50 protein-coding genes and 1 riboswitch (2 of these 51 cut by a window edge) are annotated in these 56354 nt (G+C 73.2%); of the genes, 34 read left to right on the top strand and 16 right to left on the bottom strand.

The window, feature by feature from the left end; genetic code table 11:
- Positions 1-325, bottom strand: the beginning of a protein-coding gene (locus ACFPP6_RS15010) for a response regulator (RefSeq protein WP_382041601.1). Its footprint begins 353 nt before the window's first position; the window shows 325 of its 678 coding nt (coding positions 1-325); the start codon lies at positions 323-325; its stop codon lies off the left edge, out of view.
- 3 nt (positions 326-328) lie between these two features.
- Positions 329-2008 carry a sensor histidine kinase gene (locus tag ACFPP6_RS15005; RefSeq protein WP_382041598.1) on the bottom strand — a complete coding sequence of 560 codons (1680 nt, stop codon included), beginning with the start codon at positions 2006-2008 and terminating at the stop codon, positions 329-331.
- Between the two features lie 311 nt (positions 2009-2319).
- Here ACFPP6_RS15005 and ACFPP6_RS15000 point away from each other — a divergent pair, with 311 nt between their 5' ends.
- From ACFPP6_RS15000 to ACFPP6_RS14990, 3 genes are all read left to right on the top strand, one after another.
- Positions 2320-3162: an ABC transporter ATP-binding protein gene (locus ACFPP6_RS15000; RefSeq protein WP_382041595.1), complete on the top strand. Its 843-nt coding sequence runs from the start codon at positions 2320-2322 to the stop codon at positions 3160-3162.
- A gap of 58 nt (positions 3163-3220) precedes the next feature.
- On the top strand, positions 3221-4066 hold the full coding sequence (locus ACFPP6_RS14995) for an ABC transporter permease (protein WP_382041592.1): 846 nt from the start codon (positions 3221-3223) through the stop codon (positions 4064-4066).
- Between the two features lie 112 nt (positions 4067-4178).
- Entirely contained in the window at positions 4179-5237 is a 1059-nt protein-coding gene (locus tag ACFPP6_RS14990; protein ID WP_382041589.1) for an ABC transporter substrate-binding protein, read from the top strand.
- A 42-nt stretch (positions 5238-5279) separates the two neighbouring features.
- Here ACFPP6_RS14990 and ACFPP6_RS14985 read toward each other — a convergent pair whose 3' ends face one another.
- Both ACFPP6_RS14985 and ACFPP6_RS14980 read right to left on the bottom strand, forming a co-directional pair.
- Positions 5280-6182, bottom strand: a complete 903-nt coding sequence (locus ACFPP6_RS14985; RefSeq protein WP_382041586.1) for a sucrase ferredoxin — start codon at positions 6180-6182, stop codon at positions 5280-5282.
- Between the two features lie 61 nt (positions 6183-6243).
- On the bottom strand, positions 6244-7539 hold the full coding sequence (locus ACFPP6_RS14980; protein WP_382041583.1) for a citrate/2-methylcitrate synthase: 1296 nt from the start codon (positions 7537-7539) through the stop codon (positions 6244-6246).
- A gap of 132 nt (positions 7540-7671) precedes the next feature.
- Between ACFPP6_RS14980 and ACFPP6_RS14975 the strand changes: the two genes are divergently transcribed.
- Entirely contained in the window at positions 7672-8820 is a 1149-nt protein-coding gene (locus tag ACFPP6_RS14975; RefSeq protein ID WP_382041580.1) for a citrate synthase/methylcitrate synthase, read from the top strand.
- A 17-nt stretch (positions 8821-8837) separates the two neighbouring features.
- The gene (locus ACFPP6_RS14970; RefSeq protein WP_382041577.1) at positions 8838-9923 is read left to right on the top strand and encodes a CobW family GTP-binding protein; all 1086 of its coding nucleotides are present in this window, start codon (positions 8838-8840) and stop codon (positions 9921-9923) included.
- A 37-nt stretch (positions 9924-9960) separates the two neighbouring features.
- On the opposite strand, the gene ACFPP6_RS14965 is transcribed toward ACFPP6_RS14970, so the two are convergent.
- Positions 9961-12417: a DNA gyrase/topoisomerase IV subunit A gene (locus tag ACFPP6_RS14965; protein ID WP_382041574.1), complete on the bottom strand. Its 2457-nt coding sequence runs from the start codon at positions 12415-12417 to the stop codon at positions 9961-9963.
- 223 nt (positions 12418-12640) lie between these two features.
- On the opposite strand from ACFPP6_RS14965, the gene ACFPP6_RS14960 reads away from it, so the two are divergent.
- From ACFPP6_RS14960 to ACFPP6_RS14945, 4 genes are all read left to right on the top strand, one after another.
- Positions 12641-13993 carry a M16 family metallopeptidase gene (locus ACFPP6_RS14960; protein WP_382041797.1) on the top strand — a complete coding sequence of 451 codons (1353 nt, stop codon included), beginning with the start codon at positions 12641-12643 and terminating at the stop codon, positions 13991-13993.
- Between the two features lie 47 nt (positions 13994-14040).
- The gene (locus tag ACFPP6_RS14955) at positions 14041-15408 is read left to right on the top strand and encodes a M16 family metallopeptidase (RefSeq protein ID WP_382041794.1); all 1368 of its coding nucleotides are present in this window, start codon (positions 14041-14043) and stop codon (positions 15406-15408) included.
- A 216-nt stretch (positions 15409-15624) separates the two neighbouring features.
- A riboswitch (cyclic di-AMP (ydaO/yuaA leader) is annotated at positions 15625-15780 on the top strand.
- A gap of 13 nt (positions 15781-15793) precedes the next feature.
- The gene (locus ACFPP6_RS14950) at positions 15794-16603 is read left to right on the top strand and encodes a M23 family metallopeptidase (RefSeq protein WP_382041571.1); all 810 of its coding nucleotides are present in this window, start codon (positions 15794-15796) and stop codon (positions 16601-16603) included.
- 270 nt (positions 16604-16873) lie between these two features.
- A complete protein-coding gene (locus ACFPP6_RS14945; RefSeq protein WP_382041568.1) occupies positions 16874-17539 on the top strand; it encodes a GntR family transcriptional regulator in 666 nt (221 codons plus the stop codon).
- 244 nt (positions 17540-17783) lie between these two features.
- Here ACFPP6_RS14945 and ACFPP6_RS14940 read toward each other — a convergent pair whose 3' ends face one another.
- Entirely contained in the window at positions 17784-18065 is a 282-nt protein-coding gene (locus ACFPP6_RS14940) for an HPr family phosphocarrier protein (RefSeq protein ID WP_382041565.1), read from the bottom strand.
- A gap of 107 nt (positions 18066-18172) precedes the next feature.
- Here ACFPP6_RS14940 and ACFPP6_RS14935 point away from each other — a divergent pair, with 107 nt between their 5' ends.
- The 4 genes from ACFPP6_RS14935 (at position 18173) to ACFPP6_RS14920 (ending at position 24133) form a co-directional block, all read left to right on the top strand.
- On the top strand, positions 18173-20974 hold the full coding sequence (locus ACFPP6_RS14935) for a bifunctional acetate--CoA ligase family protein/GNAT family N-acetyltransferase (RefSeq protein ID WP_382041562.1): 2802 nt from the start codon (positions 18173-18175) through the stop codon (positions 20972-20974).
- A gap of 585 nt (positions 20975-21559) precedes the next feature.
- Positions 21560-22174 carry a DUF5998 family protein gene (locus ACFPP6_RS14930; RefSeq protein WP_382041559.1) on the top strand — a complete coding sequence of 205 codons (615 nt, stop codon included), beginning with the start codon at positions 21560-21562 and terminating at the stop codon, positions 22172-22174.
- A complete protein-coding gene (locus ACFPP6_RS14925) occupies positions 22174-23382 on the top strand; it encodes an alkaline phosphatase family protein (RefSeq protein ID WP_382041556.1) in 1209 nt (402 codons plus the stop codon). The genes ACFPP6_RS14930 and ACFPP6_RS14925 overlap by 1 nt, the downstream gene beginning before the upstream one ends.
- A 73-nt stretch (positions 23383-23455) precedes the next feature.
- A complete protein-coding gene (locus ACFPP6_RS14920; protein WP_058042138.1) occupies positions 23456-24133 on the top strand; it encodes a thymidine kinase in 678 nt (225 codons plus the stop codon).
- On the opposite strand, the gene ACFPP6_RS14915 is transcribed toward ACFPP6_RS14920, so the two are convergent.
- Complete coding sequence (locus tag ACFPP6_RS14915; RefSeq protein ID WP_382041553.1) at positions 24108-24953, bottom strand: VOC family protein; 846 nt, start codon at positions 24951-24953, stop codon at positions 24108-24110. The two genes, ACFPP6_RS14920 and ACFPP6_RS14915, sit on opposite strands and share 26 nt — an antisense overlap.
- Before the next feature lie 293 nt (positions 24954-25246).
- On the opposite strand from ACFPP6_RS14915, the gene ACFPP6_RS14910 reads away from it, so the two are divergent.
- Positions 25247-26083 carry a sulfurtransferase gene (locus tag ACFPP6_RS14910; protein WP_382041551.1) on the top strand — a complete coding sequence of 279 codons (837 nt, stop codon included), beginning with the start codon at positions 25247-25249 and terminating at the stop codon, positions 26081-26083.
- A gap of 375 nt (positions 26084-26458) precedes the next feature.
- On the opposite strand, the gene sepH is transcribed toward ACFPP6_RS14910, so the two are convergent.
- Positions 26459-27544 (bottom strand): septation protein SepH, encoded by a 1086-nt coding sequence (gene sepH / locus ACFPP6_RS14905; protein WP_382041548.1) that lies wholly within the window; start codon positions 27542-27544, stop codon positions 26459-26461.
- A 347-nt stretch (positions 27545-27891) separates the two neighbouring features.
- Here sepH and ACFPP6_RS14900 point away from each other — a divergent pair, with 347 nt between their 5' ends.
- The gene (locus ACFPP6_RS14900; protein WP_382041545.1) at positions 27892-28968 is read left to right on the top strand and encodes a hypothetical protein; all 1077 of its coding nucleotides are present in this window, start codon (positions 27892-27894) and stop codon (positions 28966-28968) included.
- A gap of 177 nt (positions 28969-29145) precedes the next feature.
- Here ACFPP6_RS14900 and ACFPP6_RS14895 read toward each other — a convergent pair whose 3' ends face one another.
- Together ACFPP6_RS14895 and ACFPP6_RS14890 are read right to left on the bottom strand one after the other, a co-directional pair.
- Entirely contained in the window at positions 29146-30501 is a 1356-nt protein-coding gene (locus tag ACFPP6_RS14895; protein ID WP_382041542.1) for a D-arabinono-1,4-lactone oxidase, read from the bottom strand.
- Positions 30452-31732, bottom strand: a complete 1281-nt coding sequence (locus tag ACFPP6_RS14890; protein WP_382041540.1) for an MFS transporter — start codon at positions 31730-31732, stop codon at positions 30452-30454. The genes ACFPP6_RS14895 and ACFPP6_RS14890 overlap by 50 nt, the downstream gene beginning before the upstream one ends.
- Before the next feature lie 141 nt (positions 31733-31873).
- Here ACFPP6_RS14890 and ACFPP6_RS14885 point away from each other — a divergent pair, with 141 nt between their 5' ends.
- On the top strand, positions 31874-33001 hold the full coding sequence (locus ACFPP6_RS14885; RefSeq protein WP_382041537.1) for a ferrochelatase: 1128 nt from the start codon (positions 31874-31876) through the stop codon (positions 32999-33001).
- A gap of 15 nt (positions 33002-33016) precedes the next feature.
- Entirely contained in the window at positions 33017-33817 is an 801-nt protein-coding gene (locus ACFPP6_RS14880; protein ID WP_382041534.1) for an inositol monophosphatase family protein, read from the top strand.
- A 78-nt stretch (positions 33818-33895) separates the two neighbouring features.
- Here ACFPP6_RS14880 and ACFPP6_RS14875 read toward each other — a convergent pair whose 3' ends face one another.
- Entirely contained in the window at positions 33896-34063 is a 168-nt protein-coding gene (locus ACFPP6_RS14875) for a hypothetical protein (protein ID WP_179082997.1), read from the bottom strand.
- 360 nt (positions 34064-34423) lie between these two features.
- On the opposite strand from ACFPP6_RS14875, the gene ACFPP6_RS14870 reads away from it, so the two are divergent.
- The 4 genes from ACFPP6_RS14870 to ACFPP6_RS14855 all read left to right on the top strand — a co-directional run bounded on the left by ACFPP6_RS14870 (position 34424) and on the right by ACFPP6_RS14855 (position 37860).
- Complete coding sequence (locus ACFPP6_RS14870) at positions 34424-35077, top strand: response regulator transcription factor (protein ID WP_030368611.1); 654 nt, start codon at positions 34424-34426, stop codon at positions 35075-35077.
- A gap of 7 nt (positions 35078-35084) precedes the next feature.
- Complete coding sequence (locus ACFPP6_RS14865) at positions 35085-36335, top strand: sensor histidine kinase (RefSeq protein ID WP_382041530.1); 1251 nt, start codon at positions 35085-35087, stop codon at positions 36333-36335.
- A gap of 398 nt (positions 36336-36733) precedes the next feature.
- A complete protein-coding gene (locus ACFPP6_RS14860) occupies positions 36734-37030 on the top strand; it encodes a DUF4193 domain-containing protein (RefSeq protein ID WP_030366107.1) in 297 nt (98 codons plus the stop codon).
- Positions 37031-37044: 14 nt separating this feature from the next.
- A complete protein-coding gene (locus ACFPP6_RS14855) occupies positions 37045-37860 on the top strand; it encodes a hypothetical protein (RefSeq protein ID WP_382041528.1) in 816 nt (271 codons plus the stop codon).
- A 74-nt stretch (positions 37861-37934) separates the two neighbouring features.
- Here ACFPP6_RS14855 and ACFPP6_RS14850 read toward each other — a convergent pair whose 3' ends face one another.
- The gene (locus ACFPP6_RS14850) at positions 37935-38381 is read right to left on the bottom strand and encodes a DUF3093 domain-containing protein (RefSeq protein ID WP_382041525.1); all 447 of its coding nucleotides are present in this window, start codon (positions 38379-38381) and stop codon (positions 37935-37937) included.
- Positions 38382-38440: 59 nt separating this feature from the next.
- On the opposite strand from ACFPP6_RS14850, the gene ACFPP6_RS14845 reads away from it, so the two are divergent.
- From ACFPP6_RS14845 to ACFPP6_RS14810, 8 genes are all read left to right on the top strand, one after another.
- Positions 38441-39025, top strand: a complete 585-nt coding sequence (locus ACFPP6_RS14845; protein WP_382041522.1) for a PaaI family thioesterase — start codon at positions 38441-38443, stop codon at positions 39023-39025.
- Entirely contained in the window at positions 39022-39522 is a 501-nt protein-coding gene (dut, locus tag ACFPP6_RS14840) for a dUTP diphosphatase (protein ID WP_179083002.1), read from the top strand. The genes ACFPP6_RS14845 and dut overlap by 4 nt, the downstream gene beginning before the upstream one ends.
- Position 39523: 1 nt before the next feature.
- The gene (locus ACFPP6_RS14835) at positions 39524-40306 is read left to right on the top strand and encodes a DUF3710 domain-containing protein (RefSeq protein ID WP_382041519.1); all 783 of its coding nucleotides are present in this window, start codon (positions 39524-39526) and stop codon (positions 40304-40306) included.
- Between the two features lie 328 nt (positions 40307-40634).
- Positions 40635-40724, top strand: a complete 90-nt coding sequence (gene kdpF / locus ACFPP6_RS14830; protein ID WP_043188605.1) for a K(+)-transporting ATPase subunit F — start codon at positions 40635-40637, stop codon at positions 40722-40724.
- An 8-nt stretch (positions 40725-40732) separates the two neighbouring features.
- Positions 40733-42424: a potassium-transporting ATPase subunit KdpA gene (gene kdpA, locus ACFPP6_RS14825; protein ID WP_382041516.1), complete on the top strand. Its 1692-nt coding sequence runs from the start codon at positions 40733-40735 to the stop codon at positions 42422-42424.
- The gene (kdpB, locus tag ACFPP6_RS14820) at positions 42421-44529 is read left to right on the top strand and encodes a potassium-transporting ATPase subunit KdpB (protein WP_382041513.1); all 2109 of its coding nucleotides are present in this window, start codon (positions 42421-42423) and stop codon (positions 44527-44529) included. The genes kdpA and kdpB overlap by 4 nt, the downstream gene beginning before the upstream one ends.
- A gap of 7 nt (positions 44530-44536) precedes the next feature.
- Positions 44537-45184: a potassium-transporting ATPase subunit KdpC gene (kdpC, locus tag ACFPP6_RS14815; protein ID WP_382041510.1), complete on the top strand. Its 648-nt coding sequence runs from the start codon at positions 44537-44539 to the stop codon at positions 45182-45184.
- A gap of 181 nt (positions 45185-45365) precedes the next feature.
- Positions 45366-47249, top strand: a complete 1884-nt coding sequence (locus ACFPP6_RS14810) for an NAD-binding protein (RefSeq protein ID WP_382041791.1) — start codon at positions 45366-45368, stop codon at positions 47247-47249.
- A gap of 139 nt (positions 47250-47388) precedes the next feature.
- Here the strand turns inward: ACFPP6_RS14810 and ACFPP6_RS14805 are convergent, their stop codons facing one another.
- Entirely contained in the window at positions 47389-47925 is a 537-nt protein-coding gene (locus ACFPP6_RS14805; RefSeq protein ID WP_382041508.1) for a GNAT family N-acetyltransferase, read from the bottom strand.
- Between the two features lie 229 nt (positions 47926-48154).
- Here ACFPP6_RS14805 and ACFPP6_RS14800 point away from each other — a divergent pair, with 229 nt between their 5' ends.
- From ACFPP6_RS14800 to ACFPP6_RS14785, 4 genes are all read left to right on the top strand, one after another.
- Positions 48155-50707: a DUF4118 domain-containing protein gene (locus tag ACFPP6_RS14800; RefSeq protein ID WP_382041505.1), complete on the top strand. Its 2553-nt coding sequence runs from the start codon at positions 48155-48157 to the stop codon at positions 50705-50707.
- An 85-nt stretch (positions 50708-50792) separates the two neighbouring features.
- Complete coding sequence (locus ACFPP6_RS14795) at positions 50793-51482, top strand: response regulator (RefSeq protein ID WP_058042159.1); 690 nt, start codon at positions 50793-50795, stop codon at positions 51480-51482.
- 64 nt (positions 51483-51546) lie between these two features.
- Positions 51547-51945 carry an OB-fold nucleic acid binding domain-containing protein gene (locus tag ACFPP6_RS14790; protein WP_079110128.1) on the top strand — a complete coding sequence of 133 codons (399 nt, stop codon included), beginning with the start codon at positions 51547-51549 and terminating at the stop codon, positions 51943-51945.
- Positions 51946-51948: 3 nt separating this feature from the next.
- Entirely contained in the window at positions 51949-52698 is a 750-nt protein-coding gene (locus ACFPP6_RS14785; RefSeq protein ID WP_382041501.1) for a DUF3159 domain-containing protein, read from the top strand.
- Between the two features lie 76 nt (positions 52699-52774).
- On the opposite strand, the gene ACFPP6_RS14780 is transcribed toward ACFPP6_RS14785, so the two are convergent.
- The gene (locus ACFPP6_RS14780; RefSeq protein WP_382041498.1) at positions 52775-53446 is read right to left on the bottom strand and encodes a potassium channel family protein; all 672 of its coding nucleotides are present in this window, start codon (positions 53444-53446) and stop codon (positions 52775-52777) included.
- Positions 53443-54111 (bottom strand): potassium channel family protein, encoded by a 669-nt coding sequence (locus ACFPP6_RS14775; protein ID WP_382041495.1) that lies wholly within the window; start codon positions 54109-54111, stop codon positions 53443-53445. Before ACFPP6_RS14775 ends, ACFPP6_RS14780 begins: the two co-directional genes overlap by 4 nt.
- A gap of 401 nt (positions 54112-54512) precedes the next feature.
- On the opposite strand from ACFPP6_RS14775, the gene ACFPP6_RS14770 reads away from it, so the two are divergent.
- Complete coding sequence (locus ACFPP6_RS14770) at positions 54513-55742, top strand: IS701 family transposase (RefSeq protein WP_382041493.1); 1230 nt, start codon at positions 54513-54515, stop codon at positions 55740-55742.
- Here the strand turns inward: ACFPP6_RS14770 and ACFPP6_RS14765 are convergent.
- A protein-coding gene (locus ACFPP6_RS14765) for a helix-turn-helix domain-containing protein (protein WP_382041490.1) crosses the window boundary here: on the bottom strand, positions 55730-56354 show its final stretch. The gene runs 1418 nt beyond the window's last position; 625 of the gene's 2043 nt are visible here — the last part of the coding sequence; its start codon lies off the right edge, out of view — the gene reads right to left on this strand; its stop codon occupies positions 55730-55732. The genes ACFPP6_RS14770 and ACFPP6_RS14765 overlap by 13 nt on opposite strands.

Genomic DNA, 56354 nt, shown 5'->3' with positions numbered 1-56354 from the left:
GGAAGGTGAACGGCTTGACCAGGTACTGCAGGGCCCCGTAGCGCATGGCTGCCTGCACGGTCGCGACGTCGCGCGACGCCGTCACCATGATCACGTCGGTGAGGTCGCCGAGCTGCCGCAGCCGGCGGACCAGCCCCAGGCCGGTCTCGTCCGGGAGGAAGTGGTCCAGCAGCACCAGGTCGATGCCGCCCTTCTCCAGCACGGCCATCGCCTGTGCCGCGTTGTGGGCCTTGGCCCCGACGCGGAAGCCGGGAACCCGCGACACGTACGCGGCGTTGATCTCGGCGACGCGGAAGTCGTCGTCCACGACCAGGACCTCGATCATCGTTCACCCCTTCGAGCGAGCTGAGTGGGCCGGGTGGGCCGGGTGGGCAGGTAAGCGCAGCGCTTCGGGCAGTTCCACGGTGAACACGGCGCCGCCGCCGTCCCGTTCGCCGGCCCGCACCGAGCCTCCGTACCGCTCGGCCAGCCGCCGTACGAGCGAGAGGCCGAGGCCCCGGCGGCGGTGCGGGACGGCCTCCTTGGTGGACCAGCCGTCGGTGAAGACCAGTTCGCGGACCGCGGCGGGCACCCCGGGGCCGTTGTCCGCCACCCGGACCACCAGCGTCTCCCCGACGGCCCGCAGCTCCACCTCCACGAACGGCGCGTCGCGGGGCACGTCCTCCGCGCCTTTCGCAGGGGCGGCCGGCGCGGCCCGTGAAGCGCCCGCCGCGGCGTCCAAGGCGTTGTCCACGAGGTTGCCGAGCACGGTGACGAGATCGCGCGGGTCCACGACCCGGTCGGGCAGCCGGGTCGCCGGGCTCACCCGCAGGGCCACCCCGCGCTCCGCGGCGACCGCGCTCTTGCCCACCAGCAGGGCGCTCACCAGCGGGTCGCGGACGCGCTCGGCGACCTGCTCGGCCGTCGCCCGGTGGGCCCCGGTCACCTCCGCGACGAAGTCGGCGGCCTCCTCGTACATGCCCAGCTCCAGCAGCCCGACGATGGTGTGCAGACGGTTGGCGTGCTCGTGGTCCTGGGCGCGCAGCGCGTCCGTCAGGCCGCGGGTGCCGTCGAGTTCGCGGCGGAGCTGTTCCAGCTCGGTGCGGTCGCGCAGCGTCGCCACGGTGCCGCCGGCGGCGGTGTCCCTGCGGTTGACGACCAGCACCCGCCCGTCCCGCACGGTCAGCAGGTCGGTGCCCGTGACACGGCCCGCCAGCACGTCCGTGGTGCGGCCCGGCGGCAGGACGCGGTCGAGGGGGTGGCCGATGGCGTCCCGGCCGATGCCCAGCAGGCGTGCGGCCGCGTCGTTGAGCAGGCGGACGCGCCCGTGCCGGTCGAGGGCGACCACGCCCTCGCGGATGCCGTGCAGCATGGCTTCGCGCTCGCCCAGGAGGGCGGAGATCTCGGTCAGTTCGATGCCGTGGGTGCGCTTGCGCAGCCGGCGGGAGACGGCGAGCGCGGCGAGCGCCCCGACGCCCAGGGCCGCACCCGCGTACATGAGGATGCCCGGCACGGCGCGCAACAGCAGCGCGTGCACGTTGTCGTAGGCGATGCCTACGGAGACGGCGCCCACGATGGCGCCCTCGCCGTCGCGCAGGGGCACTTTGCCGCGCGCGGAGCGGCCGAGGGTGCCGCGCCCGATGCCCGTCCACTCCTGCCCGCCGAGGGCCCGGCCGGGGTCGCTGCTGACGCGTTTCCCGATCCGCCCGGGGACGGTGTGGGAGTAGCGGATGCCGCGGGTGTCGACGACCACGACGTAACTCGCGCCGGTGGCCAGCCGGATGCGCTCGGCGTCGGTCTGCACCGGCCCGTCGGGGGAGGGCGGCCCGGCCAGCAGGCTGTGTGCGATGCCGGGCTGGGCGGCGGTGGCCTGGGCGATGGCCAGGGCGCGGCGCTCGGCCTGGTCGTCGAGCTGGGCCGCGAGGGGCGCGAGGAAGAGCCCGGCGGCGAGCCCGGCGACCCCGGTGATGATCAGCAGCTGGACCAGCAGGACCTGGGCGAAGACGCGGCGGGGCCAGCGGGGGCGCATGCGTGTCCCCCTCCTTCTCGTCCTGTTGTCGTCCTCCGGCCGGGTGACCGGCCGGCCGCTTACCGGAGTGTCCAGCTCCGCTTCAGCGGCGTTCCGTTTCCGCACTGTGGACCGAACGTAGCCGGTTCTGACCCCCGTCGCCGGTTCCGTGGCGCTTTCGTTGTTCTACCGCGAGCAAAACGAGCAGAACAGGGTTCGTGCGCTGAAGCCGCACAGCGCTCACAAGGCTGTCTGTGCGCCATGCGCCACATCTAGCCTCCACCACCGGTCACCCCCATGGCCGGAAACCTGCACAGGAGGAGGCGGCAACGATGATCAGCGGCACCCCGCCGGGCCACACCCCGGCGATCGAGCTGCGCGGAGCGAGCAAGGTGTTCCGTACGCCCTCGGGCGCCTCGCACACGGCCGTACGGGATCTCGACCTTGCCGTGGGGCAAGGCGAGTTCGTGGCCGTGGTCGGCCCCACGGGCTGCGGGAAGTCCACCACGCTCACGCTGGTCAGCGGCCTGGAGGAGCCGACCGAGGGCGAGGTGCTGATCGGCGGCGAACCCGTGACCGGGATCCGGCCGGAAGTCGGCTTCGTGTTCCAGCAGGACGCCGTCTTCCCCTGGCGGACGGTGCTCTCCAACGTCATGGCGGGCCCGCGCTTCCGCGGAGTGCCCAAGGCCGAGGCGCGGGAGCGGGCGCGCGAGTGGCTCGGCCGCGTGGGGCTCGCGGCCTTCACCGACCGCTATCCGCACCAGCTCTCCGGCGGCCAGCGCAAGCGCGTCGCGCTCGCCCAGACCTTCGTGGGCGACCCGGAGATCCTGCTGATGGACGAGCCCTTCTCGGCGCTCGACGTACAGACCAGGGCCCTGATGTCGGACGAGCTCCTGGAGCTGTGGGGCGGCTCCCGCCCCGGCGGGCGGGCCGCTTCCGTCATCTTCGTCACCCACGACCTGGAGGAGGCGATCGCCCTCGCCGACAAGGTCGTCGTGATGACCGCCGGGCCGGCGACCGTCAAGGCGGTCTTCCCCGTCCGGCTGCCCCGGCCGCGCAAGGTCGAATCCGTGCGCCTGGAGGCGGAGTTCGTGGAGATCTACCGCGAGATCTGGTCGTCCCTCGGCGAAGAGGTCCGCATCACCCGTGAGAGGGGTGCCTCCCGTGTCGCTTGAGTCCGTCGATTCGGTCAACTCGGTTGATCCGGCCGAACCGCTTGCATGGGACGAGCCCGTGAAGGTTTCCGCTCACCCGGCCGGCGGCCGGACCGCCGCCCGCGCCAAGGCCGTCCGGCGGCGCAGGCTGACCGTGTACGCGGCGCGGCTGCTGGTGCTCGCCGTCGTGCTGGGTGCATGGGAGTTGACGGCCCGCAACGGCATCATTGATCCGTTCAACTTCTCGATGCCGTCGAAGATCTGGGACCAGATCGTCCAGTGGACGCTCCACGGCACGCCGCAGGGCTCGCTGGGCGAGCAGATCTGGTACACGCTCTACGAGGCCCTGCTCGGCTGGGTGTTCGGCGTGGCCGGCGGCGTGGTGCTCGGGATCGCGCTCGGCCGGGTGCGCTTCCTGGCCGACGTCTTCAGCCCGTACATCAAGGTGCTCAACGCGCTGCCGAGGATCGCCCTCGTACCGGTCTTCCTGATCCTGTTCGGGCTGGGTCCGGCGTCCAAGGTCGCGTCGGCGGTCGTCCTGGTCTTCTTCCCCGTGTTCTTCAACGCCTTCCAGGGCGCACGCGAGGTCGACCGCAACCTGGTGGCCAACGCCCGCATCCTGGGCGCGAGCAACCGCCGGGTGACGCTGCAGGTCGTCATCCCCTCCGCGACCTCCTGGATCTTCACCAGCCTGCACGTCAGCTTCGGCTTCGCGCTCATCGGCGCGATCGTCGGCGAGTACCTCGGTGCGGCGAAGGGTATCGGGCTGCTGATCTCCGCCTCGCAGGGCACCTTCAACACGGCGGGCGTCTACGCCGCGATGGCCATCCTCGCCGTCGTCGCACTGCTCACGGAAGGCCTGCTGACCTTCGCCGAGAGGAAGCTCTTCCGCTGGAAGCCGGGCGGCTCCGGCGCGGGGGAGTGACGGCACGGCGGCCCGCACGCCCCCACCCCCTGCGTACCCCACCTCCCGCACACCCCACCCCCCTTGCACGTCCTGTTTGCCTCCTACGAACCTCCGACCGTAAGGAACAGCGATGCGTACGTTCAGCAAGACCGCCGGAGCCCGTGCGGGCGCCGTCGCGGCGGTGATGTGCCTGACCCTGGCCGGGTGTGCCGACGACAACTCGACGAACAAGCGGAATTCGGCGCTCGAGGCGGCGAAGGGCGACATCGTCAAGATCATGGTGGGCGGCCTGGACAAGGTCATCTACATGCCGGCGGTCCTCACCCAGCGGCTCGGCTACTTCCAGGACGAGGGGATCACCGTCAACCTGCTCACCGAGCCCGCGGGCGTGCAGGCCACCACGTCCCTGGTCGCCGGTGACGTCCAGGGCGTCGTGGGCTTCTACGACCACACGCTGGACCTGCAGGTGAAGGGCAAGCAGGTGGAGTCCGTGGTGCAGCTCGCGCAGACGCCGGGGGAGGTGGAGATCGTCTCCAAGAAGGCCGTGGGCAGCCTGACCTCGCCCAAGGACTTCAAGGGCAAGAAGCTCGGCGTGACCGGGCTCGGCTCCTCCACCGACTTCCTGACGAAGTACCTGGCGGTCAAGAACGGGGTGAAGGTCAGCGACTTCACGCCCGTGGCCGTCGGCGCCGGGCAGACCTTCATCTCCGCGCTGCAGCAGGGCGCCATCGACGGCGGGATGACGACCGACCCGACCGTCGCGCAGATCCTCGCCAAGGACGCGGGCAAGGTGCTCGTCGACATGCGGACGCCCGAGGGGTCCCGGGCGGCGCTCGGCGGTCTCTACCCGGCCTCCAGCCTCTACATGAACACCAGTTGGGTCAACAGTCACAAGGACGTCGTGCAGAAGCTCGCCAACGCCTTCGTGAGGACCCTCGGGTGGATGTCCGAGCACACGCCGGAGGAGATCGCGGCCAAGATGCCGGAGGACTACGCCAAGGGCGGCAAGGACCTCTACATCGAGGCGATCAAGAACACGCTGCCGATGTTCACCAAGGACGGGGTGATGCCCGAGGACGGTCCGAAGACCGTCCACCAGGTCCTGAAGTCCTTCAACCCGGCGATCAAGGACGCCAAGGTGGACCTGGAGAAGACCTACACCACGGAGTTCGTGAAGAAGGCGGGGTGACCCCTGCCGGGAACCTCCGGCGGAGCGTGTCGGGAAGGCGTCTCAGGAGAGCGGGACGACGGACCCGACGTCCATCCGCGCCGGCATGCCCGGCGCCCGTCCGCAGCTCTCCGGACGAGGCGGCTCCGCGGCGCCCTGCTCGACGGCCACCCGCCAGGAGCGGCCGTCGGCGTGGGTGACCGTCACCGACCAGTGCGGCGCCGCTCCCTCGGTGCGCGTCACGTCGAGGGCGTCCGCGCCCTCCTCGCCGGTCAGTTCGCGCACCGCCAGCTCCGCGGCCTGGGCCGGGCGCTCCCACGCGGAGCGGCCCCGGCAGTCGCCGGTGACGATCCGGCGGTCGCGCACCGCCTCCAGCACCTCCTTGACGCCGTGGGCGGTGACGCGGCCGTAGGCGTAGCCGTACGGGAGGACGAAGAGCGTGGGCGAGAAGCGGTGGCCGCCGATGTGGGTGACCTCCCAGGCCTCCGCCCCGGAGGCGGCCAGCTCGGCGGCCAGGGGGCGGCCCAGCAGGGCGCAGCAGCGGTCGCGCTTGCCGTTGGTGCACACGAACACCAGCGGGTCGCCCTCGTAGTCCTCCCACAGGCCGCCGTGCTCGCCCGCGCCGAGCGCGGCGAGGTCGAGCCCGGTCAGCTCCGCGGGGTCGGCGACCGCGGTGGTGCGGATCCAGGAGCGGCCCGGGGCGGTGTGGGCGGCGAACACGCGGTGGGTGCCGGGCTGGTGGCAGTCGGCGTGCCGGCCGGGGCGGCGGATCAGCGCGATCCGGACGCCCGTGCCCTCGGCCGCCGCGTCCAGCGCCCGCCCGACGGCGGGGTCGAGGTGGCTCGCGGTCAGCGCGTCCGCACCCCAGGGCCCCGGCTGCTCGACGAGCAGCCACGTCCGCGCGGTGGCGGCGGTGCCGGCCAGCGGCTCGGACAGATGGCGGGAGGCGGTCGCGCACGTACTCACGAAGGTAAGCCTAACCTGAGTTGCCGGTGATCGTACGGCGCACTGCGGAGGTGGCTGAACCTCACGGCATGGGCTGGGGCGGCCTGGGGCCCGAGTAGGCGCCCGAGGGGCGCATCCGGAGCGGACGCTCCGTGTACTCCTCCAGGGCGTGCGCGATCCATCCGGCGGTACGGGCGACCGCGAACACCGTCTCCCCGGCCTCGGGCGGCATCTCCGCGGAGACCGACAGCACGGCGAGGGCGAGGTCGACGTTGGCGTGCAGGGCCACGTGCCGGGCCGTCGTGGCCTCGACCTCGCGCGCCGCCTCCAGTGCGTCCGCGGCCGCCGGTACGGATTCCAGGCGGGCGAACAGGGCGGTGGCGCGGGGGTCGGGGCCCGGGTAGAGGCGGTGGCCGAGGCCCGGCACGCGGCGCCCGTCGCGCAGGTGGTCGGCCACGACCGCCCCCGCGCTGCCCCGCTGCAGCACCTCCGTCAGCATCCGGTGCGCCAAGCCGCTCGCCGCGCCGTGCAGCGGGCCCTCCATCACCCCGAGCCCGGCCGAGACCGCGGCGTAGGGGTGGGAGCGGGCGGAGGCGGCGACCCGTACGGCGAGCGTGGACGCGGCCAGGTCGTGGTCGATGAGCAGCACGAGTGCGGCGTCCAGGGCGCGCAGTGACGCCTCGTCGGGCGCCTGCGCGGTCAGCCGGGACCACAGCCTGCGGGTGAGCGGGGCGCCGCCGCCGTCCGCCCGGGGCAGCCGCCCGATGGCGGGCAGCGCGTCGACCAGCGTCGGGATCAGCCCGCGCGCCGTGCCCAGCACCGCCTCGGGTGACAGGTCGAAGCGCATCGGGTCGGCCGCGGCCGCCGCGATCGCCGCCACCCGCAGCCGGTCGGTGGGGCCGCTGTGCGCGGGCATGGCGCTCACCGTGCGGAGCGCCGCGATCAGGCCGTCCTCCGGGGCGGTGAACCGCGTGCCGGGCCGCAGCCGGCCGGTCCACAGCCACTCCGCGACCTCCTCGTAGCCGTACCGCTCGGCGAGCGCGGTGGCGTCCACTCCGCGGTAGAAGTACCGGCCCTTCTCGATGAGGGTGATGCCCGTGCGGATCGCCGTCTCGCCGCCGAACGCCGTCTCGCGCCGCCCGCGCCGCACCAGTGCGTCGACCTCGTGCGCGTCGAAGGTGCTGCCGCGCCCGCCGGGGCCGCGGTGGCTGGTGAGCTGGCCGCGGCTCACGTACGCGTAGACCGTCTCGGGCTTCACGCCGAGCCGCTCGGCGACCTCGCGGGTGGTCAGCCGCTCGCCCGTCGCGCCGTCGTGCTCCGTGCCGGTGCCGTCCGCCGGCTGCCGGCCCGCGCCGTCCTTCGTCGTGTGATCCGCCATGGAGGACACGCTATCCACCCGCCGTCCACCTCTGCATATTGATTGAATCAACATTGACAACTATTGAGTCAAGCATGGACAGTCGAATCAAGGCTTGATCGATCACTGAACACCACGGATCAGGGGGCAGCAATGCCGATCACCGAAGTGCCGCGCGGACTCGCCGGCGTCGTCGTCACCGACACCGCCCTCGGCGACGTCCGCGGCCGGGAGGGCTTCTACCACTACCGCCAGTACTCGGCCGTCGAACTCGCCCGGACCCGGTCCTTCGAGGACGTCTGGCACCTGATGTTCCGCGGCTCCCTGCCCGACGCGCGGCAGCGCGCCCGCTTCGCCGCCGAGACCGCGGCCCTGCGCCGGCTCCCGCAGGACGTGCGCGACGGCCTGCCGGGCATCGCCCGCGCCGGTGCCGCCTCCGGCCCGCTCGCCGGGCTGCGCACCGCGCTGTCCCTGCTCGGCGCCTCCTCCGGCCTCCGGCCGCTGTACGACACCGACGCCGCCGGGCGCGAGGCCGCCGCGCTCGCCGCCTGCGCCGCCGTCCCCACCCTGCTCACGGCCCTCCACCGGCTCGGCAACGGACTGGAGCCCGTGGAGCCGCGCGACGACCTGCCGCACGCCGCCAACTACCTCTACATGCTCACCGGAGCCGAGCCCGGCGCCCGGCAGGCCCGCGCCGTCGAGCGGTACCTCGTCTCCACCATCGATCACGGCTTCAACGCCTCGACGTTCACCGCCCGCGTCATCGCCTCCACCGGCGCGGACCTCGCCGCCTGCCTGTGCGGCGCGATCGGCGCGCTCTCCGGCCCACTGCACGGCGGCGCGCCCAGCCGGGCGCTCGACACCCTCGACGCCATCGGCACCCCCGGCCGCATCGACTCCTGGATCCGCGAACGCGTCCTCGCGGGCGAACGGATCATGGGCTTCGGGCACCCCGTCTACCGCACCGAGGACCCCCGCTCCCGGATGCTCCGGGAGATCGCCCGGGAGTTCGGCGGGGACCTCGTGGACTTCGCCGTCGAGGTCGAGGGCCGGGTGGAGGCGATCCTCGCCGAGCTCAAGCCCGGCCGGGAGCTCCACACCAACGTCGAGTTCTACGCGGGCGTCGTCATGGAGCTGTGCGGGCTGCCGCGCGAGATGTTCACCCCCACCTTCTGTGCGGCCCGCGTCGTCGGCTGGAGCGCCAATATCCTGGAGCAGGCGGACGACTCGAAGATCATCCGCCCGGCGGCCCGGTACGTGGGCCCGCCCCCGCCCCAGCCGGTCCCCGCCGTGCTCGACTGACGATGGAGGCGCCCCCCGTGGCCAAGCGACAGATCCCGGTCATCGTTCTCGCAGGATTCCTGGGGTCGGGCAAGACCACGCTCCTCAACCACCTCCTGGGGAGGAGCGGGGGCACCCGCATCGGGGCGATCGTCAACGACTTCGGCAGCATCGAGATCGACGCCATGAGCGTCGCCGGGCAGGTCGACTCGATGGTCTCGCTCGGCAACGGATGCCTGTGCTGCGCCGTGGACACCAGCGAGCTCGACGGCTTCCTCGACCGGCTCTCCCGCCCCGCGGCCCGCATCGACGTCATCGTCATCGAGGCCAGCGGCCTGGCCGAGCCGCAGGAAGTCATCCGGATGATCCTGGCCAGCGACAACAAGGACATCGTCTACGGAGGCCTCGTCGAGGTCGTCGACGCGGCGGAGTTCGCCGCCACCCGGGCCCGGCACCCGGAGCTCGACCGCCACGTGGCCATCGCCGACCTCGTCGTCCTCAACAAGGCGGACCGGGTCGGCGACGAGGCCCGCCGGGAGATCCTCGGCGTGCTGGAGGAGCTCGGCCCCGGCACGCCCGTCGTGCCCGCGTCGTACGGGCGCATCGACCCGGAGCTGCTCTTCGACCGCAAGCCGCGCGAGGACGACCCGTCGAAGACGCGCCAGCTGTCCTTCGAGGACCTGTGCGCCGACGACGAGCAGGACGGCCACGGACACGACCACGAGCACGGTGACGACTGCCCGGACGGCTGCGACCACGGCGGGCACCTGCACGCCGCCTACGAGAGCGTCGAGTTCGTCTCCGAAGAGCCCGTGGACCCGCGGCGGCTGATGGAGTTCCTCGACAGCCGCCCGGAGGGCCTCTACCGGATCAAGGGCTTCGTGTACTTCGGCATAGCCGGGCACAAGCACAAGTTCGCCGTCCACGCCGTGGGCGACTTCCTGCGCTTCTACCGCTCCTCCTGGGCACGGGCCGAGGAACGGCTCACCCAGCTCGTACTGATCGGCAGGGGAGTCGACACGGCGGCCCTGCGGGCCGGGCTGGACCGCTGCCGGGTCACCGCGGGGGAACCGCCGGCGGAGGAGAACAGTATGTGGGGCGTCCTGCGGTACGCACAGGGCTGACGGGGGCGCCCGCGGCGCCCCCGCCCCCCGGGCCCGGTTACACCGGGCCCGCCAGCGCCTTCACCGGCTTCGCCAGGGGAGTGCCCGAACCGTCCCGCCGCGGGTCGGCCTCCGGCAGCTCCACCGGAGCGCCCTTCGCGTCCGCCGCCCGCGCCGGCGCGGCACCCGCCCAGGCCATGACGAGGCAGTCCTCGCCCTTGAGGAAGCGCTGGCAGCGCACGCCGCCCGTCGCCCGTCCCTTGCGCGGGTACTGGTCGAAGGGGGTCAGCTTCGCCGTGCCCTCCGAGGCCCCCAGCAGGGTGCCCCGCGCCCCGGCCTGGGTGAACACCACCGCGTCGGCCGCCGGGTCGATGGCGGTGAAGGAGATCACCTTCGCGTCGGCGGCGAGCTTGATGCCCGCCATACCGCCCGCGGGCCGGCCCTGCGGCCGCACCTGCGAGGCCGGATAGCGCAGCAGCTGGGCGTCGTCGGTGACGAAGACGAGGTCCTCCTCGCCCGTCCGCAGCTCGGCGGCGCCGACGATGCGGTCGCCGTCCTTGAGGGAGATGACCTCCAGCTCGTCCTTGTTGGCCGGGTAGTCGGGGACCACGCGCTTGACGACGCCCTGCTCCGTGCCGATCGCGAGCCCCGGCGAGGACTCGTCCAGCGTGGTGAGACAGACGACCGTCTCGCCGTCCGCCAGGGAGAGGAACTCCGGCACCGGTGCGCCGCCCGCCAGGCTGGGCGCCGCCGCCGTCTCCGGCAGCTGCGGCAGGTCGATCACCCGCATCCGCAGCAGGCGCCCGGCCGACGTCACCGCGCCCACCTCGCCCAGGGCCGTCGCCGGCACCGCCGAGGCGATCACGTCGTGCTTGACGCGCTTGGCCTCGCCCGCGGCGGGCGGGAAGGGCTCGCCGGTGGCCGTACGGGCCAGCAGGCCGGTGGAGGACATCAGCACGCGGCACGGGTCGTCGGCGACCTGCAGCGGGACCGCCGACGCCGGGGCGCCCGCCGACTCCAGCAGGACCGTACGGCGGTCGGTGCCGAACTTCTTCGCCACGTCCGCCAGTTCGCCCGAGACCAGCTTGCGCAGCTCCGCGTCGGACTCCAGGATCCGCGTCAGCTCCTCGATCTCCTCGGTGAGCTTGTCGCGCTCCGCCTCCAGCTCGATGCGGTCGAACTTCGTCAGACGGCGCAGCGGAGTGTCGAGGATGTACTGCGTCTGCACCTCGGAGAGGGAGAAGCGCGCGATGAGGGCCTCCTTGGCCTGCGCCGCGTTCTCACTCGATCGAATGATCCTGATGACCTCGTCGATGTCGAGCAGGGCCACCAGCAGGCCCTCGACCAGGTGCAGCCGGTCGCGCCGCTTGCCGCGCCGGAACTCGCTGCGCCGCCGCACCACCTCGAAGCGGTGGTCGACGTAGACCTCCAGGAGCTCCTTGAGGCCCAGGGTCAGCGGCTGGCCGTCGACCAGGGCGACGTTGTTGATACCGAAGGACTCCTCCATCGGCGTGAGCTTGTAGAGCTGCTCCAGGACGGCCTCGGGGTTGAAGCCGTTCTTGATCTCGATGACCAGGCGCAGGCCGTGGGCGCGGTCGGTGAGGTCCTTGACGTCGGCGATGCCCTGGAGCTTCTTCGAGCCGACCAGGTCCTTGATCTTGGAGACGACCTTCTCGGGGCCGACGGTGAAGGGCAGCTCGGTGACGACCAGGCCCTTGCGGCGGGCCGTCACGGTCTCCACCGAGACGGTGGCGCGGATCTTGAACGTGCCGCGGCCCGTCTCGTAGGCGTCGCGCACGCCGGAGAGGCCGACGATCCGGCCGCCCGTGGGCAGGTCCGGGCCGGGGATGAACTTCATCAGCGTGTCGAGGTCGGCGCCCGGGTGCTTGATCAGGTGCCGGGCGGCCGCGACGACCTCGCCGAGGTTGTGCGGCGGCATGTTCGTCGCCATGCCGACCGCGATCCCGGACGAGCCGTTGACCAGCAGGTTGGGGTAGGCGGCGGGCAGGGCCACCGGCTCCCGCTCGCTGCCGTCGTAGTTCGGCGTGAAATCGACGGTGTCCTCGTCGATCGACTCCGTCATCAGGGACGTCGCCGACGCCATCCGGGCCTCGGTGTAACGCATGGCCGCGGGCGGGTCGTCATTGCCGAGGGAGCCGAAGTTGCCGTGGCCGTCGACCAGCGGCACGCGCATGGAGAACGGCTGCGCCATGCGCACCAGGGCGTCGTAGATGGAGGCGTCGCCGTGGGGGTGGAGCTTACCCATCACCTCGCCCACGACGCGGGCGCACTTCACGTAGCCGCGGTCGGGGCGCAGGCCCATCTCGTTCATCTGGTAGAGGATCCGGCGGTGGACCGGCTTGAGACCGTCGCGCGCGTCGGGCAGGGCCCGGGAGTAGATGACGGAGTAGGCGTACTCGAGGAAGGAACCCTGCATCTCGTCGACGACGTCGATGTCGAGGATGCGCTCCTCGAAGTTCTCCGGCGGCGGGGTCTTCGTGCTGCGGCGGGCCATCGCGGCTGCGGCTCCTTCGATCGATTGCCGAGGCAGGGTGCTGACGCGGACCATTGTGGACCGCGCCACTGACAACACCGGACACGACCCGTCCGTAAGGGGGCACCGCGCCGGGAACTTCGCCGGATGTCAGCGCGCTTGCATACAGTGACAGCACTGCTCATCACGCGAGTCATCGCGCACCGGCGCGAGATTTCAAGCGATCGAAGGGACGTACATGCCCATGGGTCACACGGCCACGCAACAGGCCGGTACCGGCGGCCTCACAGCGACCGAGCACCGCCTGGCCAACGGCCTGCGGGTGGTGCTCTCCGAAGACCACCTGACCCCGGTCGCCGCCGTCTGCCTCTGGTACGACGTCGGCTCGCGCCATGAGGTCAAGGGCCGCACAGGCCTCGCCCACCTCTTCGAGCACCTTATGTTCCAGGGCTCGGCACAGGTCAAGGGGAACGGCCATTTCGAGCTGGTTCAGGGCGCCGGCGGCTCCCTCAACGGCACCACCAGCTTCGAGCGCACCAACTACTTCGAGACCATGCCGGCGCACCAGCTGGAGCTGGCCCTGTGGCTCGAGGCCGACCGGATGGGCTCCCTGCTCACCGCCCTCGACGACGAGTCGATGGAGAACCAGCGCGACGTCGTCAAGAACGAGCGCCGCCAGCGCTACGACAACGTCCCCTACGGGACCGCCTTCGAGCGGCTGACCGCCATGGTCTTCCCGGACGGCCACCCGTACCACCACACCCCGATCGGCTCCATGGCCGACCTGGACGCGGCCTCCCTGGAGGACGCCCGCGCCTTCTTCCGCACGTACTACGCCCCGGGCAACGCGGTCCTGTCGGTCGTCGGCGACATCGACCCCGAGCAGACCCTCGCCTGGATCGAGAAGTACTTCGGTTCGATTCCCGCGCACGACGGCAAGCAGCCCCCGCGCGACGGCAGCCTGCCCGACGTCATCGGCGAGGAGCTGCGCCAGGTCGTCCGCGAGGAGGTCCCGGCCCGCGCCATGATGGCCGCCTACCGCCTCCCGCAGGACGGCTCCCGCGAGGCCGACGCCGCCGACCTGGCCGTCACCGTCCTCGGCGGCGGCGAGTCCTCCCGCCTGCACAACCGCCTGGTCCGCCACGACCGCTCCGCCGTCGCCGCCGGCTTCGGCCTGCTGCGGCTCGCCGGCGCCCCCTCGCTGGGCTGGCTGGACGTCAAGGCGTCCGGCGGCGCCGAGGTGGCCGGCATCGAGGCCGCCGTCGACGAGGAGCTCGCCCGCTTCGCCGCCGAGGGCCCGACCCCCGCGGAGATGGAGCGCGCCCAGGCCCAGCTGGAGCGCGAGTGGCTGGACCGGCTCTCCACCGTCAGCGGCCGCGCCGACGAACTGTGCCGCTTCGCGGTGCTGTTCGGCGACCCCCAGCTCGCCCTGACCGCCGTGCAGCGCGTCCTGGACATCACGCCGGAGGAGGTGCGGCAGGTCGCCCGGGCCCGCCTGCGCCCCGACAACCGCGCCGTGCTGGTGTACGAGCCCACCGAGCCGGCCGCCCCCGCCGCCGACGAGAACGCCGAAGCAGAAGAGGAGACGGCCAAGTGAGCGACGCCCTGGCCCCCGCCCAGCCCACCCAGCCTCCGCATTCTTCTATGGCCTTCCACCCGCAGCCGCAAGCCGGGACCGCGGCCCCCTGGGCCTTCCCCGCCCCCGAGCGCGGCACGCTCCCCAACGGCCTGACGGTGCTGCGCTGCCACCGCCCGGGCCAGCAGGTCATCGCCGTCGACATCAACGTGGTGGCCCCCCTCGCCGCGGAGCCGGAGGGCCTCGACGGCGTCGCCACCATCATGGCGCGCGCCCTGTCCGAAGGCACCGACAAGCACACCGCCGAGGAGTTCACCGCCGAGCTGGAGCGCTGCGGCGCCACCCTCGACGCCCACGCCGACCACCCGGGCGTGCGCCTGTCCCTGGAGGTCCCCGCCTCCCGGCTAGGCAAGGCCCTCGGTCTCGTGGCCGACGCGCTGCGCGCCCCCGCCTTCCCCGACCACGAGGTCGAGCGGCTGGTGGGCAACCGCCTGGACGAGATCCCGCACGAGCTGGCCAACCCCGCCCGCCGGGCCGCCATGGCGCTCTCCAAGGAGCTCTTCCCGGCCGGCTCGCGGATGTCCCGCCCGCGCCAGGGCAGCGAGGAGACCGTCGCCCGCATCGACGCCGCCTCCGTGCGGGCCTTCTACGAGGCCCACGTGCGCCCCGCCACCACGACCGCCGTGGTCGTCGGCGACTTCACCGGAGTCGACCTCGACGAGGCCCTCGCCGACTCCCTCGGCGCCTGGACGGGTTCCCCCGCCGAGCCGTACCCGCTCAAGCCGGTCACCGCGGACGACACCGGCCGCGTCGTCATCGTGGACCGCCCCGGCGCGGTCCAGACGCAGCTCCTCATCGGCCGCATCGGCGCCGACCGGCACGGCCAGGTCTGGCCCGCCCAGAGCGTCGGCACGTACTGCCTGGGCGGCACCCTCACCTCCCGTCTGGACCGCGTCCTGCGCGAGGAGAAGGGCTACACCTACGGCGTGCGGGCCTTCGGCCAGGTGCTGCTGTCCACGCCGGAGGGCACCGGCGCGGCCATGCTCGCCATCAGCGGCTCGGTGGACACCGCCTCCACCGGCCCCGCGCTGGAGGACCTGTGGACCGTCCTGCGCACCCTCGCCGCAGGGGGCCTGACGGACGAGGAGCGCGACTCCGCCGTGCAGAACCTCGTCGGCGTCGCCCCGCTGAAGTACGAGACGGCGGCGGCCGTCGCGGGCACCCTCGCCGACCAGGTCGAGCAGCACCTGCCGGACGACTTCCAGGCGCGCCTGTACGAGCGCCTCGCCGCGACGGGCACGGTGGAGGCCACCGCCGCCGTGGTGAGCGCCTTCCCGGTCGACCGCCTGGTGACGGTGCTCGTCGGTGACGCCGCGCAGATCGAGGAGCCCGTCCGGGCCCTCGGCATCGGGGAAGTGACCGTGATCACGGGCTGAAGCCCGCGGCGGGCCGGCCGCGCCGGCCGGCCCGTCAACCGGCAGGCACGCGCGCCCCTGAGGCGCGTGTGCCTGCCAAATGTCCGATTTAGCGGAGTGGTTGCACGTCTGCGTTGTGGCGTGGGCCACAAAATGGGGCTTCTGTTTGCCGATCGAAAGTGGCGGCGTCTAGCGTCAAAGCGTCTGTCCGTCAGATGTGCGTCGCATCCGCGGCCCGGGCAGACATCGCCGAGTCCCCGTACGGCGCGAGCCAGGGGAGCCGGGGACCCAAGTGTCCCTGGGGTGAATCGGGCCCCTTTCCGGAGGGATCCGTAGGAGACCTTCCTGCTCCGAACCCGTCAGCTAACCCGGTAGGCGAGAGGGAAGGAAAGGACCAGCCTCACCAATGGCGTTCACTCGTGCCACCGGGAAGCACCGCAAGCCGAGCCGCGCCGTTCGCGTCAGCGCGAACGCGGCGGGCATAGCCACCCTCGCCGCCACCGGTGTCGTCGCGGGCCTCGCCGCCCCGGCGATGGCCGCCTCTCCCGACGAGACCCACCGCCCCACCGAGGACACCGGCCTGACCCAGGCCGTCGTCATCGGCGAGGACACGGCCGGCCGCATCGGCGAGCAGGCCCAGGTCCAGACCAGCGCCGCGGCCGAGAACACCGCCGTCCACGAGGCCGAGGCCGCCGCCAAGCAGGAGGCCGCCGACGTCAAGAAGGCCGCGGACGAGGCCAAGCGCAAGGCCGAGGCCGAGCGCAAGGAGCAGGAGCGCGCCGCCCGCGAGCAGGAGCGCAAGCGCCTCAACACCTTCGTCTCGCCGATCGCCGGCTCGTACGTCTCCACGTCCTACAAGGCCTCCAGCGGCCTGTGGTCCTCCGGCAGCCACACCGGCATCGACATGCACGCCGCGACCGGCACCTCGATCCAGGCCGTGGGCGCGGGCACCATCGTCGAGGCCGGCTGGGGCGGCGCCTACGGCAACAACGTCGTCATCAAGCACAACGACGGCACCTACACGCAGTACGGCCACCTCTCGTCCATCGACGTCAGCGTCGGCCAGTCGGTCACCGCCGGCCAGCAGATCGGCCTCTCCGGCGCCACGGGCAACGTCACCGGCCCGCACCTGCACTTCGAGGCCCGCACCGGCGCCACGTACGGCACCGACATCGACCCGGTCGCCTACCTCAGCGAGCACGGCGTCAACCTCTGACGCACCCGCCCGCGCCCCCGCGCGGCACATTCGCCTGACGAAGGCCCCGGCCCACCGGCCGGGGCCTTCGTCGTATCCTCGTGTTGGCCAAAACATATCGATGACTTCACGTGCGCCGTCGGAAATCGCGGGCGGCTGCAATAGAGTCGCTGAACAGGCGTCAATCGGCCGCGTTTCGCGGGGGTTATGCGGAGGTTCACCCATGCGGGGCCGTACGTGAACGGTGATGGCACAGCGAATCAGAGCGGCCGTCGCATTTCCGCGCACGCCGTGTGCACGGCGATCCGTGACGACATTGTTTCCGGCACGTTTCCGCCCGGCAGCAGGCTCACCGAAGAAGTCCTCGCGCGCCGCTACGGCGTTTCGCGCGTGCCCGTGCGCGAGGCGCTGCGCACCCTCGCCTCGGAGGGGTTCGTGACCACCCGGCGGCACGCGGGCGCCTGCGTCGCGGAGCCGACCGAGCAGGAGGCCGCCGATCTGCTGGAGGTCCGCGCCCTGCTGGAGCCGCTGGGCGCCGCGCGCGCCGCACAGCGCCGTACGGAGGCGCACCTGAAGGTGCTGCGCGGTCTGGTCCGGCTCGGCCAGGAGCGCGCCCGGGGCGGGCGTACGGGCGAGCTGCGGCCGCTCGGGGACTGGTTCGACGAGACCCTCGCCCAGGCGTCCGGCAGCCCGAGCCTCGCGGGCCTGCTCACCCAGCTCCGGCTCAAGATCGCCTGGGTGTACGCGGCGGAGCCGCCCGCGCGCCCCGTCGACACCTGGGAGGTGCTCGGCGCCCTCGTGGACGCCGTCGCCCGCGGCGACGCGGAGCGCGCCCGGGCCATCGCGGCGGCCCGTGCGGACCGGGCGCCCGGCGAATTCCGGCTGCGCCGCACCGTCCCGGCGGCCCGCGTGCGGAATGCGGGCCCGGCCGTGCGAACGGTGATCTCCGGTTCCTGACCCCGGTTCCCGATCCGGGTTCCCGGGAGCGTACCTATTTACGTCCGGTGTTACCGCAGGAACCATCTCCGGCCGAACTTCCGCCAAAGGAATGCCCGGCTGTTACCGCTGGAATGCCATGGATTTCGCGCGGGCGCACGCGGGGTGTGAATGGGGTGCGCGGGGTGCGGCCGGGAAAACGACAGCGGGGCCACGGCGGCCCTCAATCGGCCGCCGCGGCCCCGCCGCGCGCGATTCCGTCGAATCAGACGGTCTCCGGGAGCTCCTCGAGACCCTCGGCGACCAGCTTCGCCAGACGGTCCAGGGCGGCCTCGGCGCCCTCGGCGTCGCTGGAGAGGACGATCTCCTCGCCACCCTGGGCGCCCAGGCCCAGCACGGCCAGCATGGAGCCGGCGTTGACCGGGTTGCCGTCGGCCTTGGCGATCGTCACGGGGACGCCGGCGGCGGTCGCCGCACGGACGAAGATCGACGCGGGACGGGCGTGCAGGCCCTCGGCCCAGCCGACGTTGACGCGGCGCTCAGCCATGGTGTTGCCCTTCAAGTCGTAGGGGTTGTCTAGACCAGTGTCTCACGGTGCCCGGAGTGCTCCGGCGCAGCGCTTCCGATGTCCGTGCCCGGCCTTACGCTGGCCCCATGCAGACGACGCCGGCGCAGTCCGGGCCCGAGTACGCGTACCCCACCCACTGGGAAGCCGACGTCGTGCTGCGCGACGGCGGCACCGCGCACCTGCGCCCCATCACCCCCGACGACGCCCAGCGTCTGGTGAGCTTCTACGAGCAGGTCTCGGACGAGTCGAAGTACTACCGCTTCTTCGCCCCCTACCCCCGCCTCTCCGACCGGGACGTCCACCGCTTCACCCATCACGACTACGTCGACCGCGTCGGCCTCGCCGCCACGGTCGGCGGCGAGTTCATCGCCACCGTCCGCTACGACCGCATCGACGGCCGCGGCATGCCGGCCTCCGAGCCCGCCGACGAGGCCGAGGTCGCCTTCCTCGTGCAGGACGCCCACCAGGGCCGCGGCGTCGCCTCCGCCCTCCTGGAGCACATCGCCGCCGTGGCCCGCGAGCGCGCGATCCGGCGCTTCAGCGCCGAGGTGCTGCCCGCCAACACCAAGATGATCAAGGTGTTCACGGACGCGGGCTACACCCAGAAGCGCAGCTTCGAGGACGGTGTGGTCCGCCTCGAACTGGACCTGGAGCCCACGGACCGCTCCCTCGCCGTCCAGCGGGCCCGCGAGCAGCGCGCCGAGGCCCGCTCGGTGCAGCGGCTGCTCGCCCCCGGCTCCGTGGCCGTCATCGGCACCGGGCGCGCGCCGGGCGGCATGGGGCGGGCCGTGCTGCGCAACCTGCTGGCGGGCGGCTTCACCGGGCAGGTCCACGCCGTCAACCACGCCTTCCCCGAGGGCACCACACGGCTCGACCCCGAAGGCGTGCCGGCTCACCGCTCCGTCCTCGGTATCGACGGGCCCGTCGACCTCGCCGTCGTGGCCGTGCCCGCCGATCAGGTGCCCTCCGTCGTCGCCGAATGCGGCGAGCACGGCGTCCAGGGCCTCGTCGTCCTCTCCGCCGGGTACGGCGAGAGCGGCGCCGACGGGCGCGAGCGCCAGCGCGAGCTCGTGCGCCAGGCCCGCTCCTACGGGATGCGCATCATCGGGCCCAACGCCTTCGGCCTCATCAACACCGCCGGCGGCGTCCGCCTCAACGCCTCCCTGTCGCCCGAGCTGCCCGCCGCCGGCCGCATAGGGCTCTTCAGCCAGTCCGGGGCCATCGGCATCGCCCTGCTCTCCGGGCTCCACCGGCGCGCCGCAGGGCTCGTCGGCATCTCCACCTTCGTCTCCGCCGGCAACCGCGCGGACGTCTCCGGCAACGACTTCCTGCAGTACTGGCACGACGACCCGGACACCGACCTCGTGCTCATGTACCTGGAGTCCATCGGCAACCCCCGCAAGTTCACCCGCCTCGCGCGGCGCACCGCCGCCCGCAAGCCGGTCGTCGTCGTCAAGGGCGCCCGCCACGGCGGGGCCGCGCCCACCGGGCACGCCGTGCCCACCACCCGGATCCCCGACGCCACCGTCTCCGACCTGCTCCGGCAGGCCGGCGTCATCCGCGTCGACACGGTCACCGAGCTCGCCGACACCGGGCTGCTCCTCGCCTCCCAGCCGCTGCCCGCAGGTCCGCGCGTCGCCATCCTCGGCAACTCCGAGTCCCTCGCCCTGCTCACCTACGACGCCTGCCTCACTGACGGCCTGCGCCCCCAGCCCCCGTACGACCTCACCACCGCCGCCCAGCCCGCCGACTTCCGCAGGGCGCTGGCCGGCGTCCTGGCCGACGAGGAGTGCGACGCCGTCGTCGTCACTGCCATCCCGTGGGTGGGGGACGCCTCCGCGGCGGACCTCGCCCGGGCGCTGCGCGAGGCGGTCGCGGCCTCGCCCGCCGCCAAGCCGGTGACCGTCGTGCACCTGGAGATCCCGGGGCTCGCCGAGGCGCTCGCGGAGCCGGCCGGCGAGGGCGCCGGGGGAGCGGAGGGCTCCGCACCGGCCGTGCGGATACCGGCCTACCCCGCCGCCGAGCGGGCCGTCCGGGCGCTCGCCGAGGCCGCGCGCTACGCACGCTGGCGGCGGCACGCGGCCGAGCCGGGGCGCGTGCCCGAGTACGACGACATCGACGAGGCCGGGGCCGCCGCCGACATCGGCGTGCTGCTGGAGGCCCACGGGGCCGGTCTGGCGCCGCCGCCCGAGGGCCCGCGGGCGGTCACCCTCTCCGCCCCCGACACCCAGCGCCTCCTCGCCCGGTACGGGATCGCCGTGCTGCCCGCGCTGCCGGCGCCCGACCCCGACGGTGCGGTGCGCGCCGCGCAGCGGCTCGGCTTCCCCGTCGCCCTCAAGCCCACCGCCCCGCACCTGCGCCACCGCGCCGACCTCGGCGGCGTCCGGCTCGACCTGGGCGGCGAAACGGAACTGCGCCGCGCGTACGCCGAGTTGACCGAGCTCCTCGGCAAGCCCGAGGAGACCCGGCTCGTCGTCCAGTCCATGGCGCCGCGCGGGGTCGACACCGTCGTACGGGCGGCGATCGACCCGGCGGCGGGGGCGGTCCTGTCCTTCGGCCTGGCCGGGGCGCCCTCCCTGCTCCTCGGCGACACGGCCCACCGGCTCGTCCCCGTCACCGACCGCGACGCCGCCGAGCAGATCCGCTCCATCCGCACCGCCCCGCTGCTCTTCGGCTGGCGCGGCACGACGCCCGTCGACACCAGGGCCCTGGAGGAGCTGCTGCTGCGCGTCTCCCGGCTGGTCGACGACCACCCCGAGGTCGTCGGCGCCGACCTGGAGCCGGTGATCGTCGCCCCCCAGGGGGTGCACGTCCTGGGCGCCACCATCCGCCTGGCCCCGGCCCCGGCCCGCACGGACCTGGGCCCGCGCAGCCTGCCGGTGGTCTGACGGCAACAGCCCACCGGTCCGCCCCTGCGCGCCGCGAGCCCCCGGCCCGGCATTCCCGGTCGCCGCCCCGCGCCGGTCCGGGCAGAGCCGCGGCGCCTGCGGCGGGCTTTCGCGCTGTGGACTGCGGTCGGCTCGGCACCGCCGGTGGCCGCCGCGGGGGTTTTCCGCCGTCGCGGCGGAGTGGATCGCCTGGACGGTGATGCTTGCCGCTGCCGCCGCGCTCGGCCCGGTCCGGGCACCCCCGTCCCGCCGCAGCGACGACGGCGGTGTGACGGCGGTGTACGGCGGTACCGGTGCGCCTGCGGCGGGCTTCCCCCCCTGTGGGCTGCGGTCGGTCCGGCACCGCCGGTGGCCGCCGCGGGGGTCGCGGCGGAGTGGATCGCCTGCACGGCGATGCTTGCGTCGCTGCCGCCCTCGACCCCGTCCGGGCGCCCCCGGCCGCCGCTGCGGAGACGCATCGGCGCTCAGCCGCCGCGGCGGCCCGCCCGCGCCAGTGTGTGATGCCCGTCCCACCCGGTGGTCCCGGCCAGGGCCGGCGTGGGCGCATCGGGCGGTTGGGGCCCGTGGGCCCCTTAGGATGGGCTTATGGCGAAGACCGGTACGACGACCCAAGGGCTGCGCGCGGCGATCGAGCGCAGTGGCTACTACCCGGCCCTCGTGGCCGAGGCGGTGGAGGCCGCAGTGGGCGGGGAGCCGGTCGCGTCGTACCTGGTGCACCAGGAGACGACGTTCGACTCCAACGAGGTGCGCCGTCACGTCACGGTCCTCGTCCTCACCGGCACCCGGTTCATCGTCAGCCACACCGACGAGCAGGCCGCCGACGGCACCTCGCCGTCCCCGTACGCCACCACCTCCACGGAATCCGTGAAGCTGGAGCGGATCTCCTCGGTCGTGCTGAGCCGCGTCGTCGCCAACCCGGAGTCGTACACGCCCGGCACCCTGCCCCGCGAGGTCGTGCTGAACATCGGCTGGGGCGCGGTGTCCCGGATCGACCTGGAGCCGGCCGCCTGCGGTGACCCCAACTGCGACGCGGACCACGGCTACACCGGCTCCTCCACGGCCGACGACCTGAGCCTGCGCGTCAGCGAGGCGGGTGACGGCCCGGACACCGTCCGCCAGGCGCTGGCCTTCGCCCAGGCACTTTCCGAGGCCACCGCAGCCCCTGCGGCTCCCGCGGCCGGTGCGGCGACCGGCCGCTGATGTCCTCTTCCACGACGGTGGGCTCCGCCTGGCACGAGCCCGTCCCGCTCGACCCCCGCTCCGCCCCGCTGCCCCGCTACGGCACGGGCTCGCTGGCCGACCTGCTGCCCGCGGTCGCGGCCGGCATGGGGGTCCCCGGATTCTCCACGGGCCTGGAGCTCGCCCCCGCCGACCGCGTGTGCGTCTTCCTGATCGACGGCCTCGGCTGGGAGCTGCTGCGCGCCCACCCCGCCGAGGCGCCGTTCCTGCACTCGCTGATGACCGGCTCGAACAACGGCACCGGCTCGCCCCTGACGGCCGGCTTCCCGTCCACCACGGCGACCTCCCTCGCCTCGGTGGGCACCGGGCTGCCGCCGGGCGCCCACGGCCTGCCCGGCTACACCGTCGCCGACCCGGCCACGGGGCAGCTGATGAACCAGCTGCGCTGGCGGCCCTGGACCGACCCGCACGTCTGGCAGCCGTACCCGACCGTCTTCCAGCTCGCGGACGCGGCCGGGGTGCACACCTGCCAGGTCTCCGCCCCGGACTTCCAGCACACCCCACTGACGAAGATCGCGCTGAGCGGCGGCACCTTCCACGGGCGGCTCTCCGGCGAGGACCGGATGGACCTCGCCGCCGACCGCCTCGGCGCCGCGGACCGCTCGCTCGTCTACACGTACTACAGCGACGTCGACGGCAAGGGGCACCGCTTCGGCGTCGACTCCGACGAGTGGCGCGGCCAGTTGATGTACGTCGACCGGCTCGCCCAGCGCCTCGCCGAGCAGCTGCCGCCCCGCTCGGCGCTGTACGTCACCGCCGACCACGGCATGATCGACATCCCCTTCGACCCCGAGTCGCGCATCGACTTCGACGAGGACTGGGAGCTGCGCGCGGGCGTCGCCCTGCTCGGCGGGGAGGCCCGCGCCCGCCACGTCTACGCCGTGCCCGGCGCCGCCGCCGACGTCCTCGCGGTGTGGCGGGAGGTGCTCGGCGAGCAGATGTGGATCGCGAGCCGCGACGAGGCGATCGAGGCGGGCTGGTTCGGCCGCCCCGGCGACGGCGTGGACGGCCGCGTCCACGGCCGGATCGGCGACGTGGTCGCGGCCGCCCGCGACGACATCGCGATCGTCGCCACCGAGACCGAGCCGAACGAATCCGCGATGGTGGGGCTGCACGGCTCCATGACGCCCGTGGAGCAGCTGGTCCCGCTCCTCGAAGTGCGTGCCTGAACCCGTAGGCCCGCAGCCCCCGTACGACCGCGCCCCCTCAACGCCCCGACCTATGAAAGGCATTGGCTTCCCCATGCCCGAGCTGGTGTTCTTCTCCGGAACCATGGACTGCGGAAAGAGCACCCTCGCTCTGCAGATCGAGCACAACCGCTCGACCCGCGGCCTGCAAGGGATGATCTACACCCGGAACGACCGCGCCGGCGAGGGCAAGCTCTCCTCCCGGCTCGGCCTGGTCACCGACTCCGTCGAGGCGGGCGAGGGGTTCGACTTCTACGCGCACATCGTCGCCCACCTCTCCGCCGGGGGCCGCGCCGACTACGTCATCGCCGACGAGGCCCAGTTCCTCGAGCCGGACCAGATCGACCAGCTCGCCCGGATCGTGGACGACCTCGAACTCGACGTCTTCGCCTTCGGCATCACCACCGACTTCCGCACCAAGCTCTTCCCCGGCTCGCAGCGCCTGGTCGAACTCGCCGACCGCATAGAGGTGCTGCAGGTCGAGGCGCTGTGCTGGTGCGGTGCGCGGGCCACGCACAACGCCCGTACGGTGGGCGGGCAGATGGTCGTCGAGGGCGCCCAGGTGGTCGTCGGCGACGTCAACCAGCCCGAGACCGTGGTGGGTTACGAGGTGCTGTGCCGGCGCCACCACCGCCGCCGGCTGACGGCCGCCGCGGCGCGCGCCGCCGCCCTCTCTCCCGACGTGCTGCCCGTCGACCCCGCCCCCGTCAACGGGACGTCCGCAGAAGGGTGAAGACCGCCCCCTCCGGGTCGGTGACGGTGGCCATCCGGCCGGCCGGCGCCTCGTGCGGCGGCCGCAGCACCCGCCCGCCCAGCTCCACCACCCGCAGGGCCGCGGCATCGGTGTCCGCGACCTCGAAGTACGTCATCCAGTGCGGGCCCCGCTCGCGCGGCAGCGCCGCGCCGACGCCCCGGATCGCGGCGACCGGACGGCCGTCGAGCTGCAGGGTGAGGTGGTCCCCGGGGTCGGGGTCCGCCGGGGAGTCCACCGGGGAGCGGGCCGAGCGCGCGGCGTCGGCCGGCTTGACGTCGTAGCCGAACAGGGCCCGGTAGAAGCCGGCGACCGCCGACGCCCGGCGGGTCACCAGCTCGTGCCAGGCGGGCGTGCCTGGCACACCCGTGAGCTGGGCGCCGGTCAGCGTCTGGCCCTGCCACACGCCGAAGGGCGCCCCGGCCGGGTCGCTGGCGAGCACCAGCCGTCCCGCGTCCTCCGCGGACAGCGGGCCCACCCCCACCGTGCCGCCGCAGCAGCGGATCCACTCCGCGGCCTCGTCGGCGTCGTCACTGGCGAGGTAGGTGGTCCAGGCGGTCGGCAGCCGGCGGCCGGGGGTGATCTCCCCGAGGCCGGCGACGTCGCGGCCGTCGACCGTGGCGCGCACGTAGGGGCCCAGTCGGCGCGGCCCGGGGCTGTAGAAGGCCCAGCCGAACAGACCGCCGTAGAAGTCCTGGATCGCCTCCAGGTCGTGCGCCAGGAGACTCGTCCAGCACGGGCTGCCCGGCGCCTGCCGGACCTCCCCCGCTCCTGGCCGGGGGGAGCCCCAAACCTCGGTCATGTCACTCTCTCCTCGGACCATCGTGGTGGCCGCGCGACCCGCGCCGGGCCGCGGCGCGCGGGGGTGGTACGGGACGGGGCACGACCAGATGGTTGCACCACCTGCCGCCACGCGCCCCCCGGCCGCGCCGGGACTCCCGGGTTCCCGCAGGAGAATGCCCGGAATCGCGGGGGCAGTACCGTTCCGGCGCCCGAGCGCGCCCCGGCGAACGGCGGCGCCCAGTATCGATCAGTTGTGCGCCACCTCGCCAGAGGCCCGTTCGACGCACGCCGGACTACGTCAGGATGGGGGCCATGAATGCCATCATCTCCGCAGTCGAACTCATGGACGCGTCGGCCGGCGGGCAGCCGCCCGTCCTGCTGGACGTCCGCTATCAGCTCGGCGGCCCGCCCGGCCGGCCGGAGTACGAGGCGGGGCACATCCCCGGCGCGGTCTACGTGGACCTCGAGGGCGAGCTCGCCGGCCCGCCGGGGAAGCAGGGCAGGCATCCGCTGCCCGGGCTCGGCGAGTTCGGCGCGGCGATGCGCAGGGCGGGCGTCGGCTCCGGCGGGGACGTCGTCGTCTACGACGGGGGGCAGGGCTGGGCGGCCGCGCGGGCCTGGTGGATGCTGCGCTGGGCCGGGCATCCGTCCGTGCGCGTCCTGGACGGCGGCCTGGCGGCCTGGCGGGCGCAGGGCGGGGAGGTCGAGGCCGGGCGGTCGCCCGCGCGCGAGGGGGACTTCGTGCCGGCGCCGGGGGCGCTGCCGCTGCTCGACGCGGACGGTGCGGCGGCGCTGGCCCGCCGCGGGCTGCTGCTGGACGCCCGGGCGGGGGAGCGCTACCGGGGCGAGACCGAGCCGATCGACGCGGTCGCCGGGCACATCCCGGGCGCGGTCTCGGCGCCGACGACGGAGAACGTGGCGGCGGACGGGCGGCTGCGGCCCGCGGCCGAACTGGCCGCCCGCTTCGGCGCCCTGGGCGCGGTGGACGGCGCCGAGGTGGGCGTCTACTGCGGATCCGGCGTCTCCGCCGCGCACCAGCTCCTCGCGATGGCCGTGGCGGGCATCCCGGCGGCCCTGTACGTGGGTTCGTGGAGCGAGTGGTCCTCGGATCCCTCGCGCCCGGTGGCCACGGGCCCGCAGCCGGGCTGAGCTCGCAGACCGGTCTGCGGGGCGGCCCTGCGGGCGGCTCACCGGCCGTCCCGTGGAGCGGGCCGCGGACCGGGGCAGGCAGGCCCGACGGCCTGTAGTCCCGCCCGTCGAGCGGTTGGCTTCCCGCCGCGACGGAGGGAAGCCCTCACGGTGCGGTCCGGCGGTGCCGAGCCGGCCGCATACGGGGTGGAGGGACCCTGCCCGGGGTGGGACGGCACCGCCGGAGAGCACCGTCGTGGCCGGGCGCCGCGGCGGCGGGCGCAGATGACCGCGTGCTCCCGTCGGGCCCGCCCTCCACGGGCGGCCCGGTGCGCGCTGCCGTCGTCGCCCCCCGGCCGGAGCCGGGGGACTGACGGATGGTCACTGGCGTGGTGGTCACTCCTGTTTCTTGCGGCGGGTGCCGAAGACGATCTCGTCCCAGCTGGGGACCGCCGCCCGGCGGCCCGGTCGGACCCCGTCGGCCTCGGCCTGACGGTCCGTCGTGCCGACCAGCCGGTCGCGGTGGCCGGCCACGGACCGCGGCATGAGGACGTCCGCGTACGCGGCGCCCGCGCTCGCCGCCGGCGCCGGGGGCTCGACGGCCTCCGGCTCGTCGGACGGTTCGTCATTCGCCGGTGCGACCGAGGGCGTTTCGGGGACGACCATGTCGCCGCGGAAGCTGGGGACCGCTTCGAGCAGGCTCGTCAGCGAATCCCGCTCCTTGGCGGGCGGTTCCTCGGACGGCTCGGTGTCCGCCTCGGACGAGGACGGCGGGCCGGAGGACGCGGCCTGGTGCCGGTCCAGCGACCGGTCGAGGGGCCTGTCCCGTGGCAGCCGGGCGATCCGGGGCACGAAGGGGAAGCTCGGCTCGGGCGTGTCGTCGGTCTCGCCGATGAGCGCGCGGGCCTCGTCGTCCATCGCTTGAACGATCCGCCTCGGCGGGTCGTACGACCAGCTCGCCGCGCGGGGCTCACCTGCCGCCCGGTAGACGAGCAGGACCTCCCACGTGCCGTCGTCCCGGCGCCAGGAGTCCCACTGTGCGGTGTCCTTCTCGGCCCCGCGCAGTATGAGCCGCTCGGCCACGGCCTCGCCGAGGAGCGGGCCGGTGTTCTCGCCGGGGCGGCGCACCGCCGTCTTGCGGGCGCGCTCGGCCATGAACGCGCGCTCGGCCAGGACCGGGCCCTCGAACCGGCGCACCCGCTCGACGGGGATGCCCGCGAGCTGCGCCACCTCCTCCGCGGAGGCTCCCGCACGTATGCGCGCCTGGATGTCGCGGGGGCGGAGATGACTCTCCACCTCGATCTCGATCTGCCCCAGACGAGCACGGTCGTTGCGCACGGCGGCGCGCAGCCGTTCGTCGATGGGAAGGGTGTACTCCGTGCTGTCCGCAGCCTTGAGCACCAGCCGTGTGCCGTCGTTGGAGACGGCCACGACACGCAGTTCGGGCATGGGGACCTCCCGGGTGGTGCCTGCCGACGTCACGTGCGTCGCTGCTTCCGCTAGTCGAGTGTGGCCTGCCCGGGTGCAGCCTGCCACAACATTGCCGAGTTGACGGGGGTGAGAGCCGGTGGGGCCCCGCCCGTTGGGTCCAGGCAGCCGGACGGGACACCGGGGCCAGGGCTCGTCACAGTACTCCATTCGGGCCACTGGGGGTGGAATGGCGCGCCATCGAAGTTCACGCGGGAGAAGGGAGTTGATCGTACCTATCGCGCGCGAAGGCGGTTGCGCGGGTGTCGAGGTTCACAGAATCGCCGGAATCGGAACTGTTCGTTACGCTCGAATGTCTCTTCTACCTGCAAGACGGACCCAAGGCTACACAGAGGCAGGAGATGGACGACAAAGGCGAAAGTGAGGCAAAACAGAAGAGCAAGCGTCTGGAACTGAGCCTCGCGCAGGTCGCCGGCAGCGCCCTCGCGGCGGTGATCGCCGCACTGCTCGCGGGCAAGCTCGGGGTGTACGGCACGGTCATCGGCGCCGGCGTCGTCAGCATCGTGGCCACCTCAGGCGGCACGGTCTTCCAGCACTTGTTCAAGCGGACCGGCGAACAGCTCCGCGAGGCGACCACGCAGGCGGCGAAGCCGAAACTGCGCCAGGTGCCCGTGCGGGACGCGGGCCGGGCCGTCAGCCGCGCCGCGGTCGCGGCACAGGACCCCGCACGGCGCGCCGCGCAGGACGACGCGACCCGGATGCTGCCGCAGGCGGACGCCACGCAGATGCTCCCGGTGGCCGGCGACGAGGCGACGAGGCTGTTGCACACGGCGTCACGGTCGCCGGAGCCCGGAGGCGCATACGCGGGCGCGCATCCTGGAGCACGCGCCGATGAACACTCCTTTGCGTACACGGACACGTACACCCCGGCCACGACACACGGCACCCGGGTGCGCGGCTGGAAGGGCCCGCTCATCGCCGCCGGCGCGGTCTTCGTCCTCGCGATGGGCACCGTCACCGCGGTCGAGCTGGTCAAGGGGTCGAGTGCGGACGGTGGTAAGGGGACCACGGTCAGCCGGATCATCGACGGCGGGAAGCCGCAGAAGAAGCAGGACCCGGCGCCCGAGCAGTCACCGGACCCGGAGCGCTCGTACGACGGCGGCGAGGAGCGCGGCACCGGAGGCGGCTCCGGCCCCACGCCCGACCCGGACGCCTCCCGTCAGGGCGGCGACACGGGCAAGCAGTCGCCGGACCCGTCGACGACGCCGTCCTCCGGAGGCTCGACGCCCAGCACCAAGCCGGACCCCACGCCCAACCCCTCGACCTCCCCGGGCGGCGGCACGGGCGGGGACGGCAAGGGCGGCGGCAGCACGGGCGGGCAGGGCGCCTCGGGGGGCGGGACGTCTCCCAGGCCGCCGACGCAGGGGCAGAATGCGGCTGCCGGGGCGGGTACGCCTGCCGCGGGCGCCGTCTCGTAGAGGCGCGCCCCGTCCGGCCTCGTGGACGTGCGCCCCGTACGGTCGGCGCCGGCTGCGCCGGTTCCGCACGCCCGGGCCTGAGCGCTCCGCCGGGAGCAGTCGGTCGGCTGCGGGCCGTGCGTGGCCGGTCGCGCAGTTCCCCGCGCCCCTTACGGGGCGCGTGCAGGCCTCGTCGGCTCAGTCGCCCAGTACGCGCCGCAGGTAGTCATTGCCGAACACGCGCTGCGGGTCCAGCCGGTCCCGCAGCGCGGTGAAGGCGGCGAACCGCGGGTAGGCCGCCGCGAGGTGCCCGGCGTCGCGGCTGTGGAGCTTGCCCCAGTGGGGGCGCCCGCCGTGCGCCGTCATGATCTGCTCGGCGGCCCGGAAGTAGGCGCGGTAGGGGGCGCCCCGGTACATGTGCACGGCGAGGTAGGCGGTGTCCCGGGCGTGGGCCGTGGACAGCGGTATGTCGTCGGCCGGAGCCGTGCGGACCTCGACGGGGAAGGCCACGCGCAGCCGCGAGCGCTCGATCGCGGCCCGCAGCTCGCGCAGCGCCGGTATCGCGGCCTCCCGCGGCAGCGCGTACTCCATCTCCAGGAAGCGGACCCGGCGGGGGCTGGTGAAGACGCGGTACGGCACGTCCGTGTAGGTGCGGGCCGACAGCGCGCGGCCGGCGAGCTGCGCCATGCCGGGGACGGCGGCGGGGACGGCGCGGCCCACGGCGCACAGGGCGCCGAAGAGGCCGTTCGACAGCAGCTCGTCCTCGACCCAGGCGGCGACCCGGCCGGGCGGGTCCGCGGGACCCGCGCTGCGGTTGTTGCGCTTGGTGACGCAGTTGCCGGTGTGGGGGAACCAGTAGAACTCGAAGTGTTCGTTCTCGGCGACCAGCTGCTCGAACTCGGCGGTGACCCGGTCGAGGGGCATCGGCTCCTCGCGGGCCCGGAGCAGGAACTCCGGCTCCACCGCGAAGGTGACGGCGGTGATCACGCCCAGTGCGCCCAGCCCCAGCCGGGCGCCCGCGAAGACCTCCGGGTTCTCGTCCGCGGAACAGGTCAGCACCGTGCCGTCCGCGGTGACCAGCTCCAGGGCGCGGACCTGGGCCGAGAGCGAGGCCGAGTCGCGGCCCGTGCCGTGGGTGCCGGTGCTGACCGCCCCCGAGACGGTCTGCTCCATGATGTCGCCCATGTTGGCCAGCGACAGGCCGTGCGCGGACAGCGTCGCGTTCAGGTGCCGCAGCGTGGTGCCGGCCCCCACCGTCACCGTGCCCGCCGCGCGGTCGATCGCGCGCAGGCCCCCGAGGCGCTCGGGGCGTATGAGCAGGCCGTCGGTGGCGGCCGCGGCGGTGAAGGAGTGGCCGGTGCCGGCCGCCTTCACCCGCAGGCCGTCCGACGCGGCCCGTACGACCGCTTCCGCGACCTCGGCCGCGGAGGCGGGGGCCACCGTCCGCACGGGGTGCGCGGTGACGTTGCCCGCCCAGTTGCGCCAGCGGGCCGGCCCGGCCGCCCTAGGCGACGATGCCCTTGCTGAGGTCGTCGTTCCGGTCGTCTCCGTCATGTGCGTCAGACCCTCCCCTTGCCTGCGGCACAGGTCCCCCCGGCCGCTGCGGCGCCGGCCTGCGGAGCCGGCGGTAGCCCAGGAACGCGACCGCCGCCGCGAGCGCCCCCGCCACCCCGGACACCGCGTACCCCGCGGCGGCGCCGTGGACGTCCACCACCCAGCCGGCGGCCGACGACCCCAGTGCCACGCCGACCGCGAGTCCCGTGCTCGTCCAGGTCATGCCCTCGGTCAGCTGTGCGCGCGGTACGTGCTGTTCGACGAGGGCCATCGTCGTCACCATGGTCGGCGCGATCGACAGCCCCGAGACGAAGAGCGCCACGGCCAGGAACGGCAGGCTCCCGACCAGTTGGAGGGGGATCATACTCACGGCCATCGCACACACGCCCACGAGCCAGCGGCGGGCCATGTCCCCGCTCAGCCGCAGGAGTCCGAAAACGATCCCCGCAATGCAGGACCCCAGCGCGTACGCCGCGAGCACCAGGCTCGCCATGCTCTTGTGGCCCTCGGCCTCGGCGAAGGCGATGGTCACCACGTCGCACGCGCCGAAGATCATGCCCGTGGCGACGAAGGTCGCCACCAGCACCTGCAGGCCGGGGGAGCGCAGCGCGTGGCCGCCCCCGCCCTGCCCGCGCGGGTGCGGCTCCGGCTCGGTGGCGCGCTGGGCGGTCAGCCACAGCACGCCGATCGCGAGGAAGCCGGCGGCCAGCAGCGGGCCCGCCGCGGGGAACCAGCTGGTGGACAGCCCGATCGACAGGATCGGGCCGACGATGAAGCACACCTCGTCCAGGACGGACTCGAAGGCGTAGGCCGTGTGCAGCTGCCCGCTGCCTCCGTGGATCGCGGCCCAGCGGGCCCGCACCATCGATCCCACGCTCGGCACGCAGCCGCCGAACGCCGCGAAGACGAACAGCGTCCAGTCCGGCCAGCGCTGCTGCGCGCTCAGCAGCAGCCCCGCGACGGCGGCCAGGGCCACCAGCGTCGCCGGGCGCAGCACCCGGCGCTGCCCGTACTGGTCGACCAGCCGGGATATCTGCGGGCCGAGGACGGCGGCGGAGACGGCCCCGGCCGCGGAGACGGCGCCCGCGAGCCCGTAGCGGCCGGTGATCTGGGAGATCATCGTGACGATGCCGATGCTCAGCATCGACAGCGGCATCCGGCCGAGGAGACCGGCCGCCGAGAACCCCTTGGTGCCGGGAGCGGCGAAGATCTCGCGGTAAGGACTGGGCAAGACGGCTCCCGAGGGGGTCGTTATGGGGACGGGACGAGGGTGCCGTAAGGGACGTAGCTGGCCGATACAGCTTACTGGGGTGCGTTTGTTCGGCGCACCGTCATTTCCCGGCAGTCCGTGCAGGGTGGCAGGATCGGACGCATGTCGGATCAGCCAGCGCACGCCCCCTACGACGCCCTGCTGTTGCTCTCCTTCGGCGGCCCCGAGGGCCCGGACGACGTCGTTCCCTTCCTGGAGAACGTCACGCGCGGGCGCGGCATCCCCCGCGAGCGCCTCAAGGAGGTCGGGCAGCACTACTTCCTCTTCGGCGGAGTCAGCCCGATCAATGACCAGAATCGTGCGCTGCTCGGCGCCCTGCGCAAGGAGTTCGCCGAGCACGGCCTCGACCTTCCGGTCTACTGGGGCAACCGCAACTGGGCGCCGTACCTGACCGACACCCTGCGCGAGATCGCGGCCGATGGCCGGCGCCGCGTGCTCACCCTCGCCACCAGCGCCTACGCCTCGTACTCCGGCTGCCGGCAGTACCGCGAGAACCTCGCCGACGCGCTCGCGGCCCTGGAGGCCGAGGGCGTCACGCCGCCCCGCGTCGACAAGCTGCGGCACTACTTCAACCACCCCGGCTTCGTCCGCCCCATGGCCGACGCCGTCCTGGCGGCCCTCGCCGAGCTGCCCGAGGACGTCCGCGCGGGCGCGCACCTCGCCTTCACCACCCACTCCATCCCCACCGCCGCCGCGGACACCTCCGGCCCCGCGGACGGCCACGGCGACGGCGGCGCCTACGTCGCCCAGCACCTCGACGTCGCCCGCACCGTCGCGGAGGCGGTGCGCGCGGAGACCGGCACGGAGCACCCGTGGCGGCTCGTCTACCAGTCCCGCAGCGGCGCCCCGCACATCCCCTGGCTCGAGCCCGACATCTGCGACCACCTGGCTGCCGCGCACGGCGACGGCGTCCCCGCCGTCGTCATGGTCCCCATCGGCTTCGTCTCGGACCACATGGAGGTCAAGTACGACCTCGACACCGAGGCCGCCGCCAAGGCCGCCGAGCTCGGCCTGCCGGTCGCCCGCGCCGCGACCGTCGGCGCCGACCCCCGCTTCGCCGCCGCCGTCCGCGAGCTGGTCCTGGAGCGGGCCGCGAGCGAGCGCGGCGAGCGCCCCGAGCGGTGCGCCCTGGGCGCCCTCGGCCCCTCGCACGACCTCTGTCCCGTCGGCTGCTGCCCGGCCCGGGCCCCGCGCCCGGCCGCCGCCGGAGCCGACAGCCCGTACGCGTAAAGGAGCACCAGCACCGTGAGCGACACCCTGAAGGCAGAACTCCTGGCCGTGGCCCTCGAGGCCGCCGACCGCGCCGGGGCCCTGCTCCGCGACGGGCGCCCGGCGGACCTCGGGGTCGCCGCGACCAAGACCAGCTCGATCGACGTCGTCACCGAGATGGACATCGCCGCCGAGAAGCTGATCACCGGCTTCCTCGCCGAGCGCCGCCCCGAGGACGGCCTCCTGGGCGAGGAGGGCGCCAGCAGCGAGGGCACCAGCGGCGTGCGGTGGGTCATCGACCCGATCGACGGCACCGTGAACTACCTCTACGGCCTGCCGTCCTGGGCCGTGTCCATAGCGGCCGAGCTCGACGGCGAGGCGGTCGTCGGCGTCGTGGCCGCGCCCATGCGCGGCGAGACCTACCGGGCCGTGCTCGGCGAGGGCGCCTACGAAGGCGAGCGGCGGCTGGCCGTCCGGCCCGCGCCCGGCCTCGACCAGGCCCTGATCGGCACCGGCTTCGGCTACCTCACCGCGCGCCGCGCCGCCCAGGCCGAGGTCCTGCGCTCCCTGCTGCCGCAGGTGCGCGACATCCGGCGCGGCGGGTCCGCGGCGATCGACCTGTGCGACGTGGCCTGCGGCCGGCTGGACGGCTACTACGAGCGCGGGCTCAACCCCTGGGACTACGCGGCGGGCGCGCTGATCGCCCGCGAGGCCGGGGCCCTGACCGGCGGACGCCCGGGCGAGCCCGTCTCCCCGGAGCTGACCGTGGCGGCCCCGCCGGTGCTCTTCGAGACGCTGCAGGGGCGCCTGGAGGAGCTGGGGGCCTGGCAGGGCTGAGCCCCGCCGCCCGCCCCCTCCCGGACACGACAGTGCCCCGGCGCCGCTCGGCGCCGGGGCACTGCCGTCGGATCCGGCTCAGGCCGCGGAGACCTCGACGCCGTGTTCGGCGGCAAGACGGTGCAGGTCGTCCAAGGCGGACTGCTCCACCTCGGCCGTGTACTCGTCGCCCAGCCTGCGGGCCTGGTCCCGTTCGCTGCGGGTGCTCTCTATGCGCTGCAGAATGCCAGCGGTGAACGCGTCCATGGTGCTGCGCCCCCTCGTCGTGGGTCGATGGCACGGGGGTGTGCCGACGGCGAATCGATCGCGCCCCTGCCCCGGCGCGGGCGGACGGGCCGTGGTGGCGTGCCGCCACTGGGCGTGATCGCGGGTGTGCAGACGTCTTCCCCAACGCCGTCCGCGGGGAAACCTCCCGACCGGAACCAATCCCCCCGCCCGACCGGAAACCGCTCCGGGCCCCGTCCCGGCGGCGATCCGGAATGGCCTGCCGGCAGGTCGGTCCCGGCACCCCTTACAGCCGGTTTACCGACGTTCGAGGCAGGATGGAGACACCCACAGGGGTACCTCCAGCCTGCCCGCCCGGGCCCAAAGGGAAGGATCAACGCCGTGCGCGTACTCGTCGTCGAGGACGAGCAGCTGCTCGCCGATGCCGTCGCCACCGGACTGCGCCGGGAGGCCATGGCCGTCGACGTCGTGTACGACGGTGCCGCCGCCCTGGAGCGCATCGCCGTCAACGACTACGACGTGATCGTCCTCGACCGCGACCTGCCGCTCGTCCACGGCGACGACGTCTGCCGCAAGGTCGTCGAGCTCGGCATCCCCACCCGCGTCCTGATGCTCACCGCCTCCGGCGACGTCAGCGACCGCGTGGAGGGCCTGGAGATCGGCGCCGACGACTACCTCCCCAAGCCCTTCGCCTTCAGCGAGCTCACCGCGCGCGTGCGGGCCCTCGGCCGCCGCACGACCGTGGCCCTGCCGCCCGTCCTGGAGCGCGCCGGCATCAAGCTCGACCCCAACCGCCGCGAGGTCTTCCGCGACGGCCGGGAGGTGCAGCTGGCGCCCAAGGAGTTCGCCGTCCTGGAGGTCCTCATGCGCAGCGAGGGCGCGGTCGTCTCGGCCGAGCAGCTGCTGGAGAAGGCCTGGGACGAGAACACCGACCCCTTCACCAACGTCGTCCGGGTCACCGTCATGACCCTGCGCCGCAAGCTCGGCGAGCCCCCGGTGATCGTCACCGTGCCCGGCTCCGGATACCGGATCTGATCCCCCGATGGCCTCCGCCCCCACCCCCACGCCCCCCGCGACCCCTCCCAAGCCCACCTGGGACCCGCGGCAGCCCGTCGTGCGCCCGTTCCCCTGGCTGCGCCCGACGATCCGGATACGGCTGACCCTGCTGTACGGCGGGATGTTCCTGATGGCCGGCGTGCTGCTGCTGACGATCATCTATCTGCTGGCGGCCGACGCCCTCACCCAGGGCAACCAGCTGCCGTTCCGGATCCTCAACGCCAACGTCGAGACCAGCGCCAGCTGCCGGAGCCTGCCCCAGGGCTCCGCGACCAACAGCGACACCTTCATGAACGGCCTGCGGCTGTGCATGGAGCACCAGCGCGCCATGGCCCTCGACGGCCTCCTCAAGCGCTCCCTGCTGGCCCTCCTCGGCCTGGCCGTGATCGCTTTCGCCTTCGGCTACGCCATGGCGGGCCGGGTCCTCTCGCCGCTGGGCAGGATGACGCGGACCGCCCGCCGGGTGGCCGCCACCGACCTCTCCCGCCGGATCGAACTGGACGGGCCGGAGGACGAGTTGAAGGAGCTCTCGGACACCTTCGACGAGATGCTCGACCGGCTGGAGCGGGCCTTCACCGCGCAGCAGCGGTTCGTGGCCAACGCCTCGCACGAGCTGCGCACGCCGCTGGCGATCAACCGCACGCTGCTGGAGGTCACCCTCTCCGACCCCGGTGCGCCCCCGGAGCTCCAGCAGCTCGGCAAGACGCTGCTGGCCACGAACGAGCGCAGCGAGCAGCTGGTGGAGGGCCTGCTGCTGCTCGCCCGCAGCGACAACGAGATCGTCGACCGCAAGCCCGTGGACCTGGCCGAGGTGGCCTCCCGGGCGCTGGACCAGACGCGCTCGGAGGCCCAGGGCAAGGGCGTGGAGCTGCGCGGCACGCGCCAGCCCGCGGTCGTCCAGGGCAACGGCGTGCTGCTGGAGCGGATCGCGCTGAACCTGGTGCAGAACGCCGTGCGGTACAACACCCCGGACGGCTGGGTCGAGGTCACCACCGAGGCGCAGCCGGGTCAGGCGGTGCTGGTGGTGGAGAACACCGGGCCCGTGGTCCCCGCCTACGAGCTGGACAACATCTTCGAGCCGTTCCGCCGGCTCCGCACGGAGCGCACGGGCAGCGACAAGGGCGTCGGCCTGGGGCTGTCGATCGTGCGCTCGGTGGCCCGCGCGCACGGCGGGCGGATCACCGCGGAGCCGCGCGAGGGAGGCGGGTTGATCATGAGAGTGGTCCTGCCCACCTGAAAATTTCTGCGAGAATAGGGCGGCCGTAGGTTCGCTTTGGGCGGAATTTTCACGTTCCGACCCTTGCTGTGGGTGTGTGTAATCGCTCACACAGGCAAACTTCCGGCCATCCACTCTCCGTGATCAGCGGGCGCGCCGGAACGCCGGAAAAATGGGGGTTTCCGCTGGTCCTGATCACGGGAAGTACACGTGATGGCGCATCCGCATGCGGCATTCGGACCGTGTACGGTCCGGTTCGCCATCCAACCCCATCACCTCTTCAGGTGTGCGGTTGGGTGTCGATTGAGTAACAGACCTTGATGTGAGGCAAAATCTCCGCCTCGGGTCGGGCACAAGTCCGGCCTCTCACGCGTTACGTGCGCTGGAGACACCGCAGACACCCAGAGGGGGAGAGCGACATGGCAACGGACTACGACACCCCACGCAAGACCGACGACGACGTCGACTCGGACAGCCTTGAAGAGCTCAAGGCCCGCCGGAACGACAAGTCGGCGTCGACCGTCGACGTGGACGACTTCGAGGCCGCGGAGGGCATGGAGCTGCCCGGCGCGGACCTCTCCAACGAGGAGCTGGCCGTCCGGGTCCTGCCCAAGCAGGCCGACGAGTTCACCTGCATGAGCTGCTTCCTCGTGCACCACCGCAGCCAGCTGGCGCGCGAGAAGAACGGCCAGCCGATCTGCCGCGACTGCGACTGAGGATCGGGTCTGCGATGGCAGGCTCGACCCCGTTCCGGAAGCGGCGCTCCCGGCAGCCCGAGCTGACCACCGGGCCGGGCCAGGAGGCCGCACGGCAGGGCGACGGCGTCCCTGCCCCTGGCGACACGGTCGGCACCCACGTCGAGCGAGGCCGCACGGCCTCGCTCGTCGCTGCTGTCGGCCGTGGTGCCACCAAGGGCGGCCGGGGAGCGCGGGCGGGCCTTTCCGCCCTCGTCGACCGGATCATCGCGAACGCCCCGCGCATCCCGGTGCGCGACCTCGCGACACTGCGGGCCCAGTTCCCGGGCCTCGGCCCGGAGGAGCTCGCCGACAAGCTGGTGACGGGCGCGGTCAACGCCACGTCCACCGTGGGCGCCGGGGTGGGGGCCGCGGCGATGCTGCCGGTGCCGCCCGCGATGCCCGCCGAACTGGCCGCCGAGATCGCCGGCGTGGCAGCCGTGGAGCTCAAGCTGATCGCCGAGCTCCACGAGGTGTACGGCCTGCGGGCCCCCGGCACGCTGCGCCAGCGCTCCCTGGCCTATCTGGCCGCCTGGGCGGACGAGCGAGGGATCGACGTCACGTCCCCCACCACCGTCAACGCGGCCCTGGGCGGCCAGCTCCGGCGCGAGCTGCGCCAGCAGATCCTCAAGCGGACGTTCCGCAACCTGCCCAACCTCGCCCCGTTCATGATCGGTGCGACCGTGGGCGCGGTGATGAACCGCCGCGACACCAGAAGGCTCGCGGCCAAGGTCCGCATCGACCTGCGTGCCCGGCAGGTGCCGTGGGAGGCGCTCCCGGAGGGCCCTGAAGGCCCTCCGTGGCTGCCCTGAGCCACGCGGGCCCGCCCCGGGCCCCCGAGAGGGCCGTCAGGGTATCCGCACCGCCCGCGGGGGCGTCCGCGGCGTCAGGACGCCCGTACCGCCGCGAGCGCTTCGGCCAGCCGCTGGGGAGAGCGCGTGGAGAGGTAGACGTACGGAGTGGGGTCGGCCGGGTCCGTGATCTCGATGCGGACCGCGGTCGGCACGTAGCCGCGCAGCAGCATGAAGGCACGGGTGTCCGCCTTGTGCGTGCGCCAGGCGCGGGCCTCGTCGGCGTCCAGCACCTGCGGCGTCCCCAGCGCCTCGACGGGGATGCGGGCGTCGCCCGCCACCAGCGCGCCGCTCACCACGCGGATGCGCACGGACCCGTAGGAGCTGACGGCGACCGCCGCGAGGGCCCCGCCGCCCACCAGCCCGCCGAGCATGGGAACCGTCCCCAGGGGCAGCAGGATCAGCGCCATCGCGACCCCGGCCAGAACCGCGATGAACCACCAGGAACGGGGCACGGTGAGACGTTCTTCGTAAGCCTGCATGGGCCCAAGCTTGACACGAGCGGGACCGGGCCCGGCCGTCGCGGGTAAGGTCAGCCCCTGTGAGTGGACGAACGACAGCGCTGACGCCGCCGGAAGGGGCCGTGCCCCCGGTGCGGCACCCCGACGCGCCCGCGCCCGGAGAGACCATCGGGTCGCACTACGAGTACTGCTTCGGCTGCGGCCCCGGCGTCCCGCACGGGCTGCACGTCGAGGTGCGGGCCGGCGAGGGCGTGGGCGTCTCCGCGGAGTTCCGGGTCAAGGAGGCGCACCAGGGCGCCCCGGGCCTCGCCCACGGCGGGGTGCTGGCGACGGCGCTGGACGAGACGCTGGGCTCGCTGGGCTGGATGCTGCGGGTGATCGCGGTGACCGGCCGGCTGGAGACCGACTTCCTGCTGCCCGTGCCCGTGGACACCGTGCTCCACCTGCAGGCCGAGGTGAAGGCCGTGCACGGCCGTAAGATCTACGCCGCGGCCACCGGCCGGATCGGCGGGCCCGAGGGCCCGCTCGCACTCCGCGCCGAGGCGGTGTTCGTCGAGGTCAAGGTCGACCACTTCATCGAGAACGGCCGTCCCGCAGAGATCCAGGCCACGCTGGCCAACCCCGACCAGGTGAAGGTCGCGCGAGCTTTCGAGGTGAACCCGTGACGCGTCAACCCTTGGACGTCCTCGTCCGCCGTGTGGACCCCGAGGTGCCCCTCCCCTCCTACGGTCACCCCGGTGACGCCGGCTGCGACCTCGTGACCACCGAGGCCGCCGAGCTGGCCCCGGGGGAGCGCATGGTGCTGCCGACGGGCGTGTCCATCGCGCTGCCGGACGGCTACGCGGCGTTCGTGCACCCGCGTTCGGGCCTCGCCGCCCGGTGCGGAGTCTCCATGGTGAATGCCCCGGGGACCATCGATGCCGGGTACCGTGGAGAGATCAAGGTGATTGTGGTCAATCTGGACCCGCGGGAGACCGTTCGGTTCGAGAGGTTCGACCGCATCGCCCAGTTGGTCGTCCAGCAGGTAGAGAAGGTCCGCTTCCACGAGGTCGCGGAGCTTCCGGGCTCGGCACGGGCCGAAGGGGGCTTCGGGTCCACCGGTGGCCACGCTGCCGTGGGGTATGGATTCGCTTCGGTCGCCAGCGACCGGGAAGGACAGTGACGTGTTCGGTCGTCGCCGCAAGCGCAGTGAGGACGTAGTCGAGGATGCCGGTCATCTCGACGACGTGACCTCCGAGGAGTTGGCTGAGGACTCAGCGTCGGACGCGCAGGACTCCGCGGCCGAGAGCCGCGTCCGGCTGGAGCCGGAGCCCCGCCCCGACGGGCCGTGGGACCTCTCCGAGGTCCGTGACGCCACCGAGGGCCGGGTGGACCTGGGCGGTCTGTTCGTGCCCGGCGTCGAGGGCATGGAGCTGCGCGTGGAGGTCGCGGGTGACGCGATCGTCGCCGCCACCGTGGTGCTGCGCGACAGCGCCGTGCAGCTGCAGGCCTTCGCCGCCCCCAAGCGCGAGGGCATCTGGGTCGAGGTCCGCGAGGAGATCGCCTCCGGCATCACCCAGCAGGGCGGCGTCGTGGACGAGGTCGAGGGCCCGCTCGGCTGGGAGCTGCGGGCCCAGGTGCCGGTGGCGCTGCCGGACGGCACGCAGGGCGTGCAGATGGTCCGCTTCATCGGGTGCGACGGGCCGCGCTGGTTCCTGCGCGGTGTGATCTCGGGCCAGGGCGCGGTGCAGCCGCAGACCGCCGGCCTGCTGGAGCAGATCTTCCGGGACACCGTCGTCGTCCGCGGCGAGTCCCCGATGGCCCCGCGCGACCCGATCGTGCTGAAGCTGCCGGAGGACGCCCAGATGGTCGCCGAGGGCCTGCAGCAGCCGGACGACGACCGCTCGCGCTTCGCGGGCGGCGTGGACCGCCTGGAGCGCGGTCCGGAGATCACCGAAGTGCGCTGACGGCAGCCTGCCGAAGAACGGTCCGCCGTCGTCCGCCGACGGCTGGATTGCTGCGTTCCGCTGGGCCGCAACCCCGATCAGGGGTTGCGGCCCAGCGGCGTTTTTGCAGGTCAAAGAGGTGCCCGTATGGATTGCGTCAAGGGGGCGCTAATGGCCGTATAGAGCGCGTCAACGGAGCGTGCGAGGGCTCCCGGGGGCGGTTTCCTGTGATGGTCCGTTCATATCCGAACCCTCTCTAGGAGCACACGATGGCCGACGTGGCCTTCGTCGTCACCACGATCGCGGTCTTCGCGCTGGTGGCTCTCGTCGCCAAGGGGGTGACGAAGCTGTGACCGCCGAGAACATCGTCGGCCTGGTCGTGGCCGTCGCCCTGCTGGGCTACCTGATCCTCGCCCTCGTCTTCCCGGAGAGGTTCTGAGTACAGATATGAGCCCCGTTCTCTCCGGAGTCCTCCAGCTCACCGCGCTCGTCGCGGCGCTGGCGCTCGTCCACCGCCCGCTCGGCGACTACATGGCCCGCGTCTACAGCTCCGAGAAGCACCTGCGCGCCGAGAAGCTGCTCTACCGCACCATCGGCGCCGACCCGGACGCCCAGATGCGCTGGCCCGCGTACCTGCGCGGCGTGCTGGCCTTCTCGGTCGCCGGCGTCCTCTTCCTCTACCTGCTGCAGCGGATCCAGGGCATACTCCCCGACTCCCTGTCGCTGGGCTTCACCGCGATCAGCCCGGACCAGGCGTTCAACACCGCCGCCTCGTTCGTCGCCAACACCAACTGGCAGTCGTACTCGGGCGAGCAGGCCATGGGCCACGCCGTCCAGACGCTCGGCCTGGCCGTGCAGAACTTCGTCTCCGCGGCCGTCGGCATCGCCGTGGCCGTCGCGCTCGTCCGCGGCTTCGCCCGCTCGCGCACCGGCGAGCTCGGCAACTTCTGGGCCGACCTGGTGCGCGGCACCGTCCGCATCCTGCTCCCGATCTCGGTGATCGGCGCGCTGGTGCTGGTGGCCTGCGGCGCCATCCAGAACTTCTCCGGGATCCACGGGATCGGCCAGCTGACCGGAGGCACCCAGCAGGTCAACGGCGGCGCCGTGGCCTCGCAGGAGGTCATCAAGGAGCTCGGCACCAACGGCGGCGGCTACTTCAACGCCAACTCCGCCCACCCGTTCGAGAACCCCGACGCCTTCTCCAACCTCTTCGAGATCTTCCTGATCCTGCTCATCCCGTTCTCGCTGACCCGCACCTTCGGCAAGCTCGTCGGCAACGTCAAGCAGGGCTACGCGATCCTCGCGGCCATGGGCGTGATCTGGCTCGGCTTCACCGCGCTGATGATGTGGACCGAGTACGCGGGCCACGGCGCCGCGCTGCAGGCCGCGGGCGGGGCGATGGAGGGCAAGGAGCAGCGCTTCGGCGTGGGCGCCTCGGCGATCTTCGCGACCACGACGACGCTCACCTCCACCGGTGCGGTGGACTCCTTCCACTCCTCCTTCACCGGCCTGGGCGGCGGCATCACGCTGCTGAGCATGATGCTCGGCGAGATCGCGCCGGGCGGCGTCGGCTCCGGCCTCTACGGCATGCTCGTCATGGCGATCATCGCGGTCTTCATCGCGGGCCTGATGGTCGGCCGCACGCCCGAGTACCTCGGCAAGAAGATCGGCACCCGCGAGATCAAGCTCGCCGCGTGCTACATCCTCATCACCCCGACCCTGGTGCTCGGCTTCACCGCCCTGTCCATGGCGCTGTCCTCGCCGCCCGAGTCGATCCTGAACGTCAAGGGCAACTCGGTGGACGGCAGCGGCGCGCACGGCTTCTCCGAGGTCCTCTACGCGTTCACGTCGGGCGCCAACAACAACGGCTCGGCCTTCGCGGGCCTGAACGCCAACACGCCCTGGTACAACACCACGATCGGCCTCGCCATGCTGCTCGGCCGCTTCCTGCCGATGGTCTTCGTGCTGGCGCTGGCCGGCTCGCTCGCCGAGCAGACGCCCGTCCCCGAGACCGCCGGCACCCTGCGCACCGAGAAGCCGCTCTTCGCGGGCCTGCTCGTCGGCGCGATCCTGATCATCACCGGCTTGACCTACTTCCCGGCCCTGGCCCTTGGCCCGATGGCGGAGGGACTTTCATGAGCACGACCACCCCTGTCCGGCCCACGTCCGAGGAACCCCAGGACGCCCCGTCCCACGGATCCCAGGCGCCCGGGCGCGTCTCCGGCGGCCTGTTCGACCCCGCGCAGCTGATGAGGTCGCTGCCGGACGCGTTCCGCAAGCTCGACCCCCGGGTGATGGTGAAGTCCCCGGTGATGTTCGTGGTCCTGATCGGCTCGGTGGTCACCACCGGGCTGGCGGTCAAGGACCCGGGCGACTGGTTCGGCTGGGCGATCACCGTCTGGCTGTGGCTGACGGTCCTGTTCGCCAACCTGGCGGAGGCCGTGGCCGAGGGCCGCGGCAAGGCCCAGGCCGACACCCTGCGCAAGGCCAAGACCGACACGGTGGCCCGGCGGATGAACGGCGGCACCGAGGAGTCGGTGCCCGGCACCGAGCTGCGCGTGGGCGACCTCGTCGTCTGCGAGGCCGGCGACGTCATCCCGGGCGACGGCGACGTCGTCGAGGGCGTCGCGTCCGTCGACGAGTCGGCCATCACCGGCGAGTCGGCCCCGGTCATCCGCGAGTCCGGCGGCGACCGCTCGGCGGTCACCGGCGGCACCAAGGTCCTCTCCGACCGCATCGTCATCAAGATCACGACGAAGCCCGGCGAGACCTTCATCGACCGGATGATCAACCTGGTCGAGGGCGCGGCCCGGCAGAAGACGCCGAACGAGATCGCGCTGAACATCCTGCTCGCCTCGCTGACGATCGTCTTCCTGCTGGCCGTCATCACGCTCCAGCCGTTCGCGATCCACGCGGGCGCCGAGCAGTCGATGATCATCCTGGCGGCCCTGCTGGTCTGCCTCATCCCGACGACCATCGGCGCGCTGCTGTCCGCGATCGGCATCGCGGGCATGGACCGGCTGGTGCAGCGCAACGTCCTGGCGATGTCCGGGCGCGCGGTGGAGGCCGCGGGCGACGTCTCGACGCTGCTGCTCGACAAGACCGGCACCATCACCTACGGCAACCGCCGCGCGGCGGAGTTCGTGCCCGTCAAGGGCACCACGGCCGCCGAGGTCGCCGACGCAGCCCAGCTCTCCTCGCTCGCCGACGAGACGCCCGAGGGCCGCTCGATCGTCGTCCTCGCCAAGGAGGGCTACGGCCTGCGCGAGCGCCACGAGGGCGAGCTCACCGGCGCCGAGTGGGTGCCCTTCACGGCGCAGACCCGTATGTCGGGCGTCGACGTCGAGGGCCGCAAGGTCCGCAAGGGCGCGACCGGTTCGGTCATCGCCTGGGTCGAGGAGCGCGGCGGCCGCGTCGCCGAGGACGCCCGCGAGCTCACCGACCGGATCTCCCAGGCCGGTGGCACGCCGCTGCTCGTCGCCCTGGAGGACGAGAAGGGCGCGCGCGTCCTGGGCGTCATCCACCTCAAGGACGTCGTCAAGGAGGGCATGCGGGAGCGGTTCGAGGAGCTGCGCCGCATGGGCATCAAGACCGTCATGATCACGGGTGACAACCCGCTGACGGCCAAGGCCATCGCGGAGGAGGCCGGCGTCGACGACTTCCTCGCCGAGGCCACGCCCGAGGACAAGATGGCGCTCATCAAGCGCGAGCAGGCCGGCGGCAAGCTCGTGGCGATGACGGGCGACGGCACCAACGACGCCCCCGCGCTCGCGCAGGCGGACGTGGGCGTGGCCATGAACACCGGCACCTCGGCCGCCAAGGAGGCCGGGAACATGGTGGACCTGGACTCCGACCCCACCAAGCTCATCGAGATCGTGGAGATCGGCAAGCAGCTGCTCATCACGCGCGGCGCCCTGACGACCTTCTCGATCGCCAACGACGTCGCCAAGTACTTCGCCATCATCCCGGCGATGTTCGCGGTGGCCTACCCCGGCCTGGACAAGCTCAACATCATGAGCCTGACCTCCCCGGAGTCGGCGATCCTCTCGGCGGTCGTCTTCAACGCGCTGATCATCGTCGCGCTGGTGCCGCTGGCCCTCAAGGGCGTGCGCTACCGGCCGATGAGCGCCGACAGCATGCTGCGGCGCAACCTCGGAATCTACGGACTGGGCGGCCTGGTCGCCCCGTTCATCGGCATCAAGATCATCGACATGCTCATCTCCCTCATCCCTGGCATCGGGTGACGTCACCATGAACACTTCCGTACACAGCACGGCCCGCCTGCTGGGCGCGGGCCTGAGGGCCCTGCTCGTCCTCACGGTGGTCTGCGGGGTGATCTACCCGCTGGTCGTCACCGGCATCGCCCAGGCGGCCTTCCACGACAAGGCCAACGGTTCCGAGATCAAGGCCGGCGGCAGGTCCGTCGGCTCCGAGCGGCTCGGCCAGCGCTACGACCTCGACAAGAAGGACAAGGACGGCAACCCGCTGCCCGACCCGAAGTTCTTCCAGCCGCGCCCGTCGGCCGCCGGCCCGAACGCCGAGAACACGCAGTACAAGCTGATCGTCTCCGGCGCCTCGAACCTCGCCGCCGACAGCAGGACCCTGCTGGACGCCGTCGAGCGGCGCCGTACGGACGTCGCCGCGTTCAACCGCGTCTCCCCGTCGGCGGTGCCCGTGGACGCCCTGACGGCTTCCGCCTCGGGCCTCGACCCGGACATCTCCCCGGCGTACGCGCGGCTGCAGGCCAAGCGGGTCGCCGAGGCCAACGGCCTGCCGGCGGGCAAGGTCGAGAAGCTGGTCGAGGACCACGTGGACGGCCGGATCCTCGGCTTCATGGGCGAGGAGCGCGTCAACGTCCTGAAGCTCAACATCGCGCTGCAGGAGCTCGCGAAGAAGTAGCGCGTCCCGCGGGAGCACGGACGGGGCCTGCCGGCCGGACCGGCGGGCCCCGTCCATCTTCGTGCACCACCCCTTACATCCGGGGGTGGGAAATCCGGTGAATGTTCGACCGCCGCAGGGCACTCTGTTGAACGTGGTCACATTGAACCCGCAGCCCCATGTCGCCCCGGCCGCACCGCACATGGTGGTGTGCGGGGACGACGGGCTCGTGCACCGGCTCGCCGCCGAGCTCTCCGGCGTCTACGGCGAGCGCGTCACCGTCGTCCTGCCGCCGGCGCGCGAGGCCCGGCAGCGCCCCGCGCCCGCGCTCGGCCGTGCCGCGGCGCTCTTCGGGCGCGTCACCGGAGTCGTCGGGCGCGCGGGCGCGCCCGACCGGAACGGCACCGCGGCCGGCGGCGGCCTCGTACGGGTGCTGGAGGCGGCGGAACCCGGCGAGGAGGCGTTCACCGAGGCGGGGGTGGCCCACGCCACCGCACTCGCCCTCGTCTACGACGACGACGAGACCAACGTCCAGGCGGCCCTCCTGGCCCGCCGCCTCAACCCGCGCGTCCGCCTCGTCATCCGCCTCTACAACCGCAGGCTCGGCGAGCACCTGGCGAAGCTCCTCGACCAGGCCGCCCAGGTGGCCGCGGCCGTGGACGGCACGTTCGTCACCGACACGGAAGCCGCCACCACCACCGTCCTGTCGGACGCCGACACCGCCGCCCCCGTCCTCGTCACCGCCGCCGTCTCCGGGCACAGCAAGGTCATCGAGGCCGGCGGCCTGATGCTGCGGGCTGCCGAGCGGTCCCACGCGGTCGCCGGGCGCGGGCGGGGGCGGGAGCTGTGCACCCTCGCCCTGCTCTCGGCGGCGCCGCGGCCCGGGAGCGCGGAAGCCCTCGACGGCGACGGCCCGTTGCTGCTCCCGGACGACCCGCGGCCGCCGGGCACCGAGGGGCGCGCCGAAGTCGTCCTGGAGGCGGTGCCCTTCGCCCTGCAGCCCACGCCGGTCCGCCCGACCGTCCGCGGCCTGCCCCTCGGCTCCTTCTTCTCCACGCGCCTGCGCTGGGCCCTCGGCCTGCTGACCGCCGCCGTCTGCGCGCTGGCCGTGGCGTCCTGGAGCGTCACCAGCGACGACCCGACGCACGCGGTCTACCTCTCGCTGCTCGACCTCTTCGCCATCAACGACCCGGCGATCGGCGAGGGCCACGGCCGGAAGGTCCTCCAGCTGCTCTCCGGACTCACGGGACTGCTGCTCCTGCCCCTGCTGGTGGCCGCCGCCCTGGAAGGGCTCGGGACCTTCCGCTCGGCCTCGGCGCTGCGCCGCCCGCGGCGCGGCCTGTCCGGCCACGTGGTGCTGCTGGGCCTGGGCAAGATCGGCACCCGCGTGCTGGCCCGGCTGCGCGAACTCGGCATCCCCGTCGTGTGCGTGGAGCGCGACCCGCAGGCCCGCGGCGTCGCGCTCGCCCGCTCCCTGCGCGTGCCCACGATCATCGGCGACGTCACCGAGGAAGGCGTGCTGGACGCCGCCAAGGTCGGCCAGAGCGGCACGCTCCTGGCGCTGACCAGCAGCGACATCACCAACCTGGAGGCCGTGCTGTACGCGCGCGCGGTCAACCCCGGGGTACGGGTGGTCATGCGGCTGTACGACGACCGCTTCGCCAAGGCCGTCTACCGCACCCTGCGCGCCTCCCACCCGCGGGCGTGGACGCGCAGCCGCAGCGTCTCCTTCCTCGTCGCCCCGGCCTTCGCGGGCGCGATGATAGGGCGTCAGATCCTGGGAGCGGTCCCCGTCGAGCGGCAGGTCGTCCTCATCGCGGCGCTGGAGGTGGAGGGCCGCCCCGAGCTGAACGGGCAGCCCGCCGGGGAGGCGTTCGTGCCCGGCGCGTGGCGGGCGCTCGCGGTGACCACCCGGCGCCTGGACGCCTCCGGCCGCCTGGAGGCCTCCGCCCGGGAGGAGACCCGCCTGCTGGAGGACCTCCCCGCCCGTTACGTCCTGGGCGGCCAGGACCGCGTCATCGTCGCGGCCACCCGGCAGGGGCTCGCCGACCTGCTGGGCCGCAGGCCCGTGCCCCGCCCGCGCTGACGCGCGCGGGGGAGGGGGCGCGGTTCACCCGGGCCGCCGGGCCGCCGGGCCTCCGGCCTCGTCCGCCAGGCTCCCGGCCTTCGGTCTCCCGGCCTTGCCCACCGGGCCCCCGGCCTTCACCGCCGGAGGCGGCCGGCCGTCACCAGACGTCGCCCGGCCGCCAGTCGCAGGCCAGCTCCCCGTCCAGGTCCAGCTTCGCCGTCAGCGGCATGACGTAGATGCAGCCGTCCTCCTCCTCGGTGCGCCGCACGCCCGCCGGGGAGAGCACCGCCGAGGGGCCGCGCCACTGCTGCCAGCCGCGGCCCGCGTAGAGCGGCACGGCCTCGTCCGCCGCGCCCAGCGCCCCCAGCTCGTAGCCGCCGCGGCGCAGCACCTCCTCCAGGGCGTCCATCACGGCCGAGGCCACGCCCTGCCGGCGCCGGTCCCCGCGGACGGCCACGGCCTCCACGTATCCGGCGCGCAGGGCCTGCCCGCGGTGCAGCATGCGGCGCTGCACGAGCGAGCCGTGGCCGATCAGCTCGCCGCCCTCCCACACGAGGGCGTGCATGCCGCCCACCGTGTGGTCCCAGTCCTCGTCGGAGAAGTCCCCCTCGAACGCGTCGTCCACGAGGGCGCGGACCGCGGCGAGTTCCGCGTCGGTCAGCCCGGACGTGTGCGCCGTGCGTACGTCAGTCATGCCGCCATGCTGTCAGCCCGCCTCCCGGTCCGGACCGGACGGGTCGCGCAAAAGTCACGGGGCAGGGCGTCAGAGCTGCGTCAATACCGCGCCCGGCATCCCCGGGCGCCCCATATGTCCAGAACTTTGGCCGTAAGGTCGACCGTACGCGGCAGTGCGAGCACATCAGCACATCCGGCCGGCGCGGACCGCCCGGACACCGCCGCGTGACCTGAAAGACAATGGGGCCATGGGACGCGGCAAGCTTCGGATCTACCTCGGCGCGGCACCGGGCGTCGGCAAGACGTACGCGATGCTCTCGGAGGCCCACCGGCGCGTGGAGCGCGGCACGGACGCCGTGGTCGGCTTCGTCGAGCACCACAACCGGCCGCGCACCGAGGTCATGCTCCACGGCCTGGAGGAGGTGCCCCGCCGGGAGATCACCTACCGCGGGGCCGTCTTCACCGAGATGGACCTCGACGCCGTCCTCGCCCGCCGCCCCGCCGTCGTCCTCGTCGACGAGCTCGCCCACACCAACGTGCCCGGCTCGCGCAACACCAAGCGCTGGCAGGACGTCGAGGAGCTGCTCCAGGCGGGCGTCGACGTCGTCTCCACGGTCAACATCCAGCACCTGGAGTCGCTCGGCGACGTCGTCGAGTCGATCACCGGCGTCCGGCAGCAGGAGACCGTGCCCGACGAGGTCGTGCGCCGCGCCGACCAGATCGAGCTGGTCGACATGTCGCCCCAGGCGCTGCGCCGCCGCATGGCCCACGGGAACATATACAAGCCCGACAAGGTCGACGCGGCCCTCTCCAACTACTTCCGGCCCGGCAACCTGACCGCGCTGCGCGAGCTCGCCCTGCTGTGGACCGCCGACCGCGTCGACGAGTACCTGCGGCAGTACCGCACGGAGCACAGCGTCTCCACCATCTGGCAGGCCCGCGAGCGCATCGTCGTCGGCCTCACCGGCGGCCCCGAGGGCCGCACCCTGATCCGCCGCGCGGCGCGCATGGCCGCCAAGGGCTCCGGCAGCGAGATCCTCGCCGTCTACATCGCCCGCAGCGACGGGCTCACCTCGGCCTCGCCCAAGGAGCTCGCCGTCCAGCGCACCCTGGTCGAGGACCTCGGCGGCACCTTCCACCACGTGATCGGGGACGACGTGCCCGCTTCGCTGCTGGAGTTCGCCCGCGGGGTCAACGCCACCCAGATCGTGCTCGGCTCCAGCCGGCGCAAGAACTGGCAGTACATCTTCGGCCCCGGCGTGGGCCAGACCGTGGCCCGCGACTCCGGGCCCGACCTGGACGTCCACATCGTCACCCACGAGGAGGTCGCCAAGGGCCGCGGCCTGCCCGTGGCGCGCGGCGCCCGCCTCGGCCGGGGCCGCATCCTGGCCGGCTGGCTCGTCGGCCTGGGCGGCCCGGCCCTGCTCAGCCTGCTGCTGACGAACATCGGGCCGCACCTCGGCCTCGCCAACGACATGCTGCTGTTCCTGTGCATGACGGTGGCGGCGGCCCTGCTCGGCGGTCTGCTGCCGTCCCTCGCCTCCGCGGCCTTCGGCTCGCTGCTGCTGAACTACTTCTTCGTCGAGCCCGTCCACCAGTGGACGATCACCGACCCCAAGAACATCGTCGCCATCGCGACCTTCGTCTTCGTCGCGGTCTCCGTGGCGTCCGTGGTGGACGTGGCCGCGCGCCGCACCCACCAGGCGGCGCGGCTGCGGGCCGAGTCCGAGATCCTCTCCTTCCTCGCCGGCAGCGTGCTGCGCGGCGACAACAGCCTGGAGGCCCTGCTGGAGCGGGTCCGGGAGACCTTCGCCATGGAGTCCGTGGCCCTGCTGGAGCGCACCAGCGACGTCGACCCGTGGACCTGCGCGGCCGCCGTCGTGACCAACTCGGGCAAGCCCCTGCTGCGGCCCGAGGACGCCGACGTCGACATGCCCGTCGGCGACAACATGGCGCTCGCCCTCTCCGGGCGCGTCCTGCCCGCCGAGGACCGCCGGGTGCTCGCCGCCTTCGCCGCGCAGGCCGCGGTCGTCCTGGACCGGCAGCGGCTGGTCGGCGAGGCCGAGCGGGCCCGCCGCCTCGACGAGGGCAACCGCATCCGCGTCGCGCTGCTCGCCGCCGTCAGCCACGACCTGCGCACCCCGCTCGCCGCGATCAAGGCCGCGGTGACCTCCCTGCGCTCGGACGACGTCGCCTGGTCCGAGGAGGACGAGGCCGAGCTGCTGGCCGGCATCGAGCACGGCGCGGACCGCCTCGACCACCTCGTCGGCAACCTCCTCGACATGTCGCGGCTGCAGACCGGCACCGTCACCCCGCTGATCCGCGAGATCGACCTGGACGAGGTGGTGCCGATGGCCCTGGGCGGCGTCCCCGAGGGCAGCGTCACCCTCGACATCCCCGAGACGCTGCCGATGGTCGCCGTCGACCCCGGCCTGCTGGAGCGCAGCGTCGCCAACGTCGTCGAGAACGCCGTCAAGCACAGCCCCGACGGGACGCCCGTCCTGGTGGCCGCCAGCGCCCTGGGCGACCGCGTGGAGGTGCGGGTGGCCGACCGCGGCCCCGGCGTCCCCGACAGCGCCAAGGACCGCATCTTCGAGCCCTTCCAGCGCTACGGGGACGCGCCGCGCGGCGCCGGCGTGGGCCTCGGCCTGGCCGTCGCCCGGGGCTTCGCCGAGGCCATGGGCGGCACCCTCGCCGCCGAGGACACCCCCGGCGGGGGCATGACCATGGTGCTCACCCTGCGGGCCGCCGACGGCGTCGCCCCGGTCCGCCCGGACCTCCCGGCGCAGGCCACCTCGTGAGCCGTCCCCCGCGCACCGACAGTCCAGCAGTCCCCGATCCCGGGCCCCGCCGGCGGGCCCGCACGAACAGCAGAGGTGGTTACCGATGAACCGGGTGCTCGTGGTGGATGACGAGCCGCAGATCGTCCGCGCCCTCGTGATCAACCTCAAGGCGCGGAAGTACGAGGTCGACGCCGCGCCCGACGGCGCGACGGCCCTCCAGCTCGCCGCCGCGCGCCACCCCGACGTGGTCATCCTCGACCTCGGCCTGCCCGACATGGACGGCGTCGAGGTGATCAAGGGACTGCGGGGCTGGACCCGGGTGCCGATCCTGGTCCTGTCCGCCCGCCAGACCTCCGACGAGAAGGTCGAGGCGCTGGACGCCGGCGCGGACGACTACGTCACCAAGCCGTTCGGCATGGACGAGCTGCTGGCCCGGCTGCGGGCCGCCGTGCGGCGCGCCGAGCCGACGGGGGCGGCGGCCGCGGGGGACGACGCGATCGTCGAGACCGAGGTCTTCACCGTCGACCTCGCGGCGAAGAAGGTCAACCGCGAGGGCCGCGACGTGCGGCTGACGCCGACCGAGTGGCACCTGCTGGAGGTGCTCGTACGCAATACGGGCCGTCTCGTCAGCCAGAAGCAGCTGCTCCAGGAGGTCTGGGGCCCGTCCTACGGCACGGAGACGAACTACCTGCGGGTGTACATGGCCCAGCTGCGGCGCAAGCTGGAACGTGACCCTTCGCATCCGAAGCACTTCATTACGGAGCCGGGGATGGGGTACCGCTTCGAGCTGTAGGACGAAACGGCAGCCCGCTCGCGGGGCAGGAACCCGCCCGGAGGGCGCCCGGTACGCTGGGTTCATGAGTGCCGTACCCCGTTCCGAGAAGCCGACCGGCCGTTTCCGCCGGATGCTCGACCGGCTGTCCACCTCGCAGGAGGAGCTGCACCACGCAGAACTGCAGCAGGACGCGGAGGCCACGGGCTGCACGCGGATATGCGACTGCGACGACCGGCAGATAGTCAAGGTCACCGGCACACTGCGGACCGTAACGCTCCGCCCCCGTGCCGGGGTGCCCGCGCTGGAGGCCGAGCTGTTCGACGGCTCGGCCGCGCTCGACGTCGTGTGGCTCGGCCGCCGTTCCATCGTCGGCATAGAGCCCGGCCGTAAGCTGATCGCCTCCGGCCGGATCTCGATGAGCCGTGGCCGCCGGGTGCTGTTCAATCCCAAGTACGAACTCCGACCGCTCGGACAGGAGTAGCGGGTGACGTCTCTCGACAAGCCGACGACGGACCAGCAGGGGACGGGCGGTGACGGCGCCGACGCATCGGCGGCGACCAAAGCCGCGCTCTTCGAGGCCTTCGGCGGGGTGCGGGGCATGGTCGAGACGACCGTGCCGGGCCTGGTCTTCGTAGCGATCTTCACGGTCAAGCGGGACATCCACACCGCGGCCATCGCCGCGCTGGGCCTCTCCCTGCTGATGGGCATCGCCCGGCTGCTGCGCAAGGACACCGTCAAGCACGCCTTCAGCGGCGTCTTCGGGGTCGCCATCGGCGCGGTCTTCGCGATGATGACCGGCGACGCCAAGAACTTCCACCTGCCCGGCATGCTCTACACCCTGGGCCTGGCCGTGGCGTACATCGTCACGTCCATGGTGGGCTATCCGCTGCTCGGCCTGATCCTCGGCCCGGTGTTCAAGGAGAACCTCTCCTGGCGCACCCGCAACCCCGGCCGCAAGGTCGCCTACACCAAGGCGAGCTGGGCCTGGGGCCTGATCCTGCTGACCAAGTCGGCGATCCTCTTCCCGCTGTACTGGTGGGGCGACGCCACCCAGCTCGGCTGGGTGAAGGTGGCCCTCGGCATCCCGCCGATGCTGCTGTCGGTCTACCTGACCTGGATCTTCCTGGCCAAGGCCCCGCCGCCGATCGACGTGATCGCGGAGATGGAGGCGGCCGAGCGTGCGGAGAAGGCGGAGAGCGCCGAAGGCGCGGAGAACAGCAAGGCCCTGAGCTGACCTCCCCCTCACAGACGAAAACGAACGCCGGGCGGGCTCGAGATTCGAGCCCGCCCGGCGTTCGTGTGTGCGGGTGCTAGTCGGCGTCCCGCGTCACCGACAGCAGGTCCTCCAGCTGTTCCTCGCGCGCGGGGGCCGCGACGAACAGCAGCTCGTCGCCGGCCTCCAGGGAGTCCTCCCGGCTGGGGGTGAGCACCCGGTTGCCGCGGATGATCGTGACGAGCGAGGTGTCGTCCGGCCAGGCCACGTCCCCGACGCGGGTGCCGGCCAGCGCCGACTCCGGCGGCAGCGTGAGCTCCACGAGGTTGGCGTCGCCCTGGCTGAACCGCATCAGGCGCACCAGGTCGCCGACGCTCACGGCCTCCTCGACGAGCGCCGACATCAGGCGCGGCGTGGACACGGCCACGTCGACGCCCCAGGACTCGTTGAACAGCCACTCGTTCTTGGGGTTGTTCACCCGGGCCACGACCCGGGGCACCCCGTACTCGGTCTTGGCCAGCAGGGAGACGACCAGGTTGACCTTGTCGTCACCCGTGGCCGCGATGACCACGTTGCAGCGCTGCAGCGCGGCCTCGTCGAGCGAGGTGATCTCGCACGCGTCGGCCAGCAGCCACTCGGCGAGCGGCACCCGCTCGACGGAGATGGCGGTCGGGGCCTTGTCGACGAGCAGCACCTCGTGCCCGTTCTCCAGCAGCTCGCCCGCGATGGAGCGGCCGACGGCACCGGCACCGGCGATGGCGACCCTCATGAGTGCGCCTCCTCGGGACCGTGCGCGAACGCCGCTTCGACCTTCTCGATCTCGTCGGTGCGCATCATCACATGCACCAGATCGCCTTCCTGCAACACCGTCGAGGAGGACGGCAGCACCGCCTCGCCCAGCCGGGTGAGGAACGCCACCCGCACGCCGGTCTCCTCCTGGAGCTTGCTGATCTTGTGGCCCACCCAGGCGTCCGAGGCGGGCACCTCGGCCAGCTGGACGCCGCCGCTCGGGTCGCGCCACAGCGGCTCCGCGCCGGACGGCAGCAGCCGCCGCAGCATCTGGTCGGCCGTCCACCGCACGGTGGCCACGGTCGGGATGCCCAGCCGCTGGTAGACCTCGGCACGCCGGGGGTCGTAGATCCGCGCGGCCACGTTCTCCACGCCGAACATCTCGCGGGCCACGCGGGCCGCGATGATGTTGGAGTTGTCACCGCTGCTGACGGCCGCGAACGCGCCCGCCTCCTCGATGCCCGCCTCGCGCAGGGTGTCCTGGTCGAAGCCGACGCCGGTCACGCGACGGCCGCCGAACCCGGAGCCCAGGCGGCGGAAGGCCGTCGGGTCCTGGTCGACCACGGCCACCGTGTGACCCTGCTGCTCAAGGGTCTGGGCGAGGGCCGAGCCGACCCGCCCGCAGCCCATGATCACAATGTGCACGACGCTTACCCCACGCTCCGGACTACCGCGCTGACCTGCACCAACAACCTGCTCACGTGTTCCTTTCCGGTGTGCTGCGCCCGCGTGGCCGAATGCTGCCCGCGGTATCGGTGCGGACGTCCCCGAGGGGCGGTCCGCACCGGTGCATGGGACCACCGTATCCGCAACGCCCCGCGCGGCTTCGACCCCGTCCGCCGAGTGGCCCCCCGACCCGCCGCCGGGGTGGTGGTCCGGGCACACCTCAGGGGCCCTCGGAGCCTCCCGCAGGGCCCCGGGAGAGCCCCGGGTGGTGGTGGGACCACCAAATGAGGGGCCACGGGGGTGCCCTTCACACCTGGGCGCCGGGGGGTGCGCAAGCGCACCGTTGACAGTGCCACCAGCAGCCGAGATGGGGGATTCCGATGAGTGGTGTTGCTCTCTATCCGCGGACCGCCCGGCACGAGGCGCCCGCACCGGCCTGCCCCGGGACCCGGGACGCCGTCCTGGCCGAGCTGTGCTCCGCGCTCTTCGCCTCGCTGCCGCGCAGCGACCAGCGCCGGCGCGGCGAGGCCTACGTGCGCGGCCTGCTGGGAACCCAGGGCCGCAAGTCCATCCGCAACATCGCGGCGCTCATCGGCGGCCAGGCCGCCGAGCAGAGCCTGCACCACTTCATCTCCAGCTCCACCTGGGACTGGGCCCCGGTGCGCCGCGCCCTCGCCCACTACCTGACCCGGGTCTCTCCGCCGCACGCGTGGGTCGTCCGGCCGATGGTCATCCCCAAGGCCGGGGACAACTCCGTGGGCGTCGACCGGCGCTTCTGCCCGGCCGTCGGCCAGGTGCTCAACGCGCAGCAGGCCGTGGGCGTCTGGGCCGCCTCCGCCGAGCGCAGCACCCCCGTCAACTGGCGGCTGCACCTCTCCGACGCCTGGCTCCGGGACGGGCTGCGCCGCAGCCAGGCCTGCATCCCCGACTCCGTCCGCCCCGAGACCCTGGGGGAGTGCACGGTGGAGGCGTACGCGGGGATGATGCGCGACTGGGGGCTGCCGCTGCGCCCGCTGGTGCTGGACGCCCGCGACATGGACGCACCCGCGGCCCTGCTGCGGCTGCGCGCCTCCGGGGTTCCGGCCCTGGTGCGCATCAGCAACTCGTTGCGGCTGACCGTGTCCGACCCGGCCGTGCCCGGCCGCGGTTCCGAGGCGCTGCCGGCCCACCAGATCCTCGGTGCGGCCCGCGACATGCGCCGCCCGGTGATGTGGCGCGACCACGGTCCCTCGCGGGTCGTGCGGACCTCGCTGACCGCGGCCGTCCGCGTGGGGCTGCCCGCGCTGCGCACGGCGGCCGCGCCCGGGCCGGTGCGGCGCAGGGAGTTACTCCTGCTGGGGGTGGGCGAGAACGGCCACCGCTGGCCGTCCGAGCTGTGGCTGACGGACCTCGTCAACGTCCCGCCCGCCGCCCTCGTACGGCTGGGCAAGCTCCTGGACCGGGTCGACCGGGACTTCCGGGAGATCGCCGACGACGTCGGCGTCCGGGACTTCGCGGGCCGCTCCTTCAGCGGCTGGCACCGGCACGTGACGCTCGCCTCCGCGGCCCACGCCGTCGCCGCGCTCACCGGCGGGCCGGAGGAGCGCCTCCCGCTCGGCTACGTCTCCTGAGCCCCGGGGGTGTCCCCGCCGGAGCCGGGCCCGGCCCGGTCCCGCATCCGCAGGCTGTGCCGCACCCGGAAGACCCGCAGGGCCAGCTGCACCTCCAGGGCGCGCTCGGGCTGCTGCCACTGCGGCCCCAGCAGCTCGCTGATCCGCTCCAGGCGACGGGCCACGGTATTGGGGTGCACATGAAGCTTCTTGGCCGCGTTCGTCGGGCTGCCGCCCGCCTCGAAGTACGTCTCCAGCGTGCGCGTCAGGTCGGTGAACCGCTGCTGGTCGTAGTCGATCACCGGCCCGATGGCCGAGTCGACGAAGCCCTCGACGTCGTGGTTGTCGGAGAGCAGCACCCCGAGGAAGCCCAGCTCGCGCACCGACGCCGAACGGCCGATGACCCCCAGCGAGGTCATCGCGTCCAGGCAGCGCAGCGCCTCCTGGAAGCCGTGGTGGACGGAGGCCGGGCCCGCGACCGGGCCCGCCGAGCTCACCGTCACCGGGTGGCCGAGGAGCGGCGACAGCTCCGCGGAGACCGAGCGGCCCGCGCCGCCCGGGTCCGTGCCCGGCAGCAGCAGCACCGCGCAGCCGTTGTGCATGCTCTTCAGCCCGCTGAGCCGGTGCGCATAG

Source organism: Streptomyces aureoversilis, from assembly GCF_042657885.1.
Lineage (GTDB): Bacteria > Actinomycetota > Actinomycetes > Streptomycetales > Streptomycetaceae > Streptomyces > Streptomyces aureoversilis.
Note: the sequence above shows the minus strand (reverse complement) of the source record. Positions and strands in the feature narration are given on the sequence as shown.

Coding starts and splice junctions, on each gene's coding strand:
- ACFPP6_RS15005 (WP_382041598.1), bottom strand. CDS start 2,008: ATGCGCCCCCGCTGGCCCCGCCGCGTCTTCGCCCAGGTCCTGCTGGTC.
- ACFPP6_RS15000 (WP_382041595.1), top strand. CDS start 2,320: ATGATCAGCGGCACCCCGCCGGGCCACACCCCGGCGATCGAGCTGCGC.
- ACFPP6_RS14990 (WP_382041589.1), top strand. CDS start 4,179: ATGCGTACGTTCAGCAAGACCGCCGGAGCCCGTGCGGGCGCCGTCGCG.
- ACFPP6_RS14980 (WP_382041583.1), bottom strand. CDS start 7,539: ATGGCGGATCACACGACGAAGGACGGCGCGGGCCGGCAGCCGGCGGAC.
- ACFPP6_RS14975 (WP_382041580.1), top strand. CDS start 7,672: ATGCCGATCACCGAAGTGCCGCGCGGACTCGCCGGCGTCGTCGTCACC.
- ACFPP6_RS14965 (WP_382041574.1), bottom strand. CDS start 12,417: ATGGCCCGCCGCAGCACGAAGACCCCGCCGCCGGAGAACTTCGAGGAG.
- ACFPP6_RS14960 (WP_382041797.1), top strand. CDS start 12,641: ATGGGTCACACGGCCACGCAACAGGCCGGTACCGGCGGCCTCACAGCG.
- ACFPP6_RS14955 (WP_382041794.1), top strand. CDS start 14,041: ATGGCCTTCCACCCGCAGCCGCAAGCCGGGACCGCGGCCCCCTGGGCC.
- ACFPP6_RS14950 (WP_382041571.1), top strand. CDS start 15,794: ATGGCGTTCACTCGTGCCACCGGGAAGCACCGCAAGCCGAGCCGCGCC.
- ACFPP6_RS14940 (WP_382041565.1), bottom strand. CDS start 18,065: ATGGCTGAGCGCCGCGTCAACGTCGGCTGGGCCGAGGGCCTGCACGCC.
- ACFPP6_RS14935 (WP_382041562.1), top strand. CDS start 18,173: ATGCAGACGACGCCGGCGCAGTCCGGGCCCGAGTACGCGTACCCCACC.
- ACFPP6_RS14930 (WP_382041559.1), top strand. CDS start 21,560: ATGGCGAAGACCGGTACGACGACCCAAGGGCTGCGCGCGGCGATCGAG.
- ACFPP6_RS14925 (WP_382041556.1), top strand. CDS start 22,174: ATGTCCTCTTCCACGACGGTGGGCTCCGCCTGGCACGAGCCCGTCCCG.
- ACFPP6_RS14920 (WP_058042138.1), top strand. CDS start 23,456: ATGCCCGAGCTGGTGTTCTTCTCCGGAACCATGGACTGCGGAAAGAGC.
- ACFPP6_RS14915 (WP_382041553.1), bottom strand. CDS start 24,953: ATGACCGAGGTTTGGGGCTCCCCCCGGCCAGGAGCGGGGGAGGTCCGG.
- ACFPP6_RS14910 (WP_382041551.1), top strand. CDS start 25,247: ATGAATGCCATCATCTCCGCAGTCGAACTCATGGACGCGTCGGCCGGC.
- ACFPP6_RS14900 (WP_382041545.1), top strand. CDS start 27,892: ATGGACGACAAAGGCGAAAGTGAGGCAAAACAGAAGAGCAAGCGTCTG.
- ACFPP6_RS14895 (WP_382041542.1), bottom strand. CDS start 30,501: ATGACGGAGACGACCGGAACGACGACCTCAGCAAGGGCATCGTCGCCT.
- ACFPP6_RS14885 (WP_382041537.1), top strand. CDS start 31,874: ATGTCGGATCAGCCAGCGCACGCCCCCTACGACGCCCTGCTGTTGCTC.
- ACFPP6_RS14875 (WP_179082997.1), bottom strand. CDS start 34,063: ATGGACGCGTTCACCGCTGGCATTCTGCAGCGCATAGAGAGCACCCGC.
- ACFPP6_RS14865 (WP_382041530.1), top strand. CDS start 35,085: ATGGCCTCCGCCCCCACCCCCACGCCCCCCGCGACCCCTCCCAAGCCC.
- ACFPP6_RS14860 (WP_030366107.1), top strand. CDS start 36,734: ATGGCAACGGACTACGACACCCCACGCAAGACCGACGACGACGTCGAC.
- ACFPP6_RS14855 (WP_382041528.1), top strand. CDS start 37,045: ATGGCAGGCTCGACCCCGTTCCGGAAGCGGCGCTCCCGGCAGCCCGAG.
- ACFPP6_RS14850 (WP_382041525.1), bottom strand. CDS start 38,381: ATGCAGGCTTACGAAGAACGTCTCACCGTGCCCCGTTCCTGGTGGTTC.
- kdpA (WP_382041516.1), top strand. CDS start 40,733: ATGAGCCCCGTTCTCTCCGGAGTCCTCCAGCTCACCGCGCTCGTCGCG.
- kdpB (WP_382041513.1), top strand. CDS start 42,421: ATGAGCACGACCACCCCTGTCCGGCCCACGTCCGAGGAACCCCAGGAC.
- kdpC (WP_382041510.1), top strand. CDS start 44,537: ATGAACACTTCCGTACACAGCACGGCCCGCCTGCTGGGCGCGGGCCTG.
- ACFPP6_RS14810 (WP_382041791.1), top strand. CDS start 45,366: ATGGTGGTGTGCGGGGACGACGGGCTCGTGCACCGGCTCGCCGCCGAG.
- ACFPP6_RS14805 (WP_382041508.1), bottom strand. CDS start 47,925: ATGACTGACGTACGCACGGCGCACACGTCCGGGCTGACCGACGCGGAA.
- ACFPP6_RS14800 (WP_382041505.1), top strand. CDS start 48,155: ATGGGACGCGGCAAGCTTCGGATCTACCTCGGCGCGGCACCGGGCGTC.
- ACFPP6_RS14795 (WP_058042159.1), top strand. CDS start 50,793: ATGAACCGGGTGCTCGTGGTGGATGACGAGCCGCAGATCGTCCGCGCC.
- ACFPP6_RS14790 (WP_079110128.1), top strand. CDS start 51,547: ATGAGTGCCGTACCCCGTTCCGAGAAGCCGACCGGCCGTTTCCGCCGG.
- ACFPP6_RS14780 (WP_382041498.1), bottom strand. CDS start 53,446: ATGAGGGTCGCCATCGCCGGTGCCGGTGCCGTCGGCCGCTCCATCGCG.
- ACFPP6_RS14770 (WP_382041493.1), top strand. CDS start 54,513: ATGAGTGGTGTTGCTCTCTATCCGCGGACCGCCCGGCACGAGGCGCCC.